Source organism: Streptomyces sp. E-08, assembly GCF_049913095.1.
Taxonomy (GTDB): Bacteria; Actinomycetota; Actinomycetes; order Streptomycetales; family Streptomycetaceae; genus Streptomyces.
This window is the reverse complement of record NZ_CP183971.1, coordinates 1,866,691-1,921,147: the sequence shown is the minus strand read 5'-3', so window position 1 is coordinate 1,921,147 and position 54,457 is coordinate 1,866,691. Positions and strand designations below refer to the sequence as shown.

General features: G+C 72.9%; 56 protein-coding genes and 1 tRNA gene (2 of these 57 running past the window's edge). 26 read left to right on the top strand and 31 right to left on the bottom strand.

Going from position 1 to position 54,457, the window contains the following annotated elements:
• The 4 genes from ACN9MM_RS08790 to ACN9MM_RS08775 all read right to left on the bottom strand — a co-directional run.
• Positions 1–215 carry the 5' end (the start) of a TetR family transcriptional regulator gene (locus ACN9MM_RS08790; protein WP_426363090.1) on the bottom strand. The gene continues 481 nt to the left of window position 1, outside the view, so only the first 215 of its 696 coding nucleotides appear in the window; its start codon is at positions 213–215; the stop codon falls past the left edge of the window.
• 214 nt (positions 216–429) lie between these two features.
• On the bottom strand, positions 430–1,344 hold the full coding sequence (locus tag ACN9MM_RS08785; protein ID WP_426363089.1) for a DMT family transporter: 915 nt from the start codon (positions 1,342–1,344) through the stop codon (positions 430–432).
• A 164-nt stretch (positions 1,345–1,508) separates the two neighbouring features.
• A complete protein-coding gene (locus tag ACN9MM_RS08780) occupies positions 1,509–2,204 on the bottom strand; it encodes an ArsR/SmtB family transcription factor (protein ID WP_426363088.1) in 696 nt (231 codons plus the stop codon).
• Positions 2,205–2,222: 18 nt separating this feature from the next.
• Positions 2,223–2,912, bottom strand: a complete 690-nt coding sequence (locus ACN9MM_RS08775; RefSeq protein ID WP_426363087.1) for a TetR/AcrR family transcriptional regulator — start codon at positions 2,910–2,912, stop codon at positions 2,223–2,225.
• A 61-nt stretch (positions 2,913–2,973) separates the two neighbouring features.
• Here ACN9MM_RS08775 and ACN9MM_RS08770 point away from each other — a divergent pair, with 61 nt between their 5' ends.
• The 3 genes from ACN9MM_RS08770 to ACN9MM_RS08760 all read left to right on the top strand — a co-directional run bounded on the left by ACN9MM_RS08770 (position 2,974) and on the right by ACN9MM_RS08760 (position 5,192).
• A complete protein-coding gene (locus ACN9MM_RS08770; protein ID WP_426363086.1) occupies positions 2,974–4,125 on the top strand; it encodes an acyl-CoA dehydrogenase family protein in 1,152 nt (383 codons plus the stop codon).
• 61 nt (positions 4,126–4,186) lie between these two features.
• Positions 4,187–4,474 (top strand): YiaA/YiaB family inner membrane protein, encoded by a 288-nt coding sequence (locus tag ACN9MM_RS08765; protein ID WP_382861262.1) that lies wholly within the window; start codon positions 4,187–4,189, stop codon positions 4,472–4,474.
• Positions 4,475–4,565: 91 nt separating this feature from the next.
• Positions 4,566–5,192, top strand: coding sequence for a TetR/AcrR family transcriptional regulator (locus ACN9MM_RS08760; protein ID WP_426363085.1), 627 nt, complete (start codon positions 4,566–4,568; stop codon positions 5,190–5,192).
• Here the strand turns inward: ACN9MM_RS08760 and ACN9MM_RS08755 are convergent.
• On the bottom strand, positions 5,183–5,644 hold the full coding sequence (locus ACN9MM_RS08755) for a MaoC family dehydratase (RefSeq protein ID WP_369143348.1): 462 nt from the start codon (positions 5,642–5,644) through the stop codon (positions 5,183–5,185). The two genes, ACN9MM_RS08760 and ACN9MM_RS08755, sit on opposite strands and share 10 nt — an antisense overlap.
• Before the next feature lie 120 nt (positions 5,645–5,764).
• Here ACN9MM_RS08755 and soxR point away from each other — a divergent pair, with 120 nt between their 5' ends.
• Entirely contained in the window at positions 5,765–6,244 is a 480-nt protein-coding gene (soxR, locus tag ACN9MM_RS08750) for a redox-sensitive transcriptional activator SoxR (protein WP_382861256.1), read from the top strand.
• Positions 6,245–6,294: 50 nt separating this feature from the next.
• Here soxR and ACN9MM_RS08745 read toward each other — a convergent pair whose 3' ends face one another.
• The 5 genes from ACN9MM_RS08745 to ACN9MM_RS08725 form a co-directional block, all read right to left on the bottom strand.
• Positions 6,295–7,035, bottom strand: coding sequence for a 3-keto-5-aminohexanoate cleavage protein (locus ACN9MM_RS08745; RefSeq protein ID WP_426363084.1), 741 nt, complete (start codon positions 7,033–7,035; stop codon positions 6,295–6,297).
• Positions 7,032–7,646: a hypothetical protein gene (locus ACN9MM_RS08740; protein ID WP_426363083.1), complete on the bottom strand. Its 615-nt coding sequence runs from the start codon at positions 7,644–7,646 to the stop codon at positions 7,032–7,034. Before ACN9MM_RS08740 ends, ACN9MM_RS08745 begins: the two co-directional genes overlap by 4 nt.
• A gap of 168 nt (positions 7,647–7,814) precedes the next feature.
• Complete coding sequence (locus ACN9MM_RS08735) at positions 7,815–9,068, bottom strand: serine-threonine protein kinase (RefSeq protein ID WP_426363082.1); 1,254 nt, start codon at positions 9,066–9,068, stop codon at positions 7,815–7,817.
• 111 nt (positions 9,069–9,179) lie between these two features.
• Positions 9,180–10,517: an erythromycin esterase family protein gene (locus ACN9MM_RS08730; protein ID WP_426363081.1), complete on the bottom strand. Its 1,338-nt coding sequence runs from the start codon at positions 10,515–10,517 to the stop codon at positions 9,180–9,182.
• 261 nt (positions 10,518–10,778) lie between these two features.
• Entirely contained in the window at positions 10,779–12,026 is a 1,248-nt protein-coding gene (locus ACN9MM_RS08725) for an exo-beta-N-acetylmuramidase NamZ family protein (protein ID WP_426363080.1), read from the bottom strand.
• Between the two features lie 167 nt (positions 12,027–12,193).
• On the opposite strand from ACN9MM_RS08725, the gene ACN9MM_RS08720 reads away from it, so the two are divergent.
• Positions 12,194–12,976 (top strand): SDR family oxidoreductase, encoded by a 783-nt coding sequence (locus tag ACN9MM_RS08720; protein WP_426363079.1) that lies wholly within the window; start codon positions 12,194–12,196, stop codon positions 12,974–12,976.
• Positions 12,977–13,054: 78 nt separating this feature from the next.
• On the top strand, positions 13,055–13,648 hold the full coding sequence (locus ACN9MM_RS08715) for a TetR/AcrR family transcriptional regulator (protein ID WP_426363078.1): 594 nt from the start codon (positions 13,055–13,057) through the stop codon (positions 13,646–13,648).
• A 6-nt stretch (positions 13,649–13,654) separates the two neighbouring features.
• Here ACN9MM_RS08715 and ACN9MM_RS08710 read toward each other — a convergent pair whose 3' ends face one another.
• Entirely contained in the window at positions 13,655–14,869 is a 1,215-nt protein-coding gene (locus ACN9MM_RS08710) for an acyl-CoA dehydrogenase family protein (RefSeq protein WP_426363077.1), read from the bottom strand.
• Between the two features lie 5 nt (positions 14,870–14,874).
• Complete coding sequence (locus ACN9MM_RS08705) at positions 14,875–15,897, bottom strand: phosphotransferase family protein (RefSeq protein ID WP_426363076.1); 1,023 nt, start codon at positions 15,895–15,897, stop codon at positions 14,875–14,877.
• Between the two features lie 131 nt (positions 15,898–16,028).
• Here ACN9MM_RS08705 and ACN9MM_RS08700 point away from each other — a divergent pair, with 131 nt between their 5' ends.
• Positions 16,029–17,294, top strand: a complete 1,266-nt coding sequence (locus ACN9MM_RS08700; protein WP_426363075.1) for an enolase C-terminal domain-like protein — start codon at positions 16,029–16,031, stop codon at positions 17,292–17,294.
• A gap of 86 nt (positions 17,295–17,380) precedes the next feature.
• On the opposite strand, the gene ACN9MM_RS08695 is transcribed toward ACN9MM_RS08700, so the two are convergent.
• From ACN9MM_RS08695 to ACN9MM_RS08685, 3 genes are all read right to left on the bottom strand, one after another.
• Positions 17,381–17,878, bottom strand: a complete 498-nt coding sequence (locus tag ACN9MM_RS08695) for a hypothetical protein (protein WP_426363074.1) — start codon at positions 17,876–17,878, stop codon at positions 17,381–17,383.
• 258 nt (positions 17,879–18,136) lie between these two features.
• Positions 18,137–19,048: an MBL fold metallo-hydrolase gene (locus ACN9MM_RS08690; protein ID WP_426363073.1), complete on the bottom strand. Its 912-nt coding sequence runs from the start codon at positions 19,046–19,048 to the stop codon at positions 18,137–18,139.
• Between the two features lie 155 nt (positions 19,049–19,203).
• Complete coding sequence (locus ACN9MM_RS08685; RefSeq protein WP_426363072.1) at positions 19,204–19,563, bottom strand: winged helix-turn-helix transcriptional regulator; 360 nt, start codon at positions 19,561–19,563, stop codon at positions 19,204–19,206.
• Between the two features lie 70 nt (positions 19,564–19,633).
• Between ACN9MM_RS08685 and ACN9MM_RS08680 the strand changes: the two genes are divergently transcribed.
• On the top strand, positions 19,634–20,269 hold the full coding sequence (locus tag ACN9MM_RS08680) for an NADPH-dependent F420 reductase (protein ID WP_426363071.1): 636 nt from the start codon (positions 19,634–19,636) through the stop codon (positions 20,267–20,269).
• Between the two features lie 45 nt (positions 20,270–20,314).
• Positions 20,315–21,250, top strand: coding sequence for an NADP-dependent oxidoreductase (locus ACN9MM_RS08675; RefSeq protein ID WP_426363070.1), 936 nt, complete (start codon positions 20,315–20,317; stop codon positions 21,248–21,250).
• A gap of 7 nt (positions 21,251–21,257) precedes the next feature.
• Here ACN9MM_RS08675 and ACN9MM_RS08670 read toward each other — a convergent pair whose 3' ends face one another.
• From ACN9MM_RS08670 to ACN9MM_RS08650, 5 genes are read right to left on the bottom strand one after another with little or no spacing between them, the layout of a single operon-like run.
• Positions 21,258–21,575, bottom strand: a complete 318-nt coding sequence (locus ACN9MM_RS08670) for a DUF202 domain-containing protein (protein ID WP_426363069.1) — start codon at positions 21,573–21,575, stop codon at positions 21,258–21,260.
• The gene (locus tag ACN9MM_RS08665) at positions 21,572–21,967 is read right to left on the bottom strand and encodes a YidH family protein (protein WP_426363068.1); all 396 of its coding nucleotides are present in this window, start codon (positions 21,965–21,967) and stop codon (positions 21,572–21,574) included. The genes ACN9MM_RS08670 and ACN9MM_RS08665 overlap by 4 nt, the downstream gene beginning before the upstream one ends.
• Before the next feature lie 24 nt (positions 21,968–21,991).
• Entirely contained in the window at positions 21,992–22,510 is a 519-nt protein-coding gene (locus tag ACN9MM_RS08660) for an NUDIX domain-containing protein (RefSeq protein ID WP_426363067.1), read from the bottom strand.
• A 12-nt stretch (positions 22,511–22,522) separates the two neighbouring features.
• Positions 22,523–23,287, bottom strand: a complete 765-nt coding sequence (locus ACN9MM_RS08655; protein WP_426363066.1) for a glucose 1-dehydrogenase — start codon at positions 23,285–23,287, stop codon at positions 22,523–22,525.
• Positions 23,288–23,311: 24 nt separating this feature from the next.
• The gene (locus ACN9MM_RS08650; RefSeq protein WP_426363065.1) at positions 23,312–23,941 is read right to left on the bottom strand and encodes a TetR/AcrR family transcriptional regulator; all 630 of its coding nucleotides are present in this window, start codon (positions 23,939–23,941) and stop codon (positions 23,312–23,314) included.
• Positions 23,942–24,036: 95 nt separating this feature from the next.
• Here ACN9MM_RS08650 and ACN9MM_RS08645 point away from each other — a divergent pair, with 95 nt between their 5' ends.
• Entirely contained in the window at positions 24,037–25,692 is a 1,656-nt protein-coding gene (locus tag ACN9MM_RS08645) for an FAD-binding dehydrogenase (protein WP_426363064.1), read from the top strand.
• A gap of 85 nt (positions 25,693–25,777) precedes the next feature.
• Positions 25,778–26,662 carry a TIGR03619 family F420-dependent LLM class oxidoreductase gene (locus ACN9MM_RS08640; RefSeq protein WP_426363063.1) on the top strand — a complete coding sequence of 295 codons (885 nt, stop codon included), beginning with the start codon at positions 25,778–25,780 and terminating at the stop codon, positions 26,660–26,662.
• 60 nt (positions 26,663–26,722) lie between these two features.
• Here ACN9MM_RS08640 and ACN9MM_RS08635 read toward each other — a convergent pair whose 3' ends face one another.
• Positions 26,723–28,120, bottom strand: a complete 1,398-nt coding sequence (locus tag ACN9MM_RS08635; protein ID WP_426363062.1) for a GntP family permease — start codon at positions 28,118–28,120, stop codon at positions 26,723–26,725.
• Between the two features lie 60 nt (positions 28,121–28,180).
• The gene (locus tag ACN9MM_RS08630; RefSeq protein ID WP_426363061.1) at positions 28,181–28,705 is read right to left on the bottom strand and encodes a gluconokinase; all 525 of its coding nucleotides are present in this window, start codon (positions 28,703–28,705) and stop codon (positions 28,181–28,183) included.
• 157 nt (positions 28,706–28,862) lie between these two features.
• Between ACN9MM_RS08630 and ACN9MM_RS08625 the strand changes: the two genes are divergently transcribed.
• From ACN9MM_RS08625 to ACN9MM_RS08610, 4 genes are all read left to right on the top strand, one after another.
• Complete coding sequence (locus tag ACN9MM_RS08625) at positions 28,863–29,564, top strand: FadR/GntR family transcriptional regulator (RefSeq protein ID WP_382861186.1); 702 nt, start codon at positions 28,863–28,865, stop codon at positions 29,562–29,564.
• Positions 29,565–29,716: 152 nt separating this feature from the next.
• Positions 29,717–31,177, top strand: coding sequence for an amino acid permease (locus ACN9MM_RS08620; RefSeq protein WP_426363060.1), 1,461 nt, complete (start codon positions 29,717–29,719; stop codon positions 31,175–31,177).
• A 122-nt stretch (positions 31,178–31,299) separates the two neighbouring features.
• Positions 31,300–32,385, top strand: a complete 1,086-nt coding sequence (locus ACN9MM_RS08615; RefSeq protein ID WP_382861180.1) for an S-(hydroxymethyl)mycothiol dehydrogenase — start codon at positions 31,300–31,302, stop codon at positions 32,383–32,385.
• Entirely contained in the window at positions 32,385–33,014 is a 630-nt protein-coding gene (locus ACN9MM_RS08610; protein WP_383660929.1) for an MBL fold metallo-hydrolase, read from the top strand. The genes ACN9MM_RS08615 and ACN9MM_RS08610 overlap by 1 nt, the downstream gene beginning before the upstream one ends.
• On the opposite strand, the gene ACN9MM_RS08605 is transcribed toward ACN9MM_RS08610, so the two are convergent.
• Both ACN9MM_RS08605 and ACN9MM_RS08600 read right to left on the bottom strand, forming a co-directional pair.
• The gene (locus ACN9MM_RS08605; RefSeq protein ID WP_426363059.1) at positions 32,998–33,924 is read right to left on the bottom strand and encodes a pseudouridine synthase; all 927 of its coding nucleotides are present in this window, start codon (positions 33,922–33,924) and stop codon (positions 32,998–33,000) included. The two genes, ACN9MM_RS08610 and ACN9MM_RS08605, sit on opposite strands and share 17 nt — an antisense overlap.
• Before the next feature lie 66 nt (positions 33,925–33,990).
• Positions 33,991–34,078: transfer RNA gene (locus tag ACN9MM_RS08600), tRNA-Leu, on the bottom strand.
• A 209-nt stretch (positions 34,079–34,287) separates the two neighbouring features.
• On the opposite strand from ACN9MM_RS08600, the gene ACN9MM_RS08595 reads away from it, so the two are divergent.
• From ACN9MM_RS08595 to ACN9MM_RS08585, 3 genes are all read left to right on the top strand, one after another.
• Positions 34,288–35,613, top strand: a complete 1,326-nt coding sequence (locus ACN9MM_RS08595; protein ID WP_426363058.1) for a M20/M25/M40 family metallo-hydrolase — start codon at positions 34,288–34,290, stop codon at positions 35,611–35,613.
• A gap of 139 nt (positions 35,614–35,752) precedes the next feature.
• The gene (gene chpH, locus ACN9MM_RS08590) at positions 35,753–35,986 is read left to right on the top strand and encodes a chaplin ChpH (RefSeq protein WP_318107813.1); all 234 of its coding nucleotides are present in this window, start codon (positions 35,753–35,755) and stop codon (positions 35,984–35,986) included.
• Between the two features lie 140 nt (positions 35,987–36,126).
• Positions 36,127–36,930, top strand: coding sequence for a chaplin (locus tag ACN9MM_RS08585; protein WP_426363057.1), 804 nt, complete (start codon positions 36,127–36,129; stop codon positions 36,928–36,930).
• Between the two features lie 79 nt (positions 36,931–37,009).
• Here the strand turns inward: ACN9MM_RS08585 and ACN9MM_RS08580 are convergent, their stop codons facing one another.
• The gene (locus ACN9MM_RS08580) at positions 37,010–37,198 is read right to left on the bottom strand and encodes a DUF5703 family protein (protein WP_015032473.1); all 189 of its coding nucleotides are present in this window, start codon (positions 37,196–37,198) and stop codon (positions 37,010–37,012) included.
• 47 nt (positions 37,199–37,245) lie between these two features.
• On the opposite strand from ACN9MM_RS08580, the gene ACN9MM_RS08575 reads away from it, so the two are divergent.
• The gene (locus tag ACN9MM_RS08575) at positions 37,246–37,917 is read left to right on the top strand and encodes a hypothetical protein (protein WP_426363056.1); all 672 of its coding nucleotides are present in this window, start codon (positions 37,246–37,248) and stop codon (positions 37,915–37,917) included.
• Between the two features lie 63 nt (positions 37,918–37,980).
• Here ACN9MM_RS08575 and ACN9MM_RS08570 read toward each other — a convergent pair whose 3' ends face one another.
• Positions 37,981–40,425, bottom strand: a complete 2,445-nt coding sequence (locus tag ACN9MM_RS08570; protein ID WP_426363055.1) for a helix-hairpin-helix domain-containing protein — start codon at positions 40,423–40,425, stop codon at positions 37,981–37,983.
• Positions 40,422–41,399: an aldo/keto reductase gene (locus tag ACN9MM_RS08565; RefSeq protein WP_426363054.1), complete on the bottom strand. Its 978-nt coding sequence runs from the start codon at positions 41,397–41,399 to the stop codon at positions 40,422–40,424. The genes ACN9MM_RS08570 and ACN9MM_RS08565 overlap by 4 nt, the downstream gene beginning before the upstream one ends.
• A gap of 128 nt (positions 41,400–41,527) precedes the next feature.
• Between ACN9MM_RS08565 and ACN9MM_RS08560 the strand changes: the two genes are divergently transcribed.
• Positions 41,528–42,574 carry an LLM class F420-dependent oxidoreductase gene (locus ACN9MM_RS08560; protein ID WP_426363053.1) on the top strand — a complete coding sequence of 349 codons (1,047 nt, stop codon included), beginning with the start codon at positions 41,528–41,530 and terminating at the stop codon, positions 42,572–42,574.
• 274 nt (positions 42,575–42,848) lie between these two features.
• Entirely contained in the window at positions 42,849–43,634 is a 786-nt protein-coding gene (locus tag ACN9MM_RS08555; protein WP_426363052.1) for a ferritin-like domain-containing protein, read from the top strand.
• A 22-nt stretch (positions 43,635–43,656) separates the two neighbouring features.
• Here ACN9MM_RS08555 and ACN9MM_RS08550 read toward each other — a convergent pair whose 3' ends face one another.
• Positions 43,657–44,649 (bottom strand): magnesium and cobalt transport protein CorA, encoded by a 993-nt coding sequence (locus ACN9MM_RS08550; RefSeq protein WP_426363051.1) that lies wholly within the window; start codon positions 44,647–44,649, stop codon positions 43,657–43,659.
• A gap of 53 nt (positions 44,650–44,702) precedes the next feature.
• Between ACN9MM_RS08550 and ACN9MM_RS08545 the strand changes: the two genes are divergently transcribed.
• The 5 genes from ACN9MM_RS08545 to ACN9MM_RS08525 all read left to right on the top strand — a co-directional run bounded on the left by ACN9MM_RS08545 (position 44,703) and on the right by ACN9MM_RS08525 (position 51,404).
• On the top strand, positions 44,703–45,392 hold the full coding sequence (locus ACN9MM_RS08545; protein WP_426363050.1) for a histidine phosphatase family protein: 690 nt from the start codon (positions 44,703–44,705) through the stop codon (positions 45,390–45,392).
• 67 nt (positions 45,393–45,459) lie between these two features.
• Positions 45,460–46,050 carry a DUF3090 domain-containing protein gene (locus tag ACN9MM_RS08540; RefSeq protein WP_352020577.1) on the top strand — a complete coding sequence of 197 codons (591 nt, stop codon included), beginning with the start codon at positions 45,460–45,462 and terminating at the stop codon, positions 46,048–46,050.
• On the top strand, positions 46,014–46,850 hold the full coding sequence (locus tag ACN9MM_RS08535; protein WP_426368700.1) for an SCO1664 family protein: 837 nt from the start codon (positions 46,014–46,016) through the stop codon (positions 46,848–46,850). Before ACN9MM_RS08540 ends, ACN9MM_RS08535 begins: the two co-directional genes overlap by 37 nt.
• A gap of 151 nt (positions 46,851–47,001) precedes the next feature.
• The gene (gene mshC / locus ACN9MM_RS08530; protein WP_426363049.1) at positions 47,002–48,231 is read left to right on the top strand and encodes a cysteine--1-D-myo-inosityl 2-amino-2-deoxy-alpha-D-glucopyranoside ligase; all 1,230 of its coding nucleotides are present in this window, start codon (positions 47,002–47,004) and stop codon (positions 48,229–48,231) included.
• A 116-nt stretch (positions 48,232–48,347) separates the two neighbouring features.
• On the top strand, positions 48,348–51,404 hold the full coding sequence (locus ACN9MM_RS08525) for an NPCBM/NEW2 domain-containing protein (RefSeq protein ID WP_426363048.1): 3,057 nt from the start codon (positions 48,348–48,350) through the stop codon (positions 51,402–51,404).
• A 60-nt stretch (positions 51,405–51,464) separates the two neighbouring features.
• On the opposite strand, the gene ACN9MM_RS08520 is transcribed toward ACN9MM_RS08525, so the two are convergent.
• From ACN9MM_RS08520 to ACN9MM_RS08510, 3 genes are all read right to left on the bottom strand, one after another.
• Positions 51,465–52,658, bottom strand: coding sequence for a PAC2 family protein (locus ACN9MM_RS08520; RefSeq protein WP_426363047.1), 1,194 nt, complete (start codon positions 52,656–52,658; stop codon positions 51,465–51,467).
• A gap of 142 nt (positions 52,659–52,800) precedes the next feature.
• Positions 52,801–53,862, bottom strand: a complete 1,062-nt coding sequence (locus ACN9MM_RS08515; protein ID WP_426363046.1) for an LLM class flavin-dependent oxidoreductase — start codon at positions 53,860–53,862, stop codon at positions 52,801–52,803.
• Between the two features lie 113 nt (positions 53,863–53,975).
• A protein-coding gene (locus ACN9MM_RS08510; RefSeq protein WP_426363045.1) for an FAD-dependent oxidoreductase crosses the window boundary here: on the bottom strand, positions 53,976–54,457 show its final stretch. It continues 1,123 nt past the right edge of the window; only the last 482 of its 1,605 coding nucleotides appear in the window; the start codon falls outside the window, past its right edge; its stop codon occupies positions 53,976–53,978.

Here is a 54,457-nt window from a genome sequence, read left to right as displayed (position 1 = left end):
ACCGTGATCCGGGTGACCGCGCGGGCCCGCCCGCGCACCGCGGTCGCCAGGTCCGACTTGGTCGCGAAGTGGAAGACCAGGGCGCCGGTCGTCACGCGCGCCTCGCCGGCGATCCGGGCCAGGGAGGCCCGCTCGTAACCGACCCTGTCGAACACCCTCGCGGCCGACGACAGGATCTCCTGTCTCGTGCGTTCCGCCCGCTGCTGAATCGCCATGAGCTCCCCCGTGGACTCGCGAGAAGGTGCCGGAGCGTTATCTTCCGGCCCGCGCCTGTGACCGACTCGAAACTATCCGGCCGGAGGACGGCGAAACGTGGCTTCTCGTCGCTCCGGCCGGAACTGGGGCTTGACACGCGTCTTCCTCCCAGGTCGCGGGCGCCGGGCCCGCCCGGGCCGCCCGCGAACTGACCGGAACCGGGGGTATGACCTGTCAGGTGGATTCAGCCGTTCCGGCGGTCACGGAAGCCCGTGCCCGGGAGCGGGATACGGCCACGCCCGCGAGGCACAGCGCACCCCCGGCGAGGGTGAGCGCACCCGGCAGCTCGCCCAGGAACCCCCACGCGAGGAGCACCACGAGGGCGGGCACCGCGTACGTCGTGGCGCCCATCCGTCCCGCCGTCGTGCGGGCCAGGGCGTAGGCCCAGGTCGTGAAGGCGAGCGCGGTCGGGAAGATCCCCAGGTAGACCATGTTCAGGGTCGCCGACAGCGGGGCCCGTCCGGCCTCCTCGACGAGCTGTCCGGCGAACGGCAGACAGGCCGCCGCCCCCACCAGGCACCCGAAGGTCGTCACCTGGAGCGCGCTGCCGTGCGCGAGCGCAGGCTTCTGGGCGACGACCCCGCCCGCGTACGCGATCGCCGCGAGCAGGCAGAGGACCACCCCGAGCACCGAGGCGTGCCCGCCGGAGGCGCCGCCGGACATCGACAGGCCGACGGTCACCGCGCCCGCGAAGGAGACCGCCATGCCGGCGAGCAGCCGGGGCGGCAGCGACTCCTTGAGGAACCGGGCGCCGAGCAGGGCGATCAGGATCGGTCCGATGTTCACGACCATCGCCGCCGTGCCCGCGTCGACCTCCTGCTCGCCCCAGTTCAGGACCACCATGTACACCCCGAACCACAGCAGGCCCGAGACCACGATCCCCGGCCAGGCCGCCCGCGGCGGCAGCCCCTCCCGCCGTATCAGCAGCACGGCCCCGAGGACCAGCGATCCGGCGAGCAGCCGGCCGAGCGCGAGCGCGCCGGGGGAGTAGGCGGCCCCGGCGCTGCGGATGGAGACGAAGGCGGAGGCCCACAGGACGACGGTGACACCGGCGGCGACGACCGCGAGCCGGGAGGGTTGCTTCTGCATGACTCGACCGTAGGGCGCGAACCCTTCGGCGCTCACCGCAATATCGAGCGGGCGCGATGGGCGCGATGGGCGCGGCAGGCGCCCTGGGTCGTCCACCCCGCCTTGGGCCGTCCACCCCGCCTTGGGCCGTCCACCCCACCCCGGGCCGCCCCCGCCCCTCCCGCTCAGCGCAGCGTCTCCGGAGCGATGCCCAGGCCCGTCCGCAGGGCGTTCTCGCCCTCCGGTGTCACCTTCACCGCCCGCTCGGACCCGATCCGTACGCACCATCCGGCGTCGAGCGCGTGCCGGCACAGCGCGGCGCCCGCGAGCCCCGCGAGGTGCGGGCGGCGCTCGGTCCAGTCCAGGCAGCCGCGCGCGACGGGCCGCCGTCCCTTTCGTACGAAGGTGATGCCCTGCTCGTCGAACCAGGCCAGGCCCCGGTCCGTGAGCGCGAACCCGGTGTCCTGGCGCAGCAGTCCGCGGTCCGTCATCGCGTCGGTGATCGCGATGCCGAGCCGTCCCGCGAGGTGGTCGTAGCAGGTCCGGCCGCGCGCCATCGCCTGCCCGGCGCTCGCGGCCCGCAGCGAGCGCGGAGCCGGGGGCACCTCGGGCTCGGACCGGGCGGCGAGGTCCTCGACGAGGTGGGCGATGCCGGTGTCGGCGAGGCGGACGTACCGGTGTCGGCCCTGGCGTTCCTCCGCGAGCACCCCGCCCGCGACGAGCTTTCCGAGGTGCTCGCTGGCGGTGGACGGTGCCACCCCGGCGTGCCGGGCGAGTTCCCCGGCGGTCCAGGCCCGGCCGTCGAGCAGGGCGAGAAGGAACGCGGCGCGGCTCTCGTCCGCGAAGAGTGCCGCGAGCGCGGCGAGATCACTGGCTGCCATGGCCCAAGACTGCCGCACTCACGCTTCGGTGGGGGCCGAAGTGTGAGGTGCGCGGGGGTGGGCCGGGAGCGCCTCGTACTGGAGCCGCAACCCGTCGAGCAGCGCCCGCAGGCCCGTCTCGAAGGCGCCCTCGTCGACCTTCTGGCCGTGTTCGGCGAGGAGGTGGGCCCGGCCGAGGTGGGGGTAGTCGGCCGGGTCGTAGGCCGTCTCGTCGTCGACGAAGCCCCGGGCGAAGGAGCCTAGGGCGGAGCCGGTGATGAAGTACCGCATCAGCGCGCCGATGGAGGTGGCCTGGGACGGGGGCCAGCCCGCGCGGACCATCGCGCCGAAGACGGCGTCGGCGACCTTCAGGCCGGCCGGCCGGCGGCCGGGGCCCTGGGCGAGGACGGGGACGATGTGCGGGTGGTCGGCGAGGGCGGCGCGGTAGGAGACCGCCCAGTCGTGCAGGGCGGTCCGCCAGTCCCGGCCGTCGTCCTCCGCGAACATCGACAGGTCGATCTTCGCGCTCACCGCGTCCGCGATCGCGTCGAGGATCTCGTCCTTCGTGCGGAAGTGGTTGTAGAGCGAGGGCCCGCTGACCCCGAGTTCTGCGGCGAGCCGCCGGGTGGAGAGTGCCGCGAGGCCCTCCGCGTCCACGAGCGCGCCCGCCGTCTCGACGATGCGGTCTCGGCTGAGCAGGGGCTTGCGCGGTCGGGCCATGGCGCACATAGTAGGCCCGCCAGGAAAAAACTAGCAGTGGTAATTAAATGGTCGAGTGGGGTGGCACCGCATGAATCTGGAACTGAGCGAGGAGCAGGAGGCCGTACGTCGGCTCGCCGAGGACTTCGTCGCACGCGAGGTCACCCCGCACGCCGTCGCGTGGGACCGCGCCGAGGAGGTGGACCGGGGCATCGTGAAGAAGCTGGGCGCCGTCGGCTTCCTCGGGCTCACGATCCCGGAGGAGTACGGCGGTTCGGGCGGCGACCACCTCGCGTACTGCCTCGTCACCGAGGAGCTGGGCCGCGGCGACTCCTCCGTGCGCGGCATCGTCTCCGTCTCCCTCGGTCTGGTCGCCAAGACCGTCGCCGCCTGGGGCGACGAGGAGCAGAAGCGGGAGTGGCTGCCCCGGCTCGCGTCCGGCGAGGCCCTCGGCTGCTTCGGCCTCACCGAGCCCGGCACCGGCTCCGACGCGGGGAACCTGGCCACCCATGCCGTGCGGGACGGCGACGCGTACGTCGTCAACGGCAGCAAGATGTTCATCACCAACGGCACCTGGGCCGATGTCGTGCTGCTCTTCGCCCGCACGAACGACACCCCCGGCCACAAGGGCGTCTCCGCCTTCCTCGTCCCCACCGACACCCCCGGCCTCACCCGCCGCCCCGTCCACGGCAAGCTCGGCCTGCGCGGCCAGGCCACCGCCGAACTGGTCCTGGAGGACGTCCGCGTCCCGGCCGCCGCCCTGCTCGGCCCCGAGGGCAAGGGCTTCGCCGTCGCCATGTCCGCCCTCGCCAAGGGGCGCATGTCGGTCGCCGCCGGCTGCGTCGGCATCGCTCAGGCGGCCCTCGACGCCGCCGTGCGGTACGCGGGGGAGCGCGAGCAGTTCGGAAAGCCCATCGCCTCCTACCAGCTGGTCCAGGAGCTCCTCAGCGACATCGCCGTCGACGTGGACGCCGCCCGGCTGCTCACCTGGCGGGTCGCCGACCTGATCGACCGGGGCCAGGACTTCGCCACCGCCGCCTCCAAGGCCAAGCTGTACGCCTCCGAGGCCGCCGTACGCGCCGCGAACAACGCCCTCCAGGTCTTCGGAGGCTACGGCTACATCGACGAGTACCCGGTCGGGAAGCTGGTGCGCGACGCCCGTGTCATGACCCTCTACGAGGGCACCAGCCAGATCCAGAAGCTCATCATCGGCCGGGCGCTGACGGGGGTCTCGGCCTTCTGAGTACCTCGATGAGTACGCGGACGGATGTGGCACCGGCCACATCCGTCCGATGCTGTGCGGCATGAGCGACACACCGGTCAAGCAGCAGAACACCGCCGCCTACTACATGCAGGCCGTCCTCTCCTTCGGGATCGCGATCGCCGCCGTGGCCATCGGCGTCTACCAGCTCGACGCCAGCGCCTGGGTGCGGGCCTTCCTCGCCGTCTCGGTCCTCTACCTCACGACCTCGGCCTTCACCCTCGCCAAGGTCGTCCGCGACCGTCAGGAGGCCGGCCAGATCGTCAGCCGGGTCGACCAGGCCCGCCTGGAGAAGCTCCTCGCCGAGCACGACCCCTTCCAGAAGCTCTGAGGCCGGGATCTCGACGGCCGAGAAGATCTAAGCGCTTGCTCACCCTCGTTGTATGGTGTTCGTCCTGACGGGGTCCGAGAAGGAGTGTGGGATGAGCGCGGCGGAGGAGACGCCCAGGGGCGAGGACATGCCCTGGGGCGAGGTCACGCCCGAGGCGGCCCGGCGGCTGCTCGTGGCCGCCGTCGAGGCGTTCGCCGAGCGCGGCTACCACGCCACCACCACCCGGGACATCGCGGGCCGCGCCGGGATGAGCCCCGCGGCGCTCTACATCCACTACAAGACCAAGGAAGAGCTGCTCCACCGGATCAGCCGCATCGGTCACGACAGGGCCCTGGAGATCCTCCGGGCCGCGGCCGACGGGGACGGTACCGCCGCTGAGCGGCTCGCCGACGCCGTGCGCTCCTTCGTCCGCTGGCACGCCGAGCGCCACACGACCGCGCGCGTCGTCCAGTACGAGCTCGACGCGCTCGGCCCCGAGCACCGCGCCGAGATCGTCGAGCTGCGCCGCGAGTCCGAGGCCGTGATCCGGCGCATCATCAACGAGGGTGTCGCGGCGGGCGAGTTCGAGGTGTCGGACGTGCCCGGCACCACGGTCGCCGTGCTCTCCCTCTGCATCGACGTCTCGCGCTGGTTCAACACGCAGGGCCGCCGCACGGCCGACGAGGTCGGCGCGCTCTACGCCGACCTCGTCCTGCGGATGGCCGGCGCTCAGAAGTAGTAGCGCGAGACCGACTCGGCGACGCAGACCGGCTTCTCCGAGCCCTCGCGCTCCACGGTCACCGCCGCCGTCACCTGTACGCCGCCGCCCGCCTCCTCGACCTTCGTCAGGACGGCGGTGGCGCGCAGCCGCGAGCCGACCGGGACGGGCGCGGGGAAACGCACCTTCTCCGTCCCGTAGTTGAGGCCCATCTTCATGCCCTCGACGCGCAGCACCTGCGGGACGAACAGCGGCAGCAGCGACAGCGTCAGGTAGCCGTGCGCGATCGTCGAGCCGAACGGGCCGGCGGCGGCGCGCTCCGGGTCCACGTGGATCCACTGGTGGTCCCCGGTCGCCTCCGCGAAGAGATCGATCCGCTTCTGGTCGATCTCCACCCAGTCGCTGTGCCCCAGCTGTTCGCCGACCCCCGCGCGCAGCTCCTCGGCGGAGGTGAAGATCCTCGGCTCGGCCATGTTCCCTCGTCCCTTCTCGTACGACATACCTGATGGTCGGTATCTAAGCGCTTGCTCAGCATGTGGGGTGCGGGGTCCGCTGTCAACGGCCGCCGACGAGGGACCAGTAGGGTTCCCCGGGTGCCGCAGATTCCAGAGAAGATCCACGAACTCACCGTCGGCCAGCTCTCCGCCCGGAGCGGGGCCGCCGTCTCCGCCCTGCACTTCTACGAGGCGAAGGGGCTCATCAGCAGCCGCCGCACCAGCGGCAACCAGCGCCGCTACGGCCGCGACACGCTCCGCAGGGTCGCCTTCGTCCGGGCCGCGCAGCGCGTCGGGATCCCCCTGGCCACCATCCGCGAGGCACTGGCCCAGCTCCCCGAGGAGCGCACGCCCACGAACGAGGACTGGGCCCGGCTCTCCGGGGCCTGGCGCACCGAACTCGACGAGCGCATCAAGCAGCTCGGGCGGCTCCGCGACCACCTGACGGACTGCATCGGCTGCGGCTGCCTCTCCCTGGAGACCTGCGTCCTGTCCAACCCCGACGACCGCTTCGGCGAGCGCATGGCGGGCTCCCGCCTCCTCCCCGTGAGCCGCCCGGCGACGGAGGAGACCTCCTAGTACGCCAGAGCCGCCGCCACCAGCTAGTACGCCAGAGCCGCCGCCACCAGCTAGTACGCCAGGGCCGCCGCCACCAGTTCGGCGTTGGAGCGCGCCCGCGTGCCGTCCGGCAGGCACAGCGTGTCCTCCAGGCCGATCCGGGCATCGGCGCCCAGCCGCCGGGCGAGCCGCAGCACCGGCCAGACGCCGGCCCCCTCGCCGTGGAGCAGCACCGGCACCCCCGCCGCCGGGACGCCGAGCGCCGCCAGCAGGGCGAGGGCCCCCGCCTCGGGGCCGGCGGGCTCCGGCGCGTCGTCCGGTCCCGTGACCTTCGCGAGGACCCGCCGCACCGCCGGCGCGAGCGGGGAGCGCGCGAACCGGCCGGGGCCGTCCGTGCCGGACCACAGCGCCGCCTCGACACCGACTCCGCGCTCCAGGAGCGCGGCCGCCACCTGCTCGGCGCCCGGCTCGTGCCAGTCGACCGTCACCAGGTCGGGGAGCACCGTCCAGGAGCGGATCCGCTCCGCCCTGCGGCCCGGGTCGGGCTCGGCCGACGCCGCCGTGGTGACCCGCACCGGGGCGTCGAGCGCCGACCGGATCTCCGTCAGGACCGGCGCGAGCACCCGGGGCGAGAGCGACGTGCGGCCGCACGGCGTCCGGGGATGCACCCGCACCTCCCGGGCACCCGTCGCCACCGCCCGCGCCGCGGACTCCGCCAGGGACTCCGGCGACGTCGGGACCGCCGCCGATTCCGCCGGCCCCCGCGAGCCGTTGAGGCACACCTGGAGCACGGCGGGCGTCCCGCGCCTCACGCCGCCGAGACCAGCGGCGTGCGCCGCTCCCCACGCGCCCGGGCCAGCGCCCCGGAGGTCAGCACCGCCCGCGGGACGCCCACCCCGCAGTCCCCGCACACCGGACCCAGCCACGGCTCGTACGCGTCACCGGGCCCGGCCCACTCGATCCGCGGCCCCGTGCACACCGGACACGCCTCGCCCGGCCCCTGCTCCAGGGCGCCGATCAGCCGCCGCAGCACCTCGGGCAGCGGGTCCGAGGGGTGCACCGACGGGTCGCCGCAGCGGACCACGCCGTTCCCGCCCCAGACGCGCCGGTGCCAGTCGTCGAGGGCGCCGAGCCCGCGCAGCCCCTCGTGCTTCTCGCGCCGGCGCCGGGCCGCGAACCGCTCCTCGTACGCGAGCCACACGGCCCGCGCCTCCTCCAACTCGTCGAGTGCGGCCACCAGCCGCCCCGGGTCGAGCTCCCGGTCCTCGGGACCGAACCTGTGCCTGCGGCACAGATGGTCCCAGGTCGCGCGGTGCCCGTAGGGCGCGAACCTCTCCAGGCACTTGCGCAGTGAGTACCTGCGCAGTGCCGTGTCGCACCCCGGATCGCGCACCTGTCTCGCGAGACTCCGGAAACCGGCCATACCTCGCCACCTCCGCCGCTGGTCCTTCCGCGCTATCAGAGGGACGAACGGGAGCCCCGCGGTGTTCCATCGAAATTCCGATGGGAGCCATCAACGGGGTCGAAGCGACGCCCGTCACCCACCGGAACCAGGGCGTCCGGTGGGGTTCGGTGCGGCCCGGCGCGCCTCCTACCGGCCCGTCCGGGAGACCGAGACCACGACCTCGGCCAGCTCGCGCCGCCGGATGTCGCTGTGTGAGCGGACCACCTCGGCCGCGTCCACGCTCACGCACCCCGAGCCCGGCACCCCCGCGCGCAGGGCCTCCGCGAGGCTCAGTCGCACGGCACCCGGCACCGCCTGCACGCCGTCGTGACCGATCGCGCCCCAGCGCGGATCGTCCGTCCCCAGCAGCTCCGCCGCTGTGCCGGCCAGCGACTCTGAGTCGTTCGCCAGCCGGGACGCCAGCGGGTACATCACCCCGAGCGCCGTGTCGTGCCGCGAGTAGCAGGCCACCACCGGCCCCCGGACCCGCTCCTGGAGGTCCCGCAACGAGCCGGACCTACCCGGGGCGTGCGGCAGGCGCGCGGCGAACGCGTAGTGCGAGAAGGCGCCCTGGAGCAGCGTCACGGAGGTGACCGGCCGCGCCCCGGCGGGCAGCCCCCGCAGCGCGTACGCCACGAGCCGGGCGCCCATGCTGTGGCCCACCAGGTGGACGCGGAGCCCGGGCGCGGCGCGCGCGACCTCGCCGAGGAGCGGCCCGAGCCCGTGCTCGCCGACCCGCCCGGCCCGCTGCTTCATCACGTAGTACGTGGCCTGGCGCAGCACCTCTTTGGCGCCCTTCCAGTACTTCTTCAGGCCCCCGCCGAAGGCCTCCCCCGGGGCCTCCCCCGGGACCTCGACCGGGGCCTCCGCCGGGGCCTCGCCCGCGTCCTCCAGGGCCTCGGTGAACCGCGCGCAGACCGCCAGCGGGTCCGCGACGAGGAACTCCGGCACCGCCTCCGGGACCGCCACGCACTCCGCGTCCACGTCCGTCAGCTCCCGCAGCAGCGCCCCGAACTCGGCGAACGCCGCCTCGGAGTCCGGCGCCGCCGCGAGCAGCTCCGTGAGCCGCCCGATGACCGGCTCCTTCTCCGGGAGGACGGTCACGAGGGCCCGGAAGTCGGGCACCGGCTCGCCCGAGAACATCATCGAGGGCCAGATCACCCCCGCGTACCCCGCCTCCACCCCGGGCGCGAGCAGCTCGGGGAAGGGCGCGAAGAAGTCGGAGCACAGGCGGGTGGCGCCGGACGGGGAGCTGTTCCACCCGTGCGCGAACACCACCAGGTCACGGACGCCCCGCCGGGCGAGCGCGGCGAGTTCCGAGGCCTGGCCCGGCGGCCCGTCGCCGTCCTTGTCGAAGGTGATCTCCCGGTACGGCTCCACACTCATCCCGGTCACGGCCATACCGTCCCTCCACGTCGAGGGGGCCGCGACGCCGAGTGCGCCCCGTGCGCGGGCGGCGGCTCCTTGGCCAGCATGCCCGCGCACGCCCCCCTCCAGACGTGCGACGGCCCGTCAGCGCAGCCGTGCCGCCGAGATCCGGGGGAAGTGGATCAGCAGGTCGTACGCGGTGGAGTACCGCACGGACGCGACGTCGCCCTCCCAGGGGAACGCCGTGCCGATGTGCCGGGCCGGCCGGGGCATGCCCAGCCACTCGCGGGCCGCCGGAGTCGTGCGCCTCAGGTCCAGGTAGAAGGGGCCGGACGCGACCCGGTCCAGGGTGTCGGCGCTGCTGCCGGGGCCGAGCGGGGCGACGGTGAAGGCCCGGAGCGGCTCGCCGGGCGCCGTGGTGTCGTGCGCGTTGAAGGAGCCCTGTCCGAAGGAGGTGCCCACGGTGACGTAGTCCCGGCCGAGGGCGTCCCGCAGGAACGCGCCCTGGGTCCGCGGGTACTGGTCCGGCTTCGCCGTCTCGTACCCCACGTGCCCGTTGTGCGCGGAGAGCACCATGCGATCGCCGGTCGCCCGCTGCCACCACACGGTGTTCTCCGCCATGATCCGGTCGCGGTAGAGCATCGCCGCCGCGACCCCCTCAGGCGTCGCCATGTCGTGGGCGTACTCGGTTCCGACCTGGGTGATCGCGCGCGCGTGCTGCACGGCCCAGAGGTGGGCCTCCCGGGCACCCGGGCCCTTGCCGGGCCTCTGCCGCTCCAGGAGGGCGAGGGCGCGGTTCACGTCGCCGGCCATCCGCCGTCGCTCGGCGAGCGGCCTGTCCACGTACCCCTTCATCCAGGCCTCCACCTCGCCCGTGGGCCGCGAGTCCCGGTACAGCTCCCGGAAGCGGGGGAGGAGTCGCGGGTGGACGCGGGCGACGTACGAGGTCACGGCGTCGAAGAGGTTCGGTCCGGCGTATCCGAGGTCGTTGCCCATGAAGTGGACCGGTCGCTCGGGGTGGAGCTGGTTGTACCTCCGCATCCACCGGAAGAGGTCGAGGTACTCCTCGGTGTTCCAGAGGCGGTACGACTCCTGGAACTCGTCCCGCATGATCTCCCGGATGTCGCCCCGGCCGGTGCGGACCCACTCGTCGACGAGGAGCCCGGTGGACCAGGGGGCCTCCAGGGCGAAGGTGGTGAACCCCTGGGACTCCACGAGGTGCTCGAAGATCCGGTGCTTCGCGGTGAAGAAGTCCGCCGAGCTGTGGGTGGCCTCGCCGATGCCGACGACCTCGGCCGAGCCGATCATCCGGTCCAGCGGGCGCAGATCGGTCAGGGGCCGGGCGGAGCGGGCGAGTTCGCGTGCGGGATCGGTGCCGGCCGGGGCGGTGGCGGCGCCCGCGGCGGGCGCCAGGGAGCCCAGACAGGCGGCGAGGAGGAGCCCGACGAGCGGCAGACGACGGCGTCGTAAGGAAAGGTTCATGGGGCAAGCGTCGCCTGGCGGGACGCCGGGGGGACATCCCGCCGGCCCCCGTGTCGTACGGGGGTCAACCCCCGTCACCGGTGGATCGGACAGAGGCCCCGCCCCCTCACCGGTGGATCGGACAGAGGCCCCGCCCCCTCACCGGTGGATCGGACAGAGGCCCCGCCCCCTCACCGGTGGATCGGACAGAGGCCCCGCCCCCTCACCGGTGGATCGGACAGAGGCCCCGCCCCCTCACCGGTGGATCGGACAGAGGCCCCCTCACCGGTAGATCAGATACTCCTCCCGCACGGCCCGGAAGGCCGCCAGGTCCGTCTGCCACGCCCCGACGACCTCGTCCACGTCCGCGCCCGCGTCGATCAGGGTCCGCACCCGCGTCGAACCGGTCAGCTTGTCGATCCAGTTGTCCGCCCGCCACGCGAAACCGGACCAGGAGCTCCGGGCGGTGACCAGGAGCCCGATCCCGGTGCGCACCGGGTCGAAGGACTCGCGGTCGTGGACGTGCAGCTGCACCCCGCCGACCGTCTTCCCCTGGAACTTGGAGAAGGTCGGGGCGAAGTACGCCTCGCGGAACCGGATTCCGGGCAGGCCGAGGGCGTTCGCCGCCTCGGCCCACCGCCGGTCGATCCCCTCGGCGCCGAGGAGTTCGAAGGGGCGGGTGGTGCCCCGCCCCTCGGAGAGGTTCGTGCCCTCGAAGAGGCACGTGCCGGAGTAGACGAGCGCGGTGTCCGCCGTGGGCATGTTCGGACTGGGCGGCACCCACGGCAGCCCGGTCGCGTCGAAGAACTCCGACCGCCGCCACCCCGTCATGCGCACGGTCTCCACGGCGACGGGCTTCGCCAGGAACTCGCCGTCGAAGAGCCCGGCCAGCTCGGCGACCGTCATGCCGTGCGCCTGCGCGATCGGCTCCCGCCCGACGAACGTCGCGAACGCCCGGTCCAGGACGGGCCCGAGCGCCGCCCGCCCGGTCACCGGGTTCGGCCGGTCCAGGACCACGAACCGCTTCCCGGCGAGGGCGGCGGCCGCCATGCAGTCGTACAGCGTCCAGATGTACGTGTAGAAGCGGGCGCCGGCGTCCTGGATGTCGAAGACGACCGTGTCCACCCCGGAGGCGGTGAAGACGTCCGCCAGCGGCTGCCCGCTCTTCAGGTACGTGTCGTAGACCGGCAGCCCGGTCGCCGGGTCGTCGTACCGTCCCTCCGAGCCGCCCGCCTGGGCGGTGCCGCGGAAGCCGTGCTCGGGCCCGAAGACGGCGACCAGGTCCACCCGCTCGTCGGCGTGCATCACGTCCACGATGTGGCGCGCGTCCGGGGTCACGCCGGTCGGGTTGGTGACGACGCCGACCCGTTCGCCCGCGAGGAGCGCGTACCCGTCGGCCGCGAGCCGCTCGAAGCCGGTCCGCATACGACCGTGACCGGGCGCGGGGGACGCGGGGGACGCGGCGGCGGTGGCCGTCGCCGCCCCGAGGGCGCCTCCGGCAGCCAGCAGACTCCGTCGCGACAGGCTCATGCGGGACCTCCTCGTCGGTGACAAGGGCACGCACGCTAGCGCTCCTGACCGCCGCGGGGAACGAGGCGTGCGGAACGGGTCTTCCGCCACTCCATACCGACCGGTTAGTCTGTGCCGGTCTTCGGGGCGCGGTGGCACACCGCGCCGTCACAGCGGGAGGTGGGTCCATGACCGCGGGCACGAACGAGCTCCAGGGCGCCGGTGTCGTCGTCACCGGCGCGGGCGGCGGCATCGGCGCCGCCCTCGCCCGCCGCTTCGCGGCCGAGGGCGCGCGGGTCGTCGTCAACGACCTCGATCCCGGGCGCACCAAGGCCGTCGCCGAGGAGATCGGCGCCGTCGCCGTCCCCGGCGACGCCTCCGCCGTCGTCGACGAGGCCCGCGAGGCCCTCGGCGGCACCGTCGATGTCTGGTGCGCCAACGCCGGACTGTCCTCGCCCGGCGACGCCTTCGCCGACGAGGACGTCTGGGCCGCCGCCTGGGACGTCAACGTCATGGCCCACGTCCGCGCGGCCCGCGCCCTCCTCCCGGAGTGGCTGGAGCGCGGCAGCGGCCGTTTCGTCTCCACCGTCTCCGCCGCCGGACTGCTCACCATGATCGGCGCGGCGCCGTACAGCGTCTCCAAGCACGGCGCGTACGCCTTCGCCGAGTGGCTCTCCCTCACCTACCGCCACCGCGGCCTGAAGGTCCACGCCATCTGCCCGCAGGGGGTCCGTACGGACATGCTCACCGCGGCCGGATCCGCCGGCGAGCTCGTCCTCGCCCCCACCGCCATCGAGCCCGAGGACGTCGCCGACGCCCTCGTCGACGCCATCGCGGCCGACCGTTTCCTCGTCCTGCCCCACCCCGAGGTCGCCGGCTACTACCGCAATCGCGCCACCGACCCCGAGAGGTGGCTCACCACGATGAACCACGTCCAGCGGACCTGGGAGACGGGCACCGGTCGGCCGTAGGCCCCGGCGGATGGGAAGATCTACGGGCGGGAACGCGTTCCCGTGACCGAAAACGATCAGCGAGGAAGGCGGCGGAGCATGGCCAGGACGACGGACGGGAGCGGCGCCCCCGTCCCCCAGCGACTCCTCGCCGCCGCCACCCGGCTCTTCGCCGAGCGGGGGTACGACCGCACCTCCGTCCAGGAGATCGTCGAGGCCGCGGGGGTCACGAAGGGCGCGCTCTACCACTACTTCGGTTCCAAGGAGGACCTCCTCCAGGAGGTCTACTCCCGGGTCCTGCGCCTCCAGCAGGAGCGGCTCGACGCCTACGCGGACGCCGACGCCCCCATCGAGGACCGGCTGCGTGACGCCGCCGCCGACGTCGTGGTCACCACCATCGAGAACCTCGACGACGCCGCCATCTTCTTCCGCTCCATGCACCACCTGAGCCCGGAGAAGAACAAGCAGGTGCGGTCCGAGCGGCGCCGCTACCACGAGCGCTTCCGGGCTCTGGTCGAAGAGGGCCAGCGGGCCGGGGTGTTCTCCGTCGCGACCCCCGCCGACCTCGTCGTCGACTACCACTTCGGCTCGGTGCACCACCTGTCCACCTGGTACCGCCCGGACGGCCCGCTGACCCCGCAGCAGGTCGCCGACCACCTCGCCGACCTCCTGCTGCGGGCCCTCCGTCCCTGACCGGCCCTACAGGTACTTCTTCAGCTCCCGTCGCGCCAGCGACCGCTGGTGCACCTCGTCCGGCCCGTCCGCAAGCTTCAGCGTCCGTGCCGCCGCCCACAGTTCGGCCAGCGGGAAGTCCTGCGAGACGCCGCCCGCCCCGTGGGCCTGCACGGCCTTGTCGATGATGTCGACCACCGCGCGCGGGGTCGCGATCTTGATGGCCTGGATCTCGGTGTGCGCGCCCCGGTTGCCGACGGTGTCCATGAGCCAGGCCGTCTTGAGGACGAGGAGCCGCAGCTGCTCGATCGTCACCCGTGCGTCGGCGATCCAGTTCTGCACGACACCCTGCTGGGCCAGCGTCTTGCCGAAGGCGGTACGCGAGACGGCGCGCCGGCACATGAGCTCGACCGCCCGCTCCGCCATGCCGATGAGCCGCATGCAGTGGTGGATGCGGCCGGGGCCGAGCCGGGCCTGGGCGATAGCGAAGCCGCCGCCCTCCTCGCCGACGATGTTCGCCGCCGGGACCCGGACCCCGTCGAAGATCACCTCGGCGTGGCCGCCGTGGTAGTGGTCCTCGTACCCGTACACCCGCATGGCGCGCCGGATCTCGACGCCGGGGGTGTCGCGCGGCACGAGGATCATCGACTGCTGGCGGCGCGGGTCCGTCCCGTCGGGGTCGGTCTTGCCCATGACGATGAAGACCGCGCAGTCGGGGTTCATCGCCCCGGAGATGTACCACTTGCGTCCGTCGACGACGTACGCGTCGCCGTCCCGCCGGATCCGGGTCTCGATGTTCGTCGCGTCGGAGGAGGCGACCTCGGGCTCGGTCATCGCGAAGGCCGAGCGGATCTCACCGGTGAGGAGCGGCTCCAGCCACTGCTTCTTCTGCGCCTCGTCGCCGAACTCGGCGAGCAGCTCCATGTTCCCGGTGTCCGGGGCGGCGCAGTTGAGGGCGGTCGGGGCGAGGTGCGGGCTGCGTCCGGTGATCTCGGCGAGCGGCGCGTACTGGAGGTTGGTGAGCCCCGCCCCGTACTCGGCGTCGGGAAGGAAGAGGTTCCAGAGGCCCTGCCGCCTGGCCTCGGCCTTGAGCTCCTCCACCACCGGCGGGGTGTCCCACGGCGAGGCGAGCAGGGCGCGCTGCTCCTCGGCGACGGCCTCGGCCGGGTAGACGTGCTGGTCCATGAAGGCGAGGAGCTTCGCGCGCAGTTCCTCGGTGCGGGCGTCGTAGGCGAAGTCCATGGTGTTCAGCCCTCCTGAAGGGTGGTCAGGCCGTGCTCGATGAAGACGGGGACGAGTTCGCCGATGCGGTCGAAGCCCGCGCCGACGGTCTGCCCGAGGGTCCACCGGTAGTGGATGCCCTCCAGGATCACGGCGAGCTTGAACCAGGCGAAGGCCGTGTACCAGGCGAGGGCCGAGGTGTCGCGGCCCGAGCGGGCCGCGTAGCGCTCGACCAGTTCGGCGGCGCTCGGGTGCCCCGGGGCCGTGGCGGTCGTGGAGATGGGGGAGTTCGGCAGGTCGAGCGGCGTGCTGTACATGACGAGCAGGCCGAGGTCGGTGAGCGGGTCGCCGAGCGTGGACATCTCCCAGTCCAGGACGGCCCGGATCCGGTCGTCCTCGCCGACGAGGACGTTGTCGAGCCGGTAGTCGCCGTGGATGACGGTGGGCGGGGGAGAGGCGGGCAGCGCGCGCCCGAGGGCCGCGTGCAGCTCCTCGATTCCCGGCAGCTCGCGGCCGCGGGAGGCGTCGAGCTGCTTGCCCCAGCGGCGCAGCTGCCGGTCGAGGAAGCCCTCGGGGCGCCCGAAGTCGCCGAGCCCGACGGTCTCCGGGTCGACGGCGTGCAGGTCGACGAGCGTGTCGACGAGGCCGAGGAGGGCGGCCCGGGTGCGCTCGGGGCCGAGCGGGGCGAGCTGGAGGGCCGAGCGGTACGGCGTCCCGTCGACGAACTCCATGACGTAGAAGGGCGCGCCGAGCACCGACTCGTCCTCGCAGAGCAGGACCGTCCCGGGGACGGGCACGTCCGTCGCGTGCAGGGCGCTGATGACGCGGTGTTCGCGCCGCATGTCGTGGGCGGTGGCGAGGACGTGGCCGAGCGGGGGACGGCGGACCACCCAGCGGCCGGTGCCGTCGGTCACGACGTACGTCAGGTTCGACCGGCCGCCCTCGATCAACCGGGCTTCGAGGGGGCCGGACACCAGTCCGGGCCGCTCGCGGTCGAGGTGTCGGCGCAGCTGCTCGGGGTCGAGTCCTGGTGGCGGGGCGGAACTCATGCGTGCGTACCTCCGGATCGGCTTCGGTCGGCGTTCATGATGACCGACCAGTCGGTATGTCGTCCAGGGGGGAGCGGGGAAAGCGTGTCCGCGCCCTGGTGGCTGATCGCATGGCTGAATAGAGTTCACATATGGATGCGAAGCTGATCGTCGACGGAGTCCGGCTGACCCCGATCCTCATCTCCGACCCACCCCTCCTCAACACCCAGGGCGTCCATCAGCCCTACACGCCCCGGCTCATCGTCGAAGTGGTCACGAGGGGAGGGGTGAGCGGACTCGGGGAGACGTACGGCGACGGCGCGTACCTCGACGCCGCCCGCCCTCTCGCCGAGTCGCTTCCAGGCCGCTCGGTCACGGATGTGAACGGACTCTTCGCGCTGGCGGCGGACACAGGCGGCGGGCCCTGGCAGGCCCTCGACGCGGGGGTCGACGCGGGCGGCCTGCGCGGGGTCCGTACGGCCGAGAAGCTCCGCCTCTCCGTCGTCTCCGCCTTCGAGACCGCCTGCCTCGACGCGCTCGGCAGGACCCTCGGCCTGCCCGTCCACGCCCTGCTCGGCGGCAAGGTCCGGGACGAGGTCGAGTACAGCGCGTACCTCTTCTACAAGTGGGCGGGCACGGACGACTGGGGCGCCGCCCTCGACCCGGCCGGCGTCGTCGCCCAGGCCCGCCGCTTCGACCAGGAGTACGGCTTCCGCTCCTTCAAGCTCAAGGGCGGCGTGTTCGAGCCCGCTCGGGAGGTCGCCGCGATCCGGGCGCTCGCCGAGGCCTTCCCCGGCCGGCCGCTCCGTCTCGACCCCAACGGCGCCTGGTCCGTGGAGACCTCGCTCGCCGTCGCCCACGAGCTGAAGGACGTCCTGGAGTACCTGGAGGACCCGGCGAGCGGCACCGCCGCCATGGCCGAGATCGCCGCCCGCACGGACGTGCCGCTCGCCACCAACATGTGCGTGACCACCTTCGACGAGGTCCCGGAGGCCTTCGCGGCGAACGCGGTACGGATCGTCCTCTGCGACCACCACTACTGGGGCGGACTCCACCGCACCCGCGAACTGGCCGCGCTCTGCCGGACGTACGGCGTCGGGCTCTCCATGCACTCCAACACCCACCTGGGCATCAGCCTCGCCGCGATGACCCAGGTGGCCGCCACCCTGCCCGGGCTCCACCACGCCTGCGACACCCACTACCCCTGGCAGACGGAGGACGTCGTCACCACCCGCCCCGTCTTCCGCGCGGGCCGCCTCACGGTCTCCGACGCCCCCGGCCTGGGCGTCGAACTCGACCGCGAGGCCCTGGAGTCGCTCCACCGCCGCTGGCTGGAGGACGACGGCACCCACCGGGACCGGGACGACACGGCGGCGATGCGGGCGGTGCGTCCGGACTGGACGCCGAGCCGCTGGTGAACGGTGCCCGTCGGGGCAGGAGGCAGGCCCGGGCCGGACCGCTGTCCGACCCGGGCCTCCCGGAGGCGTTCTCCTTCTTCAGGGTTCTACTTCTTGCAGAGCGCGGACGCCAGTACGGCCGCCGCCCCCGCGTTGTAGCCCTTCTCGTAGTTCGGGTCCAGCGCGGCCACGCCCTGCTTGGGCGCGTCCTTCTTGCAGTCCGCCTTCGTGTCGGCGACACCCTGCCGGTAGCCCATCCGGTACTGCTCCTGCGCGTCCTTCTGCTCGGTGTCCTTGGCCGTGCCGCAGGTGGCCTCGGGAACGCCGGGCTGGAGTGCCGTGATCGTGGCGCCCGCCGGGAAGAAGTCGGTGCTCGAGAACTCGCCGTTGGCATTCGTCTTCAGGGACGCGGTGTGGGTGTTGTTGGCTTCGAGGAAGACGGTCTTCCCGGGCTTCCAGCCCTTGCCCGAGACGTCGAACTTGCCCGCCGTCTTGCTGTCCGTCACCGTGCAGGTGGCCGACGGCACTGCCTGCGCCGAGCTCATGGTGAGCGCCACGGACCCGAGCAGCAGTGAGGAGATGGTCAGCGGAGCCAACACGGCCAAGCGGATTTTCCTGTTCACTTTTCTTCCCTCCGGTGGCAGGCCCGCACCCTCGGGCACGGGCCGAGAGGTTGAAGGCACGGAGGAGCACAGCGACGAACAGGCATCCGCGTCTCTTCGACGCGAGCGGAAGGGCCGTCCACGGCCCCGGCCCCGTCCTCGTACGGCTGCCGACCCCATCCGTGGCGGCCCTGAGGGACCTCAAGTCCTTCCATCCTCTCGCGGCCCGCGATGCCTGTCGATTCGGATCGGGCCCCGCCACTATGCGTGACAGGCCACCGGAACCCCGCCGTTCATCGCCGCCATGTCCCCGAACACCGCCACCGGATCCAGCGGCGACCCCTCCGGCAGGCCCTCCAGCTCCGCGTACGCCCGGTGCAGGTTCGCCACCAGCCGCTCGCTCTCCCGCCACTTCGCGAACTCGCCGAGCTCCGTGCGCCGTGCCGTCTCCAGCGGCGTCGCCCCCTTCGCGTAGCCCTCGACGGCCAGTTCCCGCACCCAGAGCAGGTACCGCTCCGTGATGTCGTACGCCGAGGGGTCGGTCACCCGTCCGTGCCCCGGCACCACCGTCGGCGCGTCCAGGGAACGCAGCAGGTCGAGCGCGCGCAGCGAACCGGCGAGGGAACCCATCGGCAGGAACGGCGTCCCGCCCTGGAACACCAGGTCGCCGGTGAACACGACGCCCTGCTCGGGGAGATGGACGATCGAGTCGCCCGTCGTGTGCGCGGCCCCCGGGTGGAGCACCCGCACCTCGATCCCGCCGACGTGCAGCGTGAGCCGGTCGCTGTACGTGACGGAGGGCGGCAGGATGTCGACGCGCCCGAAGTCGGTCCGCGGCCACAGCAGATGGAGCTGGTGACCGGCCGCGAGCTGCTCGGACCGGCAGTTCTCGTGCCCCACGATCCGGGCCTCCGGGTGGAACACCCCGTTGCCGTAGGTGTGGTCGCCGTGATGGTGGGTGGAGACGATGGTCCGGGGCAGCGGCAGCCCCTCGGCGAGCACCGCCTCGCGCAGCAGCAACGCCCGCCGCTCGGTGGCGGCGGTGTCGACGAGCAGCGACTCGTCCACGTCGCCGATGAAACCGGCGTTGTTCAGGCACCAGCCGCCGTCGGGCTGGACGAAGGCGTGCACGTGCGGAGCGAGCGTGACGACATAGGGATCGGTGGCAGACAAAGGGATTCCCCCGGATGAGAGCCCGACTGGACAGGGGAAGAGTGCCAGCCGCCGCCCACCGGTGAAAACCCGGAACCTCTCACCCCGCTTCGTCCCGCGCCCGGGGTCCGCGGCGGCTCACCCCGCTTCGTCCCGCGCTCGGGGTCCTCGGCGGCTCACCCCGCTTCGTCCCCGTCCCACCCCTGCGCCGCCACGAACGCGTCACCGTACTCCGCCGACCACCGCCCCAGCGCCTCGATCGGCCCGAGCAGCGAACGCCCCAACGAGGTCAGCCCGTACTCGACCCGGGGCGGCGCCTCCTCGAACACCCGCCGCTCCACCAGCGCGTACCCCTCGAGGCGCCGCAGTGTCTCGGTCAGCACCTTCGCGCTGATCCCGCCGATCGCCGTCCGCAGCTCGCCGGGACGGCGCGGCCCGTCCGCGAGGGCGTACAGGACGACCCCGTTCCAGGTGTGGGCGAGCAGGTCGAAGCCGAGCCGCGCCCGGCAGTCCGCGAGAATCCGGTCGGTAACCATTCGGTAAGTCGCCCCCCGCCTACGGTCGTTCATGACAGCACGCACAACGGTACGTGAGGGAGGACGCCCCATGCGGGTGGGAGTAATGGGTACGGGAGCGATGGCGCGGGCGCTCGGCGGCGGATGGGCCGCGGCGGGCCACGAGGTGCTCGTCGGAGGCCGGGACCCGGACCGCACCGCCGCGCTCGCCGCGAGCACCGGCGCCCGGCCGGGCACCCTCGCCGAGGCGGCCCGCTTCGGCGAGGCGACCCTGCTGGCACTGCCGTACGACGCGGTCCTGCCGGCCCTCGGGACGGTCGGCCCCGACGGCTCGATCGGCGGACGGATCCTGATCGACTGCACCAACGCGGTCGGCCCGGGGCCGGTCCTCACCACCGGCGAGGGCCCCGGCGCCGCCCGCACGCTCGCCGCCGCGACGGGCGCCCGCGTGGTCAAGGCCTTCAACCACCTCACGCCCGCCGTGTGGAGCCGCACCCCGCCCGTCTTCGCGGACGGGCCGGTCGCCGTCCCCCTGTGCGGTGACGACGAGGAGGCACTGACGCTCGTAGCCACCCTGGCGGCCGACCTGGGCTGCGCCCCCTTCGTGGCAGGACCGCTCGCCCACGCGGACCTCCTGGAGGCGGCCACCGCCTTCCTCATCGGCCTCTGGACCTCGGGCCGCGACCCGCGCGCCATGCTCCCGCCGCCGGCGGCGCTCGGTGGCTGACTCCCCGGCTTGCGGGCCGGCCCGGGGGCGCCGAGGGTCGGGGGTATGAAGGCGATCAGCTACAGCCGGTACGGCGGCCCCGAGGTCCTGGAGTACGGCGAGCTGCCCGAGCCCAAGATCGGACCGGACGCGGTCCTGGTCGAGGTGCGGGCGGCCGCCGTCAACCCGGTCGACTGGAAGTGCCAGGCCGGATACCTCGACGGCATGATGGACGCGGTGTTCCCGGTCGTCCCCGGCTGGGACGTCTCCGGCGTCGTCGTCCGGCTCGGCGTGTCCGTCCCCGAGTTCGCCGTGGGCGACGAGGTCATGGGGTACGTCCGCGAGGACTTCCTCTCCCGGGGCACCTTCGCCGAGTACGTCGCCGCCCCCGTCCGCACCCTCGCCCGCAAACCCCGCACCCTCGACTTCGAGGAGGCCGCGGCCCTCCCGCTCGCCGGCCTCACCGCGTACCAGGTGCTCCACCGGCCCAAGGCCCTCGCGGTGCGCCCCGGCGAGACCGTCCTCGTCCACGCGGCGGCCGGCGGGGTCGGCTCGATGGCCGTGCAGATCGCCCGCCACCTCGGCTGCCGGGTCATCGGCGCGGCCAGGGAGGCGGGCCTGGAGCGGGTCGCGGAGCTCGGCGCCGAGCCCGTCCGCTACGACGAGGAGACCTTCACCGACCAGGTCCGCGCCCTCGCCCCGCTGGGCGTGGACGCCGTCCTCGACACCATCGGGGGCCCGTTCCTCCAGCTCTCGGCCGGGCTGATCGCCCCCGGGGGCCGGCTGGCCTCGATCGCCGACGGCGAGGTCCTCGCCCTGGGCGGCAGCTACTTCTGGGTCCGCCCCGACGCCGCGGACCTCGCGGCACTCGCGGACCTGGCCGACGCGGGCGTCCTCACCGTACGCGTGGCCAGGTCGTTCCCCCTGGAACAGGCGGCCGAGGCCCAGCGCGCCAACGCGGCGGGCGGTCTGAACGGCAAGGTCGTGGTCACCGTCCCGTAGCACCGGTTCACCAGATCACCGCCGCCCCGAAGACGGCGAGCGCGATCGTGCACCCCGCCGCGAGCAACGCGCCCCGGTGCGAGAGCGGCAGCGGCCGGGCCGCGCCCAGGGAACGGATCCGCCGGTGGGCGACGGCCAGGAACGCGACCCACACCAGGGACGACAGCGCGAGCCCGGTCAGCTCCTTGGCCGTGATCTCGTCGCTGACGGTCGCCTTCACGGCGAGCACCGCGACGACCGTGCACGACAGGGTCGTCCGCCGCCACGCGAGCCGGGTCCGCTCCGGCTGGAGCCCGGGATCCCGGGCCGCGCCGGGCGCGGTCACCGTCCGGCCCGGCCGAAGACGACGAGCACCACCATCGTGAGCGCCACCGCGGCCACCGCGAGGCTGAGCACCGCGGGGAAGCGGGACACCGGCAGGTCCTCGCCGCGCCGCATCGCCCGCTCGCAGCGCACCCAGTGGTTCACGGCCCGCAGGGCGCACAGCACACCGCCGACGAGCAGCGCGAGCGCGAGCCCGACGCGTACGCCCCAGCGCAGGTCCGGCAGGAACTGGTCGACGGCGAACCCGCCGCCGACCAGGGCGAGCGCGGTCCGGATCCAGGCCAGGAAGGTCCGCTCGTTGGCGAGGGAGAAGCGGTAGTCGGGGGTCTCGCCCTCGTCCCGGATCCGCTGCGGCGCGAACCACAGCCGCAGGCTCTGCACGAAATCGCTCACCCGTGCACCCTAACGGCCGGTGGATCACCCCGCCGGGTGCGCACCCCGCAGCAGTTCGTACGCGGCGAGCCCGTCCGGTACCCAGTCCCAGGTGCCGAGGCGTTCCTCCAGCTCCCCGTCCGTGAGGAAGCCGTGCCAGGCGACCTCCTCCACCTGCGGCCGCACCGGCAGCTCGCAGCGGACCTCGTAGACCGCCGACCACCACTTCCCGGCCACGCCCCCGGAGTCGTACAGGAACCGCAGCACCGGCACGGGCCGGGGCAGCCCGGACACCCCGAGCTCCTCCTCGGCCTCCCGCAGCGCGGCCTCGTCGTAGGACTCGCCCGCGCCGACGACACCGCCGACGAACATGTCGTACCGGGAGGGGAAGACCAGCTTCGTCGCCGTCCTGCGGTGGACGAAGACCCTGCCCTCGGCGTCCCGGACCCGGACGAAGACGCAGCGATGGATCAGGCCCCGCGCGTACACCTCACCGCGCGGGGCCCGGCCGATCACCCGGTCGTGCTCGTCGACGACGTCGAGGATCTCTTCAGAGGCGCTCATGCGCCCATGAAATCACTGCCCCATGACGTACTTGACGGTCGGACCGGTCGTCCAGCCGCCGTCCACGGCGAGCTCCGCGCCCGTCACGTACGAGGCGGCGTCCGAGAGCAGGAAGACGACCGCGCCCGCGATCTCGTCGGCCTCGCCGACCCGGCCCATCGGCGTGTTCGGGTACTTGCCCTCGCCGCGCTCGATGCCGACGGAGGCGGTCATCGGGGTGTAGGTCATGCCGGGGTGGACGGAGTTGACGCGGATCTTCGCCGTGCCGAGCTCCACCGCGCCGATCTTCGTCAGGCCGCGCACGCCCCACTTGGAGGCGCCGTAGCCGGCGGTCAGGGCCAGGCCCATCAGACCCGCGGCCGAGGAGATGTTGACGATCGAGCCGCCGCCGGCCTCCCTCATCGCCGGGATCGCGGCCTTCATGCCGATGAAGACACCGGTCAGGTTGATGTCGAGGACCTTGCGGAAGTGCTCGACGGACTCGGTCTCCAGGAACGCGCCGGTGGAGATGCCCGCGTTGTTCACCAGGCCGTGCAGCCCGCCGAACTCCGACACGGCGAAGGCGACGGCCGCCGCCCACTCCTCCTCGGAGGTCACGTCGTGGTGGAAGAAGCGGGCCCGCTCGCCGAGCGCCTCCGCCGTGGCCTTGCCGTCCTCGTCGAGCACGTCGGTGATCACGACGTTCGCTCCGGCGGCCACGGCCAGCTTCGCGGCCTCGGCGCCCAGGCCGCGGGCGCCGCCGGTGATGAGCACGGTCTTGCCGGTGAGGTCGTTCATGAGAGGGGGTCCCTTCGGGGTCGTTCAGACGCTCCGGGGCTGTGAGGCCCGGAGAAGCGCGGTGGTGGTCTCGACGAGATCGGCGAGGAAGAGCGGCTCGTCCGTGAGGGGCTCGGCGCCGTCGAGGTACTGCCGGGCCCGGTCCGCCATGGCCGCGCCCACCACGGTCAGCGCCAGGTCGAGGCGCTCCAGGAGTAGCGGCTCGGGGAGCCCGCCGGCGGCCAGCCGGTCCGCGATCCGCTCGATCAGGCGCCAGTGGGCGGTGCCGGCGAGCGTGGGATGGGGGGTGCGGGTGCGGACGCCGCTCTCGTGGCTGAGCTGCGCGGAGATCCGCAGGCAGCGGCGGCCCCGGTCGGTGCGCAGCTCACCGGCCTCGGCGGTGACGAGCGCGGAGACCAGCTGCCGCAGGTCGTCGCCGGCGGCGTCGAGGAGGGGTGCGAGCACCTGTTCCGTACGGGCCTGGCGGCCGGCCATGACCGCGTCGAGAAGTCCGGCGCGCGAGCCGAAGTGGTACTGGACCGCGGAGGGGTTGGCCTGTCCTGCCAGGGCCACGATGTCCCGGAGTTGTGCGCCGTCGACGCCCTGTGCGGCGAAGAGCTCCTCCGCCGCGCGGATCAGTTTCTCCCGGGTCTCGGGTCCCGACGTCCTCGCCATGCGTTCATATTAATGCTCAACATTAGAAAAGTGGAAGACCGGAAGATGCGGGCGGACGGTTGACTCGATACATCCGTGTATCCAAGATGCGGTCCATGTCCTACGACGCTGATGTGATCGTGATCGGGGCGGGCCTCGCCGGCCTCGTCGCCACCGCCGAGCTGGTCGCCGCCGGCCGCACCGTGATCCTGCTCGACCAGGAACCCGAGCAGTCCCTCGGCGGTCAGGCCCACTGGTCCTTCGGCGGGCTGTTCCTCGTCGACTCGCCCGAACAGCGCAGGATGCGCGTCAAGGACAGCCACGCCCTGGCCCTCCAGGACTGGTTCGGCACCGCCGGCTTCGACCGCACCGAGGACCACTGGCCGAGGAAGTGGGCCGAGGCGTACGTCGACTTCGCGGCCGGCGAGAAGCGCGCCTGGCTCCACGCGCGCGGCGTGCGCTTCTTCCCCGTCGTCGGCTGGGCCGAGCGCGGCGGCTACGACGCGAACGGCCACGGCAACTCCGTGCCCCGCTTCCACATCACCTGGGGCACCGGGCCCGGCCTCGTCGCCCCCTTCGAGCGCACGGTCCGCGCGGGCGCCGCCCGCGGCCTCGTCGACCTCCGCTTCCGCCACCGCGTCACCGGACTCGCGCGCACCGCCGGAGCCGTCGACACGGTCTCCGGCGAGATCCTGGCCCCCTCCACGGCCGACCGCGGCACCGCGTCGAGCCGCGAGGTCACGGGAGCCTTCGAACTCCGGGCCCAGGCCGTGATCGTCACCTCCGGCGGCATCGGCGGCAACCACGACCTCGTCCGCGCGCAGTGGCCCGCCCGGCTCGGCACCCCGCCCGCCAAGCTGCTCTCCGGCGTCCCCGCCCACGTCGACGGACTGATGCTCGGCATCGCGGAGAAGGCCGGCGCCCACCACATCAACCGCGACCGGATGTGGCACTACACCGAGGGCATCGAGAACTGGAACCCCATCTGGGCCCGCCACGGCATCCGCATCCTGCCCGGCCCGTCCTCCCTGTGGCTGGACGCGACCGGCAAGCGCCTGCCCGTGCCGCTCTTCCCGGGCTTCGACACCCTCGGCACCCTCGAACACATCACGCGGACCGGCCACGACCACACCTGGTTCGTCCTCGACCAGCGCATCATCGGCAAGGAGTTCGCGCTCTCCGGCTCCGAACAGAACCCCGACCTCACCGGCAAGTCCGTCCGCGACGTCCTCGGCCGCGCCCGCGCCGACGTCCCCGCCCCGGTCCGGGCCTTCATGGACCACGGCGCCGACTTCGTCGTCGAGAACGACCTCTCCGCCCTCGTCCGCGGCATGAACGCCCTCACCGACGAACCCCTGATCGACGAGGCCGCGCTGCGCCGCGAGATCACCGCCCGCGACCGCGAGATCGCCAACCCCTTCACCAAGGACCTCCAGGTCACGGCGATCCGGGGAGCCCGCAAGTACCTGGGCGACAAGCTGATCCGCACGGCGGCGCCGCACCGCATCCTCGACCCGAAGGCGGGCCCGCTGATCGCCGTACGCCTCAACATCCTCACCCGGAAGTCGCTCGGCGGCCTGGAGACCGACCTCGACTCCCGCGTCCTGACGGAGGGCGGCGAACCCCTGGACGGCCTGTACGCGGCGGGGGAGGCGGCGGGCTTCGGCGGCGGCGGGGTCCACGGCTACCGGTCCCTCGAAGGCACCTTCCTGGGCGGCTGCATCTTCTCGGGCCGCGCGGCGGGCCGGGCCGCGGCGCGCGCGGTGGGCTGACGGCGGGTCCGACTCCACGCGTGTGGCGCGCGTCACACGCCGAGCCCTTCGTGTCGCGCGCCGTCCCGCTGTCCAGGATGAGGGCATGGAGATAGGCATCGCACTGCCCCAGTACGGCACCCACGCCCGCGCCGACCGCATCGCGGCCTTCGCGCGGGACGCGGAGGACGCCGGGTTCGACTCGTTCTGGGTGGGCGACCGCGCCCTGACCCCGGTCGCCCCCAGCGACATCTATCCCGGGTACACGCCGGAGAACCCGTACCCCCACCAGTACAAGACCTTCCTCGACCCGCTGACCGTGCTCACCGTCGCCGCCGGCGCGACCTCCCGCGCCCGGCTCGGCATGAGCACCCTCAACGGACCGTGGTATCCGCCGGCCCTGCTCGCCCGCTCCCTGACCTCGCTCGACCAGGTCAGCGGCGGGCGTCTCGACGTCGGTCTCGGCATCGGCTGGCTGCGGGACGAGTACACCGCCGTCGGCGCCGACTTCGGCCGGCGCGGCGCCCTCCTCGACGAACTCCTCGACGTCCTGGGCGGCATCTGGTCGCAGGAGGAGTTCGGCCACGAGGGGCCCCGCTGGACGATCCCCGTCTCGTACGTCGGCCTCCGCCCCGTCCAGCCCGCCGGACCGCCCGTCTACCTCGGCGGCTTCAGCCCGGCCGCCCTGCGCCGGGTCGGCCGCCGGGCCGCCGGCTGGGTCGGCGCCGTCCTGCCGCCCGGAGCGGCCGAGGGCCTGTGGGACGTGGCCCGGCGCGCCGCCGAGGAGGCGGGCCGGGACCCGGGCGCGCTGCGCCGGCAGATCCGCTTCAACCCCGCCCCCGGCGCCACGGCGGACACGATCGCCGGCGTGCTCTCCGGCGTGCGCGACACCGGCGCCGACGGCTGCTTCGTCGACCTCCAGCAGTCGGTCGACTCGCCGGGCGAGGCCCTGGAGCTCGGGGTGAAGGTCCTGGGTCTGCTGCGGGGCTGAGCACGGCGGAAGGGCCCCGGACGTCCGACGTCCGGGGCCCCTCCGCAGGTCCGGGACCCGCTACAGCACCAGCGACAGCAGCAGCACGCACACGATGCCGACGACCGAGATGATCGTCTCCATCACCGACCAGGTCTTGATCGTCTGGCCGACGTCCATGCCGAAGTACTCCTTCACCAGCCAGAACCCGGCGTCGTTGACGTGGCTGAAGAAGAGCGAACCGGCACCGACGGCGAGGACGAGCAGCGAGACCTCGCCGGTCGACATGCCCTCGGCGAGCGGGGCCACCAGGCCGGCGGCCGAGATCGTCGCCACCGTGGCCGAACCGGTCGCGAGCCGGATCGCGACGGCGATCAGCCAGGCGAGCAGCAGGGCCGGGATCGACCAGTTCTTCGAGAAGTCGAGGATCATCTGCCCGACGCCGATGTCGATCAGGGTCTGCTTGAAGCCGCCGCCCGCGCCGACGATCAGCAGGATGCCGGCGATGGGAGCGAGGGACTTCTCGACGGTCGAGTTCAGCCGCTCCTTGGTGAAGCCGGCCGCGCGACCCAGCGTGAACATCCCGACCATGACGGCCGCGAGCAGGGCGATCAGCGGGGATCCTATGACGTCGGTGACCTTCTGCACGCCGTTCTCGGGGTCGTCGACCACGATGTCGACGAGCGCCTTGACCAGCATCAGGACGACGGGCAGCAGGATGGTCGCGACGGTGGCGCCGAAGCCGGGGCGCTTCTCCAGGTCCTCGGAGGGACGCGACGGGATCATGTTCTCCGGGGCCTGGATGTCCACCCAGCGGGCCGCGTACCTGGAGAAGACCGGACCGGCGATGATCACGGTCGGTATCGCGACGACCAGGCCGAGCGCGAGGGTCACGCCCAGGTTGGCGCCGACGGCGTCGATCGCGACGAGCGGGCCGGGGTGCGGCGGGATGAGGCCGTGCATCACGGACAGGCCGGCCAGGGCCGGGATGCCGATCCGCATCAGCGAGTAGTTGCCGCGCTTGGCGACCATCAGCACCACCGGGATCAGCAGCACGATGCCGACCTCGAAGAACAGCGGCAGACCGATCACGGAGGCGATCAGGACCATCGCCCACGGCATGGCCCGCTTGCCGGTCCTCGCCAGGATCGTGTCCACGATCTGGTCGGCGCCGCCGGAGTCGGCGAGCAGCTTGCCGAGGATCGCGCCGAGCGCGATGAGCACGCCCACGCCGGCGACCGTGTTGCCGAGTCCGGTGCTGAACGACTTGATGGTGTCCGCGAGCGGGGCACCCGCGAACGCGCCGAGCGCCAGCGACCCGATGGTCAGCGCCAGGAACGCGTGCAGCTTGAACTTGGTGATGAGCAGGACGATGACGGCGATGCCGGCGAGCACGGCGATCCCGAGCTGGGCGTTGCCTGCCGAGGTGATCGGTTCGGCGGCGTCCGCTGCCAGGGTCTCGACGCTGAGACTGGTCACGGTGGTGTCCTTCGTACGGGCAGGAAGAGGGGGGCGGGGGTACGGGGGTGCGGCGGAGGGTCAGCCGGCCAGGCCGCGCAGGGCGGCGACGGCGCGGACGGTGATCTCCTCCGGGGTGCCGGAGACGTCGACGGCGACGCCGGCCTCGTCCTCCTGCAGCGGCTGCAGGGTGGCGAACTGGGAGTCGAGGAGCGCGGTGGGCATGAAATGGCCCTGGCGTGCGGCCATCCGCCCCTCGATGAGCTCCCGGTCACCGGTCAGATGCAGGAAGACGACCCCGGGCGCGGCGGCACGCAGCCGGTCCCGGTACAGCCGCTTCAGCGCGGAGCTGCTCACCACCCCGCCGAGCCCGGCCCGGCCGTGCGCCCACTCCCCGATGGCGTCGAGCCACGGCCCCCGGTCCCTGTCGTCCAGCGGGGTGCCGGCCGACATCTTGGCGACGTTGGCCGCCGGGTGGAAGTCGTCGCCCTCGGCGTACGGAAGGCCGAGCGCCTCCGCGACCAGCGGACCGATGGTGGTCTTGCCGGTCCCGGCGACGCCCATCACGACGACGACCGGGGGAGCGGAGTGGGGGGTGGTGCTCATGGGGGGTGCCTCGCTGTCTTCATCGACATCGATTCGGTGAATCCGTCGCGCTCATGAAACCCATTGGGTACGACGTATTCAAGAGCCTGTGACATAAAAGTCGTACTTTTCATTCCCGGGTGTGATCACACGCGCCCGCGCGCATAGGCTGATCGCCATGACGACACCGGCCCAGGGACTCCACTCGCACGTCCTGGCCACCCTGGGTCTCGCGATCACCGCCGGGGAGTACCCGCCGGGCACCGTGCTGCGCACCGACGAGCTCGCCCAGCGCTTCGACGTCTCACGGACCGTCGTCCGCGAGGTCGTCCGCGTCCTGGAGTCGATGCACCTCGTCGAGTCCCGCCGCCGCGTCGGCGTGACCGTGCTCCCCACGGCCAGCTGGAACGTGTACGACCCCCAGGTCATCCGCTGGCGGCTCGCCGGCGCCGACCGCCCCCGCCAGCTCCGCTCGCTCACCGTGCTCCGCTCGGCCGTCGAACCGGTCGCCGCCGGCCTGGCCGCCCTGAACGCCACCCCCGAGCAGTGCCGCGAGCTCACCGAGCAGGCCCTCGGCATGGTCGCCACCTCGCGCGGCCGGCGCCTGGAGGAGTACCTCGTCCACGACGTCGCCTTCCACCGGGTCGTGCTCAACGCCTCCGGCAACGAGATGTTCGCCCGCCTCGGCGACGTCGTCGCCGAGGTCCTCACCGGCCGCACCCACCACCACGTGATGTTCGAGGACCCCGACCCGGCCGCCGTCACCCTCCACGTCCAGGTCGCCGAGGCCGTGCGGGAGCGGGACGCGGCCCGCGCCGAGGAGCTCACCCGCCAGATCGCGGTCGGCGCCCTCCAGGAACTGGACGTATTGGCGCCGTAAAGCTCTGAACTAGCTCAAATATGGGCGTTCAGTGACATGCGCCACAGTCTGTCGGCGCCATTGCCGTGAGGATGTGCGCTGGCCGTGCCGGGGACACCCCCGTCAGGTACGGCCGGGTACCGCACTGCCCCCTCACGAAGGCGAACAACTCCATGACTGACCGCGTCACCGCGGCCGAGCCGCTGTCCGCCGCCCCGGCGAACCCGGCCGCCGTCCCCCACGTCGACGCAGGCGACGCCGGATACCGCAAGGACCTCAAGTCCCGGCACATCAACATGATCGCCATCGGCGGCGCCATCGGCACCGGCCTCTTCCTGGGCGCCGGCGGCCGGATGTCCCAGGCCGGCCCGTCCCTCTTCATCGCCTACGCGGTCTGCGGCGTCTTCGCCTTCTTCGTGGTGCGCGCCCTCGGCGAGCTGGTGCTCTACCGCCCCTCCTCCGGCGCCTTCGTCTCCTACGCCCGTGAGTTCATGGGCGAGAAGGGTGCCTACACGGCCGGCTGGCTGTACTTCCTCAACTGGTCGACCACCGCCGTCGCCGACATCACCGCGGCTGCCACCTACGCCCACTTCTGGGCCATGTTCAGCGACGTCCCGCAGTGGGTCCTCGCCCTGATCGCCCTCGCGGTCGTCCTCGCCGCCAACCTCATCTCCGTGAAGTACTTCGGCGAGATGGAGTTCTGGTTCGCGATCATCAAGGTCGCCGCCCTCGTCGCCTTCATGCTCGTCGGCATCTTCCTCGTCGTCACCTCGCACGACGTCGGCGGCCACACCCCCGGCCTCGCCAACATCACCGAGAACGGCGGCATCTTCCCCCAGGGCACGATGCCGATGCTGCTGCTCATCCAGGGCGTCGTCTTCGCCTACGCCTCCGTCGAACTCTGCGGCGTCGCCGCCGGTGAGACCGAGAACCCCGAGAAGATCATGCCGAAGGCGATCAACTCGATCATGTGGCGCGTGGGCCTCTTCTACGTCGGCTCCGTGATCCTGCTCGCGCTGATCCTCCCGTACACCGCGTACTCCGGCGACCAGAGCCCCTTCGTCACCGTCTTCGACAAGCTGGGCATCCCCGGCGCCGCCGGCGTGATGAACCTCGTCGTCCTCACCGCCGCCCTCTCCAGCCTCAACTCCGGCCTGTACTCCACCGGCCGCATCCTGCGCTCCATGTCGCTCGCCGGCTCCGCCCCCAAGTTCACCGGAGTCATGAACCGCGGCGGCGTGCCCTACGGCGGCATCCTGCTCACCGCCGGCTTCGGCGTCCTCGGCGTCGCCCTCAACTACGTCATGCCCGGCGAGGCCTTCGAGCTCGTCCTCAACTTCGCCTCCATCGGCATCATCGGCACCTGGGCCATGATCATGGTCTGCTCGCTGCTCTTCTGGCGCAGCGCCAAGGCCGGCAGGGTCACCCGCCCCGGCTACAACCTGCCCTGGGCCCCGTACACCCAGATCGTCACCCTGGGCTTCCTCGCCTCCGTCCTCGTCCTGATGTGGATGGACGGCGGCATCAGCCGCACGACCGTGAACTGCCTGCCGCTCATCGCGGCCGCGCTCACCGGCGGTTGGTTCCTGGTCCGCCGGCGGGTCCGCGCGACCTCCGCGGCACACCAGGACTGAGACTCCCCCCACGGGAGAAGGTGGTCCCCCGCAGGCACGGCCTGCGGGGGACTCGCCTTTTGTCAGGAGATAGTGGTACGCAAGAGCCTTACAAGATCCGGTCGCAGGAAGGGAAGTTCACGATGCCGCAGCACGTCCAGGGGGTCATCGCCCCGGGCAGGAACGAACCGGTACGCGTGGAGACCATCGTGATCCCCGACCCCGGCCCCGGCGAGGCGGTCGTGAAGATCCAGGCCTGCGGCGTCTGTCACACCGATCTCCACTACAAGCAGGGCGCGATCAACGACGAGTTCCCCTTCCTGCTCGGCCACGAGGCCGCGGGAATCGTCGAGTCCGTCGGCGAGGGCGTCACCGACGTCGCCCCCGGCGACTTCGTGATCCTCAACTGGCGCGCCGTCTGCGGCACCTGCCGCGCCTGCCTGCGCGGCCGCCCCTGGTACTGCTTCGCCACCCACAACGCGAAGCAGCGGATGACCCTGCTCGACGGCACGGAGCTCTCCCCGGCCCTCGGCATCGGCGCCTTCGCCGAGAAGACCCTCGTCGCCTCCGGTCAGTGCACCAAGGTCGACCCGGCCGTCGCCCCCGAGGTCGCGGGCCTCCTCGGCTGCGGCGTGATGGCCGGCATCGGCGCCGCGATCAACACCGGAAACGTCGGCCGCGGCGACACCGTCGCCGTCATCGGCTGCGGCGGCGTCGGCGACGCGGCCGTCGTCGGCGCCCGCCTCGCCGGAGCCGCGAAGATCATCGCCGTCGACATCGACGACCGGAAGCTGGACAAGGCCCGCGAGATGGGCGCCACCCACACGGTCAACTCCCGCACCGCCGACGCCGTCGAGGCGATCCGCGAACTCACCGGCGGCTTCGGCGCCGACGTCGTCATCGAGGCCGTCGGCCGCCCGGAGACGTACGAGCAGGCCTTCTACGCCCGCGACCTGGCCGGCACCGTCGTCCTCGTCGGCGTCCCCAGCCCCGAGATGAAGCTCGAACTCCCCCTCCTCGACGTCTTCGGCCGCGGCGGCTCCCTCAAGTCCTCCTGGTACGGGGACTGCCTGCCGTCCCGCGACTTCCCGATGCTCATCGACCTGCACCAGCAGGGCCGCATCGACCTCGCCGCCTTCGTCACCGAGACCATCGGCCTCGGCGACGTCGAGAAGGCCTTCGCCCGCATGCACGAGGGCGACGTCCTCCGCTCGGTGGTGGTCCTCTGATGGCCGCCCGCATCGACCACCTCGTCACCTCGGGCACCTTCAGCCTCGACGGCGGCACCTGGGACGTCGACAACAACGTCTGGATCGTCGGCGACGACACCGAGGCCATCGTCATCGACGCCGCCCACGACGCCGAGGCGATCCTCGCCGCCCTCGACGGCCGCGCCCTGCGCGCCATCGTCTGCACCCACGCCCACGACGACCACATCGACGCCGCCCCGGCCCTCGCGGCCGCCACCGGTGCCCGCATCCTGCTCCACCCGGCCGACCAGCCGCTGTGGAAGCTCACCCACCCCGACCACAGCCCCGACGGCGAGCTCGCCGACGGGCAGGTCCTCACCATCGCCGGCACGGACCTCACGGTCCTCCACACCCCGGGTCACGCCCCGGGGGCGGTCTCCCTGTACGCCCCCGAGCTGGGCACCGTCTTCACCGGAGACACCCTCTTCCAGGGCGGCCCCGGCGCGACCGGCCGGTCCTACTCGGACTTCCCGACGATCGTCGACTCGATCCGCGAGCGGCTCCTCGGCCTGCCCGCGGAGACGGTCGTGCGCACCGGCCACGGCGACACCACCACGATCGGTGCCGAGGCGCCGCACCTGGAGGAATGGATCAAGCGGGGCCACTGAGCCGCAGCCGGCTCTCGAACCCCAGGGCGTGACCCGTGAACGGGTCGGTGAACTCCAGCGTCCGCGCGAGCAGTCGCAGCGGACGCGAGAAGTCCTCCGGCCCGTCCTCGCGCACCACCGGATACACCGGATCGTCGAGGATCGGCAGCCCCAGGCGGTTCATGTGCACCCGGAGCTGGTGGGTCCGCCCGGTCACGGGCACCAGCCGGTACCGCCCGAGCCCGCCGGCGTGGCCCAGCAGCTCGATCCGGCTCTCGGCGTTCGGCTCGCCCGGCACCTCCCGGGCGGCCATCACCCCGCGCTCCTTCTCGATCCGGCTCCGTACGGTCACCGGCAGCTCCACCGCCGGGTCGTACGGCGCCACCGCCTCGTACTCCTTGCGCACCACACGGTCCCGGAACAGCGTCTGATACGCCCCCCGGTCCTCCTCCCGCACCACGAACAGCACGAGCCCCGCCGTCAGCCGGTCCAGCCGGTGCGCGGGCTGAAGGTGCGGAAGCCCCAGGTCACGCCGGAGCCGGGCGAGCGCGGTCTCGGTCACGTGCCGCCCGCGCGGCATCGTGGCGAGGAAATGCGGCTTGTCGGCCACCACGATCCGCTCGTCCCGGTGCACGACCCCGATCGAGAAGGGCACCGGCGTCTCGGCGGGAAAGTCCCGGTGGAACCAGAGGTACCGCCCCGCGACGTACGGCTCGTCCCCGTCGACGGGCCCGTCGATCCCGACGAACCGCCCGTCCCGCAGCATCTCCTCGACCCGCCCGACCCCGACGGCACCCCCGTACCGTTCGACCAGGTACTCCCGGACGGTGGCCCGGCCCCCCTCGGGATCCTCCGGCAGCCGCACGCGCACGGGGTCGATCCCCTGGCGCTGCGGGAGGGGCGAAGAGGGGCCCTTGGATCTGCGTCGCACCGGTCCTACCGCCGTGAGTCCTGCTGCCGCAACAAGAAAGACCCCACATGATGTGGGGTCTTTCGCTGGTGTCCGAGGGGGGACTTGAACCCCCACGCCCGATAAAGGGCACTAGCACCTCAAGCTAGCGCGTCTGCCATTCCGCCACCCGGACAAGGTGTCTGTCTTCCTGGCCGCTGGGCCCTTCCGACGAGGAAAACCATAGCAAACATTCGGAGCGGTCGATCACCACTCCCGGTGACCCCCCGGGCATGTGACAGCAGCATGTCGGCCGGCCGGCACCCTTGGGCGCCGAGGGGGCCACGCGGGAGGATGGGGGAGATCACCAGGAAGCACGTGGGGCACGTAGTGGGAGGAAGCAGCGTGAGCGAGTCGAACACGGCCCGGAACGTCAGCGGCGAGGACGAGGTGGTGGACCTCTGTCGCGACCTCATCCGCATCGACACCAGCAACTACGGCGACCACTCCGGCCCGGGCGAGCGGGCGGCGGCCGAGTACGTCGCCGAGAAGCTCGCGGAGGTCGGCCTTGAGCCGAAGATCATCGAGTCGCACAAGGGGCGGGCCTCCACCGTCGCCCGGATCGAGGGCGAGGACCCGTCGCGTCCGGCCCTGCTCATCCACGGCCACACCGACGTCGTCCCGGCCAACGCCGAGGACTGGACCCACCACCCCTTCTCCGGAGAGATCGCCGACGGCTGCGTCTGGGGCCGCGGGGCCGTCGACATGAAGGACATGGACGCGATGACCCTCGCGGTCGTCCGGGACCGGCTGCGCAGCGGCCGCAAGCCCCCGCGTGACATCGTCCTCGCCTTCCTCGCCGACGAGGAGGCCGGCGGCACCTACGGTGCCCGGCACCTGGTCGACAAGCACCGCGACCTCTTCGACGGCGTCACGGAGGCGATCGGCGAGGTCGGCGGCTTCTCCTTCACCGTCAACGAGAACCTGCGGCTCTACCTGGTCGAGACGGCCCAGAAGGGCATGCACTGGATGCGGCTGACCGTCGAGGGCACCGCGGGCCACGGTTCCATGACCAACGACGACAACGCCATCACGGAGCTCTGCGAGGCCGTGGGCCGCCTCGGCCGCCACCAGTGGCCCGTCAGGGTCACCAAGACCGTGCGGTCCTTCCTCGACGAGCTCTCGGACGCCCTGGGCACCCCGCTCGACCCCGAGGACATGGACGGCACCCTCGCCAAGCTCGGCGGCATCGCCAAGATGGTCGGCGCCACCCTCCGCAACTCGGCCGCCCCGACGATGCTCGGCGCCGGCTACAAGGTGAACGTGATCCCCGGCCAGGCCACGGCGCACGTCGACGGCCGCTTCCTGCCCGGCTACGAGCAGGAGTTCCTCGCCGACCTCGACCGGATCCTCGGCCCCCGCGTGAAGCGCGAGGACGTGCACGGCGACAAGGCCCTGGAGACCAGCTTCGACGGCGCCCTGGTGGACGCCATGCAGCTGGCGCTGCGCGCCGAGGACCCGATCGCCCGCGCCGTGCCGTACATGCTCTCCGGCGGCACCGACGCCAAGTCCTTCGACGACCTCGGCATCCGCTGCTTCGGCTTCGCGCCGCTCCAGCTGCCGCCGGAGCTCGACTTCGCCGGCATGTTCCACGGCGTGGACGAGCGGGTCCCGGTGGACGGCCTCACGTTCGGCGTCCGCGTCCTGGACCGCTTCCTCGACGCCTGCTGAGGACCCTTCGAATTCGTCCGCGCGTTTGCATGTGACCGGAAAGAGTGAATGAACTCGGGCGCTCGTAGCCCCCACCATTCCCCCTCGTTACAGGTGATGCGGTCCGCGGCTGGGGCCGCATTGCCAACTAGGAGGAATAATGATCAAGAAGGTCGTCGCTGCTGCGGCTGCCACCGGTGGTCTCGTTCTCGCGGGTGCGGGCATGGCCGTTGCCGACGCGGGTGCCCAGGGTGCCGCCATCGGTTCCCCCGGCGTGCTCTCGGGCAACGTCGTCCAGGTGCCGGTTCACGTCCCCGTGAACGTGTGCGGCAACACGGTCTCCGTGATCGGCCTGCTGAACCCCACCTTCGGCAACACCTGCGTCAACGCCTGACGTTGTGCCTCGCCCCGTGAGGGTGTGAGCCGGTCCGGCCCCGGAGTGCGTGCCATGCACTCCGGGGCCGGTGGCCATTTCCGCCCCGGGCCGACCGCCCGGTGGCGCTCTTTCGAAGCCGAGCAGGCAGGGAACAAGCTATGCGACAGGTCACGCGCAAGGGCCTCATCAGCGTCGCGGCCGCCGGAGGCGTTTTCGCCGCCGTCGGCGGCGGATATGCGCACGCCGATTCCGGCGCGAACGGTACGGCCATGAATTCCCCGGGCGTCGCGTCCGGAAATTCCGTCCAGGTCCCGGTGCACGTACCGGTGAACGCCTGCGGAAACACCGTCAACGTCGTCGGAGTGCTGAATCCGGCCTTCGCCAACAAATGCGCCAACACCTCCCCCCACGGCGGCGGCTCGTCCGCCGGGGGACACACGAGCAACTCCCCGGGCGTGGGCTCCGGCAACAACGTCCAGGTGCCGGTCGACGTCCCGGTGAACGTGTGCGGCAACGGCGTCACGGGCGTGGGCCTGGGCAACGCCGTCACGGGCAACGACTGCGGGAACGGCGGGAGCGGCGGGGACACGGGGTACGGCGAGGAGGGGCCGGGTACGCCCGGGACCCCCGGCACTCCGGGGACCCCTGGTACGCCCGGTACGCCTGGGACCCCGGGTACGCCCGGGACTCCGGGAACCCCGGGTACGCCGGGGACTCCCGGTACTCCGGGAACGCCTGGTACTCCCGGTACTCCCGGTACTCCCGGTACTCCGGGTACCCCCGGCACCCCCGGCGGTGAGCACGGGCCGAACACTCCGGGTGCGCACGGCGTCACTCCGCCCCGTGCCGTCGAGGAGCTCGCCGAGACCGGTTCCGGTCCGCTCGGCGTGATCGTCCCCGCCGGTGCCGGGCTGCTGCTCGCCGGCTCGCTGATCTACCGCCGCGCCCGCAGCGCCGCCTGATCCGCGCCGGTCACGCACCACGCACAGGGGCCCCGCACACCGCGGGGCCCCTTCGCATGCGTCCGTCGTCCCGTTCCCGCTACCAGGTCGCCCTGACCTGGCGGATGATCCGCCGCTTCAACCGCACTCTGCGGCTCCCGTCCCGGTGCAGGCTCAGACGGTCCAACTCCCAGTGTCCGTACTCGGCATGGTCGGTCAGCAGCCGCGTCGCCTCCTTGCGGGAGACACCGCGCGGCACGTACACATCGACAAATTCGTATTCCGGCATCGCATCTATTGTGCGGGCACCGGCCCGGTACGGATAGCGTCTGTCCCATGTCTGATGCTGCGCAGCCCACCGCTGCCGAGGTACGTGCCGCCGCCGAGGCGGTCAAAGCCGCACTGGACCGTCACCTCGCGGCGGTCGAACGCCGCACGGGAGACGACGACACGGCCGTCTACGAAGCCTTCAACGCCCTCGCCACGGCGGCCGAGGCGTACGACGAACTCCTCTACGACCGCTACGACGAGGTCACCCCCTTCGAGATCCCCGGAGCCGACGGCAACCTGCCGCCGTACACCGGACCTGATGAACCCCACGCCGTCAGCCTCCTGATCCGCCGCGACTACGCCGTCGCCGAACCGCAACGCCTGCTCGCCCAGGCCCGCCGCGTCGCCGAGCTCGGCGACGCGGCGGACACCGAGGAGGCCGCCAAGGCCGGCGTCTCGCCGCTCGCCGCGCTCGGCGTGCTCTTCGGCGAGTACGAACCGGACGAGATCGCCTCCCGACACAAGGAGTTCGGCCTGGAGGAGGGCGACTCCACGCTCTGGGTCACCGCCGCCGAGGAGCTCCCGGAACCGGGGGAGTGGCTGAGCGCCCCCTTCGACCACGCCGACCCCGAGCGGATCGTCTGCCGCTTCGACGTCAGTTCGGTCTTCGACGAGGACGAGGACGAGGAGGACGGGGACGAGCCCGTGGCCGCGTCGGCCGGCGGCGCGGACGCCTGACGGGACGCGGGAGGGCCCGGACACCACCGGTGGTGTCCGGGCCCTCCGTGCGCACGCCTCGCCCTACTCCTCGTCGGGGGCGAGCAGCCCCTCCAGGAGCGGCTGCAGGCGCGTCGTGCGCTCCGGGGCCACCCCCTCGGCCACCGCGCGGGCCAGCGCCTGGTCGACGCCGTGCACGACCGACAGATGGCGCTCCGCCCGCCCGAAGGCCGTGTACACCCACGGCCGGCTCAGACCGCCCGCCGCGTCCCCGGGCAGCACCACGACCACCGCGGGCCAGCGCGCCCCGGCCGCCTGGTGCGCGGTGAGCGCCCAGCCGTGCCGCAGCGCCGACTCCACCCGCTCCCTCGGTACGAGGAGCTCGTCGTCCCCGCAGCGCAGCCGCAGCCCCTCGGCGTCGGCCGACAGGACCGTGCCCGTCACCGTGCGGCCCGGCGCGGGCGCGTACGCCACCCGGTCCCCGGGGTCGTAGCCGCCGAACCGGCCCGGTCCGGGGTTCAGCCGCTGCTTGAGGGCGGCGTTCAGCGCGCGCGTACCGGCCGAGCCGCCGTGGCCGACCGTGACGACCTGCGTCTGCTCGGACGGAATCCCGATCGCCCGGGGCACCGAGTCCGCCACCAGCTGGACCGTACGGTGCACGGCCTCGCCCGCGTCCCGCACCGGGACGATCACGATCTCCTTGCCGGGCGCCTCGACCTGGTTCAGCTCGCCGACGCCGATGCCCGACACCAGCTCGCCGAGCGGGCCCGGGTCGGGGACGCGGGACGCGACCCTCGGGCACACCCGGGCCGCGAGCACGTCCGCGAAGACCCGGCCCGCGCCCGGCGCGCCGAGCACCTCCGGGTCCCCGCTCAGCACCATCCGGCACCCGTCGGGCAGCGACTCCACGAGCATCGCGCCGGTCTCCACGTCCAGCTGCGGCGCGTCGAGGACCACGAGCAGGTCGAGCTCGAAGGCCCCGTCCTCGTCCCGCCCGGGACCGGCCGCGCCGGACAGCAGGGCGGCGACCGTCACGGCGTCCGCGCCCGCGGCACGGCGCCCGCTGTCCGCGTGGACGGCGACCAGGGTGCGCAGCCCGCGCTCCCGGGCCGCCGCGGCTAGCGCCACCGGCTCGGCGCGGGAGGCCTCGCCGCCGGTGTGCAGGACGAGGCCGTGCGCCCCGGCGGCGCGCTCCAGCTCGCCGCCCTCCCACGTGTCGGCCGTCGCCGTCCTCACCAGCCGGGCGAGACCGTCCGCGAGGCTCTCCTCCGCCAGCGCGTACCGGTCGAGTCCGAGCAGCACGGGCGCGGCGGGCTCCTGCTCCGCGGCGGGCGCGGCCGCGTCCTCCTCGGCTTCGTCCTCGGGCTCCTGTGCCGTCTCCTCCTCCTGGAAGACGAGGACCGCGGCCTCGGAGACCGCCGTCTCGACGGCCTCCTCCGGGTCGGGCACCGCGTGCCCGGCGAGTCCCGCGCGCACGGCCCCGATCTCCAGGGCCGTGTGCCCCTGGAGGGCGGCCCGCTCCAGGAGCCACACGGTCAGGGCGACCGCGCGGCGGGGGTCGCCGGGGCCGCACGCGGGGCCGAGCAGCGCCCGTGCGAACCCGTCGGCCTGCTCCGGCCGGACCCCGGCCACCGCGAGCAGCTGCCACGGGTCCTCGCGGAGCACCGCGGCCGCGCCCTCGCCGAGCGCGGCGGCGACCTGCTCGGCCAGCGCCTCCGGGGCCCCGCCCTCGGCGAGGACCTCGCGGACGGCGGCCGTCGTGCCGGGCGCCGGGGCCGCGGGCCGCTCCGGTGCGGGGGGCCGCACGGTCATCGCCGGGGCGGTCTCGGCGGCGGGGCGGCGGGGGGCGGGCTCGGGGGCCTCGTAGAACGTGCTGCCGGAGGAGGTGCCGCCCTCCACGGCCCGGACGGCCGCGAGGAGGTCGGCGGCGGTGCCGCTCAGCTTGGCGCCGCTCGTGAGGGGGCCGCTCTTCTCGGCCTTGCGGGCCGCGATCTTCGCCCGCAGCTCCCGCTGCGCGGCGAGCTCGGCCTGAGCGTCACTCAACCCGGGCGCGTCGCCCCCGTCACCGGCCTGCGCCGCCGCGGCGTCGCTGACCTGGTCGCCGGCGCCGGCCGCCTGGTCGCCGGCCGCCTGGTCGCCGGCGGCGGACTCCTCGCCGGTGCCGGGCTCCTCGGCCGCGCTCGGTCCCTCGGTGGTGCCGGGCTGCTCGCCCGCGCTGGGCGTTTCGGTGGTGCCGGGCTCCTCGGCCGCGCTCGGTCCCTCGGCGGTGCCGGGCTCCTCGGCCGCGCTCGGTCCCTCGGCGGTAACGGGCTGCTCGGCCGCGTCCGGGCCCTCGGTGGAGCCGTGTCCCTCGGCCGCGCCCGGTTCCCCGGTGGTGTCCGGCTCCTCGGCCCGGCCCGGCTCCTCGGACGGCTTCGGGTCTTCGGGCGCTTCGGGGGCCTGGGTCGGAGCCCCGGTGGCTTCCTCCCGCAGGTCCTCGGCGGCGGGCTCCACGGCCTCGGGCGCGGTCTCCCCGGAAGGCTCGGTCACAAGGTGCTCCAGTCGTGATCCGGATAGCGGTGCACGGGCGCCGACACATCGTCCAGCGCCCGACAGATCTCGTCAGGAAGACTAAGCGCCTCCACTGACAACGCGGCCGCGAGCTGCCGCGCCGTGCGCGCGCCGACGATCGGCGCGGTCACCCCGGGCCGGTCGCGGACCCAGGCGAGCGCCACATGGAGCGGGGTCGTCGCGAGCCCGTCGGCCGCCGTCGCCACCGCGTCCACGATCCGGCTCGCCGCCTCGTCGAGGTACGGCTCCACGAAGGGCGCCATCGTCTCGGAGGCGCCCCGCGAGTCCGTCGGCGTGCCGCTGCGGTACTTCCCCGTCAGGACCCCGCGCCCCAGCGGAGAGGAGGGCAGCAGGCCTATGCCGAGGTCCCGCGCGGCCGGCAGCACCTCCCGTTCGACGCCCCGCTGGAGCAGCGAGTACTCCAGCTGGGCCCCGGCGAGCCGGGTCCGGTCGCCGCCGAGCTGCCAGGTGCCGGCCTTGGCGAGCTGCCAGCCGCAGAAGTTGGCCACGCCCGCGTACCGCGCCCGGCCGCTGCGTACGGCGATGTCGAGGGCCTGGAGCGACTCCTCCAGCGGCGTGTACGGGTCGAAGGCGTGCAGCTGCCACAGGTCCACGTGGTCGGTGCCCAGGCGGGCGAGGGAGGCGTCGAGCGCGGCGAGCAGGTGCCCGCGCGAGCCGTCCGTGCGCCGGTCGGGGTCCGGGACGCTGCCCGCCTTCGTGGACAGGACGAGGTCCTGCCGGGGCACCAGGCGCTCCATCAGGCGCCCGAGCAGGTACTCCGCCTCGCCCCCGCCGTACACGTCGGCGGTGTCCACGAGCGTGCCGCCCGCGTCCCAGAACGACTTCAACTGCTCGGCGGCGTCGTGCTCGTCGGTGCCCCGGCCCCAGGTGAGGGTGCCGAGTCCGATGCGCGACACACGCAGGCCGGTACGTCCGAGATGCCTCTGCTCCATGGGCGCGAGAGTACTGGCCAGGGCACCACGCGGAGAGAGCCTGTGGACAACCGCGTCCTGACGGATGGCCCACGTGCGCGCTAGAGTCCGCCCCAAGTGACGTTACCGATGGGTAAGGGGTGCGTGGAATGCGGCTCGGCATCAACCTCGGCTACTGGGGCGCCGGCATGGACGGCGACAACCTCGCCGTCGCCCAGGAGGCTGACCGCCTCGGCTACGACGTCTGCTGGGCCGCGGAGGCCTACGGCTCGGACGCCCCCACCGTCCTCGCGTGGGTCGCGGCGAAGACCGAGCGGATCGACGTCGGCTCCGCGATCATGCAGATCCCGGCCCGTCAGCCGGCGATGACGGCGATGACGGCCGCCACCCTCGACTCGCTCACCGGCGGCCGCTTCCGCCTCGGCCTCGGCGTCTCGGGACCGCAGGTCTCCGAGGGCTGGTACGGCGTGAAGTTCGACAAGCCGCTCGCCCGGACGCGCGAGTACGTCGAGATCGTCCGCAGGGCCATGACCCGGGAGCGGCTCAGCTACGACGGCGAGCACTGGACCCTGCCGCTCCCCGGCGGCCCCGGGAAGCCCATCAAGCTCACCGTCCACCCGCAGCGCGAGCACATCCCGCTCTACATCGCCGCGATCGGGCCGAAGAACCTGGAGCAGACCGGCGAGATCGCCGACGGCGCCCTGCTGATCTTCCCCTCCGCCGACCACCTGGAGGAGACCGCGCTGCGGCACCTGCGGGCGGGCCGCGAGAAGGCCGGCCTGACCATGGACGGCTTCGACGTCTGTCCCACCCTGCCGCTCGCCCTGGGCGACGACGTGAACGCGCTCGCCGACGTGTTCCGCCCGTACACCGCGCTGTACGTCGGCGGCATGGGCAGCCGCAAGCAGAACTTCTACAACCAGCTCGCCCAGCGCATGGGGTACGAGAAGGAGGCCGCCGAGATCCAGGACAAGTACCTGGCCGGGGACAAGGCCGGGGCCGCGGCCGCCGTCCCGCACTCCCTGATCGACCAGACCACGCTGCTCGGCTCCGTCGAGCGCATCGCCGAGCGGATGACGGCCTACGCGGAGGCCGGGGTCACCACCCTCACCCTCGCCCCGGCCGGCTTCACCCTGGACGAGCGGGTGGCGGCCCTGCGGGCGGGCGTGGAAGCGATGGAGCGCGCCGGACTCTAGGGCCGGTCGTCACCTTCCCGTCTGCCCTTCGGGCGACGACGGGAAGGTGACGACAGGCCCTGGGCCGGAAACCTGCGGCCGTGGTGGGGGCTCGGGGTCTTCCCCGCCACGGCCGTCATGCAGCACAACGCTCCACCGGGCCACCGGTTACGCCCAGGGGCTCACTCTTTCGGCCGAGCCGTCCGGCCCTCCTGTTGCCCGCCGCCCGGGACCGGACTTGACTCGTTCTCCCCGGACGTACCGGAGTGCGTACGTCCGCACGGAGGTGGCGGCGATGCTCACGGCCAAGGGCCTGTTCCAGGAAATCATCGACAACGACGAGTCCTTCCGGCTCTTCTGCTCCATCGCCGCGAGCGGCGAGTCCCAGGGCGGCTGGGAGAACGCCCGGATCGCGGCCCTCGTCGCACCCGGCATGCGCTCCCTCGCGCCCAAGATCACCCGGCACGGCGCCGACGAGGACAAGCACGGCCGGATCTTCAACGCGTTGATGAGGAAACGCGGCCTCGAACCCCTCCCCGTGCCCCCCGACACCGACTACACGATGCTCCTCGAGCGCCGCGGCATCGGACTCGCGCACGACAAGCTCCGCGCCGACCGCCCGCTCACCGAGCAGGACGTCATCGTCTACCTCGCGCACAGCAGGGTCACCGAGCAGCGCGCCGCCGACCAGATGGACATGCTCGTCACGTACTTCGGGGACCACCCGGAACTGGGCAAGGCCATCCACATGATCGACAACGACGAGGCGAACCACCTCGCCTACTGCCACGAGGAACTGCTCCGGCTCGCCCGCCTGGGACACGGCCGGCTCATCCAGCGGACCCTGCGCGAGTCCGCCCTCGCCGAGATCCAGGTCTACCGCGACGTCAGCCTCGCCGTGATGCGGCACATGGGCCGCATCCTGAACTGGCCGAAGCCCAAGGCGGCCGTCCTCGCCGCCGGGATCCACGCCACGTACGCGTACGAGCGCGCCGCCGGCTGGCACAAGATGGTCGGCCTGCGGATGCCCGAGCGCCTCGACGCCCTCGGCGGCCCCGCGACCCCCGCCCCCGCCTTCTGAGCACGGGGCGGGCGGCCGGTCCTCACATCCAGCCGCGCCGCTTGAACAACCGGTACAGCGCCACGACGATGCCCGCCATCACCACGATCACCACCGGGTAGGAGCCCTCCCAGTGCAGCTCCGGCATGTGGTCGAAGTTCATCCCGTAGATCCCCGCGACCATCGTCGGGACCGCGGCCATGGCCGCCCACGCCGAGATCTTCCGCATGTCGTCGTTCTGCCGGACCCCCATCTGGGCGAGGTGGGCCGACAGCACGTCGGACAGGAGCCGGTCGAGGCCCTCCACCTGCTCGTTGGACCGCAGCAGATGGTCGTTGACGTCACGGAAGAAGGGCTGCGCGCGCTCGTTCACGAACGGCACGGAACCGGCCGTCAGCCGGGCCATCGGCCCGGCCAGCGGACCGCTCGCCCGCCGGAACTCCAGAACCTGCCTCTTCGCCGTGTAGATCCGCTCCGCGGTGTTGGCCGGATTGCCGCCGCTCGGCGCGAAGACGTCCGCCTCCAGCTCCTCCAGGTCGACCTGGAGCTCGCCCGCCACGTCCAGGTAGTGGTCCACGATCGCGTCGCTCACCGCGTAGAGCACCGCCGTCGGCCCGTGCTTCAGGACCTCCCGCTCGGCCTCCAGGCGCCGGCGGACCTCCGCCAGGGGAGCGCCCTCGCCGTGCCGGACCGTCACGACGAACGAGTCGCCCATGAACACCATCAGCTCGCCCGAGGAGACCCGGTCGCTCTCCGGCTCGTACACGACCGGCTTGAGCACCACGAACAGCGAGTCGTCGTAGATCTCCAGCTTGGGCCGCTGATGGGCCTTCAAAGCGTCCTCGACGGCGAGCGGGTGCAGCGCGAACTCCGAGGCGACATGGGCGAACTCCGCCTCCGAGGGCTCGTGCAGCCCCACCCAGAGAAAGGCGTCGCCCGTCGCCCGCGCCTCCTCCAGGGCGTCGGAGAGGTCGGCGGGTCCGTCCGTACGGCGCCCGTCCCGGTAGATGGCAGAGTCGACGATCACGCCGCGCATTCTCCCCCGAACGCCCCCGTTACGCACGCGTGCGGCAGCCTAGGCTGGCCCGCATGGCCACCCTCATCCTCGTCCGGCACGGACGCTCCACAGCCAACACCTCCGGGGTCCTCGCCGGGCGCACGCCCGGGATCGCGCTCGACGAGCGCGGGGCGGCCCAGGCCGCCGCGCTCCCCGGGCGCCTCGCGGACGTCCCGCTCGCCGCCGTCGTCACCAGCCCCCTCCAGCGCTGCCGGGAGACCCTGCGGCCGCTCCTGGACGCCCGCCCCGGGCTCCCGCTCCACGTCGAGGACCGGATCAACGAGTGCGACTACGGCGACTGGTCCGGCCGCAAGCTGGCCGAGCTGGGCGACGAACCGCTGATGGAGGTCGTCCAGGGGCACGCCTCCGCCGCCGCCTTCCCCGGCGGCGAGTCCATGCGCGCCATGCAGAACCGGGCCGTCGAGGCCGTACGCGACTGGAACGCCCGCGTCGAGGCCGAGCACGGCGAGGACGCCACCTACCTCATGTGCTCCCACGGCGACATCGTGAAGGCGATCGTCGCCGACGCCCTCGGGCTCCACCTCGACCTCTTCCAGCGCATCCACGTCGACCCCTGCTCGGTCACCGCGATCCGCTACACGCGCCTGCGTCCCTTCCTCCTCCGCCTCGGCGACACGGGGGACTTCGCCGGGTTCGCCCCCCGGGAGCACCCCGGTGGCAGTGGGACGGCGGAGGTCGGTGGTGGTGCGGGCGCACCGTGATCCCCACGCGCAGTAGGGTGGACGCGCCGCTGTAGTACGACTGTCGAGACTCAAGGGAGCCGGGAACGTGTCCCGTCAGGTGTTCCTCTACGACCCACCGGAGCGTTTCGTGGCCGGCACGGTCGGGCTGCCTGGCCGCCGTACGTTCTTCCTCCAGGCGTCCGCCGGCGGCCGGGTCACCAGCGTCGCCCTGGAGAAGACCCAGGTCGCGGCCCTCGCCGAGCGCATCGACGAACTCCTCGACGAGGTCGTCCGCCGCACCGGGGGCAACGCGCCGGTGCCCGCCGTCGCGCCCGCCGAGATCGCGGACACCGCGCCCCTCGACGCGCCCGTCGAGGAGGAGTTCCGGGTCGGGACCATGGCCCTCGCCTGGGACGGCGAGGAGCAGCGCATGATCGTCGAGGCGCAGGCGCTCGTCGAGCTCGACGCGGACTCCGAGGAGGACCTCGCCGAGGCCGAGGAGCGGCTGCTCCAGGACGAGGAGAACGGCCCGCCGATGCTCCGGGTCCGCCTCAGCGGGGCCCAGGCGCGGGCGTTCGCCAAGCGGGCCCTGGACGTCGTCAACGCCGGCCGGCCGCCCTGCCCGCTGTGCAGCCTGCCGCTCGACCCCGAGGGGCACGTCTGCCCGCGCCAGAACGGATACCGCCGCGGAGCATGACCAGCCCCGAGAGCGCGCGCGACACGGAGCTGCTCGCGCGCGGTGAGCTGACCGTGCGCGGCCGGGTCCGCGAGGCCTCCAACGCCGTGCTGTACTGCTCCGTCGCCCACGAGGGCCGGGAAGCGGCCTGCGTCTACAAGCCGGTCGCGGGGGAACAGCCCCTGTGGGACTTCCCCGACGGCACCCTCGCCCAGCGCGAGGTCGCCGCGTACGAGATCTCCGAGGCCACCGGCTGGGGCCTGGTCCCGCCGACGGTGCTCCGCGACGGTCCGTACGGGGAGGGCATGGTCCAGCTGTGGATCGAGGCCGACCCCGGGGCGCGGCTCCTGGCGCTCACCGAGGACGAGGAGGCGGGCGAGGGCTGGAAGGCCGTGGGGCCCGCGCAGATCGACGAGGACCGCACCGCGCTCCTCGTCCACGCGGACACCCCCGAGCTGCGCCGGCTCGCCGTCCTGGACGCCGTCATCAACAACGGCGACCGCAAGGGCGGGCATCTGCTGCCGGCCCCGGGCGGCCGGCTCTACGGCATCGACCACGGGGTGACCTTCCACGTCGAGGACAAGCTGCGGACCCTGCTGTGGGGCTGGGCGGGCGAGGAGCTGCCCGCGGAGGCGGCCGCCGTGCTGACCTCGCTCGACCGCTCCCTGACCCCGGGGGCGCCGCTCGCCACCCGTCTGGCGGAACTCCTGACGGGCGCCGAGGTCGCGGCCGTACGCGCCCGTGTGGAGGCGCTGCGGGCCACCGGACGGCACCCGGAGCCCTCGGGACAGTGGCCCTCGATCCCCTGGCCGCCGGTCTGATCCCCGACCGAAAAGTTTCGGTCAGGGGCCCGGAAGGGGTGAGCACCCCTGGGGGGTATGCACGCACGCCTCCGACCCGCAAGAGCGCCTAATCGGTCAAGATCCCGGATCCGGTTCGTATCCGGAACACCTGTCCGGTTACGCTCGGGTCATGCATGCCTGGCCCGCTTCTGAGGTCCCCGCCCTTCCCGGCAAGGGCCGCGACCTCCGGATCCACGACACCGCGACCGGCGGACGAGTCACCCTCGCCCCCGGCCCCGTCGCCCGTATCTACGTCTGCGGCATCACGCCGTACGACGCGACCCACATGGGTCACGCGGCGACCTACAACGCGTTCGACCTCGTTCAGCGCGTGTGGCTCGACACGAAGCGGCAGGTGCACTACGTCCAGAACGTGACGGACGTGGACGATCCGCTCCTGGAGCGCGCGATCCGCGACGGCATCGACTGGGTCGGCCTCGCCGAGCGCGAGACCGCGCTCTTCCGCGAGGACATGACCGCCCTGCGGATGCTGCCCCCGCAGCACTACATCGGCGCGGTCGAGGCCATACCGGGCATCGTCCCGCTCGTCGAGCGCCTCCGGGACTCCGGCGCCGCCTACGAGCTCGACGGCGACATCTACTTCTCCGTCGAGGCCGACCCGCACTTCGGCCAGGTCTCGCACTACGACACCGAGCTGATGCGCCACCTGTCCGCCGAGCGCGGCGGCGACCCGGACCGTCCGGGCAAGAAGAACCCGCTCGACCCGATGCTCTGGATGGCCGCCCGCGAGGGCGAGCCGAGCTGGGACGGCGGCAGCCTCGGCGCCGGCCGCCCCGGCTGGCACATCGAGTGCGTCGCCATCGCCCTGGACCACCTGGGCATGGGCTTCGACGTGCAGGGCGGCGGCTCCGACCTGATCTTCCCGCACCACGAGATGGGCGCCTCCCACGCCCAGGCCCTCACCGGCGAGTTCCCCATGGCCAAGGCGTACGTCCACGCCGGCATGGTCGCCCTGCACGGCGAGAAGATGTCGAAGTCCAAGGGCAACCTGGTCTTCGTCTCCCAGCTCCGTCGCGACGGCGTCGACCCGGCCGCCATCCGGCTCGCGCTGCTCTCGCACCGCTACCGGGACGACTGGGAGTGGACCGACCGGGTCCTGGAGACGGCCGTGGCACGGCTCGGCCGGTGGCGCGCCGCCGTCTCGCGCCCCGACGGCCCGTCGGCCGACGCGCTCGTCGAGGAGCTCCGCGAGGCGCTCTCCGACGACCTCGACACGCCCACCGCGCTCGCCGCGGTCGACCGCTGGGCCGCGCTCCAGACGGCCGAGGGCGGCGAGGACGACTCCGCTCCCGGTCTCGTCTCCCGCGCCGTCGACGCACTGCTCGGTGTGGCCCTGTAACGAGCAGGACCGCGCAACACGCTTTCAGGCAACCGCCCTCGGACTTCTCGTCGAAGTCCGAGGGCGGTTCCGTTTTGTCCTGGCGGTGATGCTCGTTCCTGCGCTAAACAACCTCCATGCAATCATCATCACGCATGAAAGTTGCACTCGCCGGAGCCGTCCTCGGGCTCCTCGCGGCCCTCGCGGGACCCGGCTCCACCGCGTCGGCCGCCCCGTCCGACACCACCGTCGGCGACGTCACCGGATTCGCCGCCGACGGGCCCGTCTACCGGCTGACCGCCGGCCACACGGAAGCCCGCGTCTCCTTCGTCACCGCCGACACCTTCCGCATCGAACTCGCCCCCGACGGCAAGTTCACCGACCCCACCGGCACCGACATCACCCTCCCCCAGGGACAGCCCCCGGCCACCCGCTGGCGCGACCTCGGCGACCGCTACGAACTCGCCACCGCCAAGGTGACCCTGCGCGCCACCAAGTCACCGCTGCGCTTCTCGGCCGTACGCGCCGACGGCACCACCCTCTGGACCGAGACCCAGGGCCTCACCTGGAACCAGGACCGCACCGTCCAGACCCTCGCCCGCGGCGCCGACGAGCAGTTCTACGGCGCCGGCATGCAGAACGGCCGCGGCAACACCTCCCACCGCGGCAAGACCGTCGAGGTCGGCGTCGACTACAACTGGAACGACGGCGGCCACCCCAACTCCGTCCCCTTCTACCTCTCCTCCGCCGGATACGGCGTCTACCGCAACACCTACGCGCCCAACACCTACGCCTTCACCGAGCCCGTCACCACCAGCGCGAAGGAACAGCGCTTCGACGCCTACTACTTCGCCGGCGACGGCAAGGACGCCCTCAAGGACGTCATCGGCCAGTACACGAAGCTCACCGGCAAGCCCTTCATGCCGCCCGTGTATGGCCTGGAGATAGGCGACTCCGACTGCTACCTCCACAACGCCAACCGCGGCGAGCGCCACACCCTCGACGCCCTGGACGTCGCCGACGGCTACGTCGAGAACGACATGCCGAACGGCTGGATGCTCGTCAACGACGGCTACGGCTGCGGCTACGAGAACCTCCCCGAGACCTCCGCGGGACTCGCCGACCGCAAGATGAAGCTCGGCCTGTGGACCGAGGACGGCATCGACAAGCTCGCCGACCAGGTCAAGGCCGGCCAGCGCGTCGCCAAGCTCGACGTCGCCTGGGTCGGCGAGGGCTACAAGTTCGCCCTCGACGGCTGCAAGGACGCCCACGCCGGCATCGAGGCCAACAGCGACGCCCGCGGCTTCACCTGGGCCCCCGAGAGCTGGTCCGGCGCCCAGCGCTGCGGCGTCCAGTGGTCCGGCGACCAGTCCGGCAGCTGGGAGTACATCCGCTGGCAGATCCCCACCTACGCGGGCGCGTCCATGTCCGGACTCGCCTACACCACCGGTGACGTCGACGGCATCTTCGGCGGCAGCGCCAAGACGTACACCCGCGACCTCCAGTGGAAGACCTTCCTGCCCGTCACCATGACCATGGACGGCTGGGCCGCGAACGACAAGCAGCCCTTCCGCTACGGCGAGCCCTACACCACGATCAACCGCGCCTCGCTCAAGCTCCACGAGGCCCTCCTCCCGTACATCTACAGCCACGCCCACCGGGCCACCGAGACCGGCGTCGGCCTCGCCCGGCCGCTCGCCCTCGAATACCCCGGCGACCCGAAGGCCGCGAGCGACGCCGCGAAGTACGAGTTCCTCAGCGGCGAGGACTTCCTCGTCGCCCCCGTCTACCAGGACGCCGTCGAGCGCGACGGCATCTACCTCCCCGAGGGCACCTGGATCGACTACTGGAGCGGCCGCACCTACCAGGGCCCCGTCACCGTCGACGACTACAGCGCCCCGCTCGACACCCTGCCCCTGTTCGTACGGGCCGGGGCCACCGTCCCCATGTGGCCGGGCTCCGTCCGCTCCTACCAGGACCGCGCCCCGGGCGACCCGATCGCCTGGGACGTCTACCCGCAGGGCAGCTCCTCCTTCGACCTGTACGAGGACGACGGCGTCACCCGCGAGCACCGCACCGGGAAGTACGCCACCCAGCGCGCCGAGGTCCGCGCCCCGCGGTCCGGCCCCGGCGACGTCACCGTCCGCGTCGGCGCCAGCACCGGCTCGTACACCGGCAAGCCCGCCGCCCGGCCGTACGCCTTCACCGTCCACACCGGCGACGCGCCCGGCACGGTGAAGCTCGACGGGCGCAATCTGCCCGCCCGCACCTCCCGCGCCGCCCTCGACGCGGCCTCCGAGGGCTGGTGGTACGACCGCGACGACCGCGGGGGAGTGGTCCAGATCAAGACCACCGCCCGTTCCACCGACCGCGCCTTCGAACTGCGCCTGACCGACACCAGCGCCGTCGGCGGGGCCGTCCCCGGCGCCTCCGCCGTCCTCGCCGCCCCCACCGGGCAGGAGCTCGGCGCCGGCACCCCCGGCACCGTCGCCGTGGACGTCACGGCGGGCACCCGGGACGCCACCGACGTACGGGTCTCCCTCGACGCCCCCGCCGGCTGGCAGGTCACCCCGGCCGCCCCGATCGCCCGCGTCCCGGCCGGCACCACCCGCCGGGTCGAGGTCGCCGTCACCCCGGCGGCCGACGCGAAGACCGGCGACACCACCCTCACGGCGACCGTCCGGCACCGCGCCGCGGGCACCGACCGCACCGCCGTCCAGCGGTTCGCGGTCGGCGTGATGCCCCCGGCGCCCACCGCCGACGCCTGGGCGAGCGACCTCACCTGGCTGCGCGCCACCAACGGCTGGGGACCGCCGGAACGCGACCGCTCCAACGGCGAGTCCGGCGCCGCCGACGGCCGTGCGCTGACCCTGGCCGGGAAGACCTACGACAAGGGCATCGGCGCCCACGCCGACTCCGACATCGAGGTCTACCTCGGCGGCCGCTGCACCACCTTCACCGCCGACGTCGGCATCGACGACGAGATCAACGGCTACGGCGACGTGGCCTTCTCCGTCGAGGCGGACGGCCGGGTCCTGTGGACCTCGCCCCGGCTGACCGGGGCCTCGGCGACCCTGCCCGTGAACGTCGACGTGACCGGCGCCCGGCACCTCCGGCTCCGGATCACGGACACCAACGGGTCGAAGAGCGGCGACCACGGCGACTGGGCGGCGGCCCGGTTCGGCTGCGCCTGACGCACGAACGGGAGGGGCGCCCTCGGGCACCCCTCCCGTTCCGTTTCGCTCCCGGGGCCGCTACTTCCCGGCCCCGCCCTCGCCGGCGTCCTCGCCGGCCCCGTCGGGCGATTCGCCGCCGGAGCCCTCGGGTCCGCCGTCGGCCGCGTCGGAGGCCGCACCGGCGGATCCGCCGCCGGGATCCCCGGACGTCGGCTCGACCGGTCCCTCGGAGACGTCTCCGTCGGCGACGTCCGTCCCCGGGGCCGCCTCGGGACCCGTCTCCGGGGTCGTCTCGGGGCCCGTCTCGGGGCCCGTCTCCGGGGTCGGCTGCTCACGCTTCGGCGGGCGCGTCCGGCCGCTCCCCGGGTCCCGCAGGAACGCCGTGTCACCGCCCTCCGTCGCCAGCCCCGGACCCGGGCCAGGACCCGTGCCCGGCTCGCGCCGCCGCAGATACCGCTCGAACTCGCGGGCGATCGCCTCGCCCGAGGCCTCCGGCAGCTCCGCGGTGTCCCGCGCCTCCTCCAGGGTCTGCACGTACTCGGCGACCTCGCTGTCCTCGGCGGCCAGCTGGTCCACGCCCAGCTGCCAGGCCCGCGCGTCCTCGGGCAGTTCGCCCAGCGGGATGCGCAGCCCGATCAGGTCCTCCAGCCGGTTGAGCAGCGCCAGCGTCGCCTTCGGGTTCGGCGGCTGCGACACGTAGTGCGGCACCGCCGCCCACAGGCTCACCGCCGGCACGCCCGCGTGCGTGCACGCCTCCTGGAGGATGCCCACGATGCCCGTCGGGCCCTCGTACCGCGTCTCCTCCAGGTCCATCGTCCGCGCCAGGTCCGGATCGGAGGTGACCCCGCTGACCGGGACCGGCCGGGTGTGCGGGGTGTCCCCGAGCAGCGCGCCGAGGATCACCACCATCTCCACGCCCAGCTCGTGCGCGAAGGCGAGCAGCTCGTTGCAGAAGGAGCGCCAGCGCATCGAGGGCTCGATCCCGCGCACGAGCACCAGGTCGCGGGGCTTGTCGCCGCCGACCCGGACCACCGAGAGCCGGGTCGTCGGCCAGGTGATCTTTCTGACCCCGTTGTCCAGGAAGACCGTGGGGCGGTTGACCTGGAAGTCGTAGTAGTCCTCGGCGTCGAGCGCCGCGAAGACCTCGCCCTTCCATTCCCGGTCGAGATGGGCGACCGCGGTGGAGGCGGCGTCGCCGGCGTCGTTCCAGCCCTCGAACGCTGCCACCATGACCGGGTCGATCAGCTCGGGTACCCCCTCGAGCTCGATCACCCAGCGCCTCCTTATTCGAAGTTCCTGTCGTACGGCCCCACCTTACGGCTTTCCGGCGGGCCGCCCGCAGTCCCCGGACATCCCCGAAAACCCGTGCGGCCTTGATCGACTACCCAGGAACTCGCCTCCGCACACGGCGGAGTCACTCCTCCCACAGCGTGCTCGGCGCCTCCCTCCGGACCACCGGCGCGATCTCCTCGGCGAAGCGCTGGAGCGTCTCCTGCTGCTCGGCGGTCGACTGGCCGAAGGTGTCGACCGTGATCGACTGGAGGTCGTGCCCGTAGTGCTCGTGGTAGCCGAGGATCTTGTCGACGATCTGCTGCGGCGAACCGATCAGCTGGGGGCCGTCGGCGATCGCGTCCTCGATCGTGCGGAACGGCGTGTTGTACCCGGCCCTGCCCTCCAGGTGCGGCTTGAAGCTCTGCCGCACCTTCGCCTCGTACAGCTCCTTGTACCGGCCGACCGCCTGCTCGGGGGTGTCCGCGATCAGCAGCCCGCCGGAACCGGCCGCCACGCGCGCGTGGGCCGGATCGTGCCCGTACTCCTCGAACTTCTCGCGGTAGTGGGCGATCAGCCTCGCGTACGCCTCGCGCGGCTGGATCGCGTTCGCGGTGAACAGCGGATCGCCGTGCTTCGCCGCGAGCTCGGGGGAGTTGAGGCTGGTGGCCGAGCCGTGCCAGATCCGGGGCGCACCGGCGTAGGGCCGCGGGACCGTGGTCACGTTCTTCAGCGCGGGCCGGAACTCGCCCTCCCAGTCGACGCCCTCCTCCGTCCAGAGGCGGCGGAGCAGCTCGTACTTCTCCTTCTGGAGGTCCCACTGCCGCTCCTCGTCCAGGCCGAAGAGGTCGAAGTGGCCGGCCTCCGCGCCCTTGCCGACGACCAGTTCGAGCCGCCCGCGGGAGAGCTGGTCGAGCGTCGCGTAGTCCTCGGCGACCCGGACGGGGTCGAGGATCGCGACCACGGTGACTCCGGTGAGCAGCCTGATCCGGCTGGTGCGGGCGGCCAGCGCGGCGAGCAGCACGGTCGGGGAGGAGGAGAGGAACGCACCCGCGTGCCGCTCGCCGACCGCGTACGCGTCGAAGCCGAGCCGTTCGGCGGTCTCGCCGAGCGTGACGACCTGCTCCAGCCGGTCGGCGGCGGACAGCAGTTCGCCGGTGAGCGGGTGCGGGGAGTGGTGGACGATCGAGAGCACCTGAAACTTCATGTCTCCACTCTGCGCGCCGAGTGTTGCGGGCGTGTGGACGGCGCGTGGCACGCGCGAGGGGCGGCCCCTCGAAGAGGAACCGCCCCTGTGCGCACGGGAGTTGCGTGCGGGAACTACTTGCGCAGCATCGACTCGACCCCGGCGCGGATCTCGTCCGTCGCGAGACCGCGGATGGTCAGCGTCGTACGGCGGCGCAGCACGTCGTCCGCCGTCTCGGCCCACTCGTGGTCGCGGGCGTAGGCGACCTGGGCCCAGATCTCCGGCGCGTCCGGGTGGATCCGGCGGGCCAGCTCCGGGTTCTCGTTCGCCATCCGGGCGATGTCGAAGGAGAGCGAGCCGTAGTGGGTGGCGAGGTGCTTGGCGGTGTCGGCGGCCATCCGGGGGCCGGGCGCCGGACCGTCGACGAGCAGCCGGTGGGCGACCGCGTTCGGGTTGGCTATGCCGGGCAGCGGCAGCCGCTTCGGCAGCGTGGACACCGGCTCGTAGTCCTCGCCGAGCGGGTGGCCGGGGAGCTGCTCCAGCTTCTTCATCACCGTGCGGCCGATGTGGCGGAAGGTCGTCCACTTGCCGCCGGCCACGGACAGCATGCCGCCGC

Bases quoted from the DNA above. Each gene is read 5' to 3' on its own strand.
- ACN9MM_RS08785 (WP_426363089.1), bottom strand. From the start codon at position 1,344: ATGCAGAAGCAACCCTCCCGGCTCGCGGTCGTCGCCGCCGGTGTCACC.
- ACN9MM_RS08780 (WP_426363088.1), bottom strand. From the start codon at position 2,204: ATGGCAGCCAGTGATCTCGCCGCGCTCGCGGCACTCTTCGCGGACGAG.
- ACN9MM_RS08775 (WP_426363087.1), bottom strand. From the start codon at position 2,912: ATGTGCGCCATGGCCCGACCGCGCAAGCCCCTGCTCAGCCGAGACCGC.
- ACN9MM_RS08770 (WP_426363086.1), top strand. From the start codon at position 2,974: ATGAATCTGGAACTGAGCGAGGAGCAGGAGGCCGTACGTCGGCTCGCC.
- ACN9MM_RS08765 (WP_382861262.1), top strand. From the start codon at position 4,187: ATGAGCGACACACCGGTCAAGCAGCAGAACACCGCCGCCTACTACATG.
- ACN9MM_RS08760 (WP_426363085.1), top strand. From the start codon at position 4,566: ATGAGCGCGGCGGAGGAGACGCCCAGGGGCGAGGACATGCCCTGGGGC.
- ACN9MM_RS08755 (WP_369143348.1), bottom strand. From the start codon at position 5,644: ATGGCCGAGCCGAGGATCTTCACCTCCGCCGAGGAGCTGCGCGCGGGG.
- ACN9MM_RS08740 (WP_426363083.1), bottom strand. From the start codon at position 7,646: ATGGCCGGTTTCCGGAGTCTCGCGAGACAGGTGCGCGATCCGGGGTGC.
- ACN9MM_RS08735 (WP_426363082.1), bottom strand. From the start codon at position 9,068: ATGGCCGTGACCGGGATGAGTGTGGAGCCGTACCGGGAGATCACCTTC.
- ACN9MM_RS08730 (WP_426363081.1), bottom strand. From the start codon at position 10,517: ATGAACCTTTCCTTACGACGCCGTCGTCTGCCGCTCGTCGGGCTCCTC.
- ACN9MM_RS08725 (WP_426363080.1), bottom strand. From the start codon at position 12,026: ATGAGCCTGTCGCGACGGAGTCTGCTGGCTGCCGGAGGCGCCCTCGGG.
- ACN9MM_RS08720 (WP_426363079.1), top strand. From the start codon at position 12,194: ATGACCGCGGGCACGAACGAGCTCCAGGGCGCCGGTGTCGTCGTCACC.
- ACN9MM_RS08715 (WP_426363078.1), top strand. From the start codon at position 13,055: ATGGCCAGGACGACGGACGGGAGCGGCGCCCCCGTCCCCCAGCGACTC.
- ACN9MM_RS08710 (WP_426363077.1), bottom strand. From the start codon at position 14,869: ATGGACTTCGCCTACGACGCCCGCACCGAGGAACTGCGCGCGAAGCTC.
- ACN9MM_RS08705 (WP_426363076.1), bottom strand. From the start codon at position 15,897: ATGAGTTCCGCCCCGCCACCAGGACTCGACCCCGAGCAGCTGCGCCGA.
- ACN9MM_RS08700 (WP_426363075.1), top strand. From the start codon at position 16,029: ATGGATGCGAAGCTGATCGTCGACGGAGTCCGGCTGACCCCGATCCTC.
- ACN9MM_RS08685 (WP_426363072.1), bottom strand. From the start codon at position 19,563: ATGGTTACCGACCGGATTCTCGCGGACTGCCGGGCGCGGCTCGGCTTC.
- ACN9MM_RS08680 (WP_426363071.1), top strand. From the start codon at position 19,634: ATGCGGGTGGGAGTAATGGGTACGGGAGCGATGGCGCGGGCGCTCGGC.
- ACN9MM_RS08675 (WP_426363070.1), top strand. From the start codon at position 20,315: ATGAAGGCGATCAGCTACAGCCGGTACGGCGGCCCCGAGGTCCTGGAG.
- ACN9MM_RS08660 (WP_426363067.1), bottom strand. From the start codon at position 22,510: ATGAGCGCCTCTGAAGAGATCCTCGACGTCGTCGACGAGCACGACCGG.
- ACN9MM_RS08655 (WP_426363066.1), bottom strand. From the start codon at position 23,287: ATGAACGACCTCACCGGCAAGACCGTGCTCATCACCGGCGGCGCCCGC.
- ACN9MM_RS08650 (WP_426363065.1), bottom strand. From the start codon at position 23,941: ATGGCGAGGACGTCGGGACCCGAGACCCGGGAGAAACTGATCCGCGCG.
- ACN9MM_RS08645 (WP_426363064.1), top strand. From the start codon at position 24,037: ATGTCCTACGACGCTGATGTGATCGTGATCGGGGCGGGCCTCGCCGGC.
- ACN9MM_RS08640 (WP_426363063.1), top strand. From the start codon at position 25,778: ATGGAGATAGGCATCGCACTGCCCCAGTACGGCACCCACGCCCGCGCC.
- ACN9MM_RS08630 (WP_426363061.1), bottom strand. From the start codon at position 28,705: ATGAGCACCACCCCCCACTCCGCTCCCCCGGTCGTCGTCGTGATGGGC.
- ACN9MM_RS08625 (WP_382861186.1), top strand. From the start codon at position 28,863: ATGACGACACCGGCCCAGGGACTCCACTCGCACGTCCTGGCCACCCTG.
- ACN9MM_RS08620 (WP_426363060.1), top strand. From the start codon at position 29,717: ATGACTGACCGCGTCACCGCGGCCGAGCCGCTGTCCGCCGCCCCGGCG.
- ACN9MM_RS08615 (WP_382861180.1), top strand. From the start codon at position 31,300: ATGCCGCAGCACGTCCAGGGGGTCATCGCCCCGGGCAGGAACGAACCG.
- ACN9MM_RS08610 (WP_383660929.1), top strand. From the start codon at position 32,385: ATGGCCGCCCGCATCGACCACCTCGTCACCTCGGGCACCTTCAGCCTC.
- chpH (WP_318107813.1), top strand. From the start codon at position 35,753: ATGATCAAGAAGGTCGTCGCTGCTGCGGCTGCCACCGGTGGTCTCGTT.
- ACN9MM_RS08585 (WP_426363057.1), top strand. From the start codon at position 36,127: ATGCGACAGGTCACGCGCAAGGGCCTCATCAGCGTCGCGGCCGCCGGA.
- ACN9MM_RS08580 (WP_015032473.1), bottom strand. From the start codon at position 37,198: ATGCCGGAATACGAATTTGTCGATGTGTACGTGCCGCGCGGTGTCTCC.
- ACN9MM_RS08575 (WP_426363056.1), top strand. From the start codon at position 37,246: ATGTCTGATGCTGCGCAGCCCACCGCTGCCGAGGTACGTGCCGCCGCC.
- ACN9MM_RS08565 (WP_426363054.1), bottom strand. From the start codon at position 41,399: ATGGAGCAGAGGCATCTCGGACGTACCGGCCTGCGTGTGTCGCGCATC.
- ACN9MM_RS08560 (WP_426363053.1), top strand. From the start codon at position 41,528: ATGCGGCTCGGCATCAACCTCGGCTACTGGGGCGCCGGCATGGACGGC.
- ACN9MM_RS08555 (WP_426363052.1), top strand. From the start codon at position 42,849: ATGCTCACGGCCAAGGGCCTGTTCCAGGAAATCATCGACAACGACGAG.
- ACN9MM_RS08550 (WP_426363051.1), bottom strand. From the start codon at position 44,649: ATGCGCGGCGTGATCGTCGACTCTGCCATCTACCGGGACGGGCGCCGT.
- ACN9MM_RS08545 (WP_426363050.1), top strand. From the start codon at position 44,703: ATGGCCACCCTCATCCTCGTCCGGCACGGACGCTCCACAGCCAACACC.
- mshC (WP_426363049.1), top strand. From the start codon at position 47,002: ATGCATGCCTGGCCCGCTTCTGAGGTCCCCGCCCTTCCCGGCAAGGGC.
- ACN9MM_RS08525 (WP_426363048.1), top strand. From the start codon at position 48,348: ATGCAATCATCATCACGCATGAAAGTTGCACTCGCCGGAGCCGTCCTC.
- ACN9MM_RS08515 (WP_426363046.1), bottom strand. From the start codon at position 53,862: ATGAAGTTTCAGGTGCTCTCGATCGTCCACCACTCCCCGCACCCGCTC.